This is a genomic window from Acidovorax sp. FG27 (assembly GCF_040365715.1).
GTDB lineage: Bacteria > Pseudomonadota > Gammaproteobacteria > Burkholderiales > Burkholderiaceae_C > Paracidovorax.
Genome location: NZ_BAABVY010000010.1, coordinates 166,183 through 221,981 on the forward strand (window position 1 = coordinate 166,183; position 55,799 = coordinate 221,981).

Consider the following 55,799-nt stretch of genomic DNA (forward strand, 5'->3'; position numbering starts at 1 on the left):
TGCCCGTGCCGGGCAGCGACACCGTGCTGCTGACCTGCCGGGGGGACGATGCGTCGGCGGGGCGTGCTGAGAATCCTGGATCAATCAGGTGCCTGCATATCGACCGGCAGGGCCGGGCGCGGCTGGTACAGGTCGTCGCGCCGGCCGGCGGCTTCGGCTTCGGCCCACGCAACAGCGTTTTCCATCCCACCACCCCCTGGCTGTACACCGTGCTGGAGCGGCAGAACGCGCTGGCGGTGTTTCCTGTCGCCGGGGGCCGCATCGGGACCAAGCCTGCCCACATGGTTGGCATGTTGCAGCAGCCGGACCGCATCCAGCGGCCACAAATGGCCGGGGCGATCGAACTGCATCCTGGCGGGGAGTTCGCCTATGCGGTGAACCGTTCGCACGCGGTGGTGCAGGACGGTGCCCGCACCGTCTGGGCGGGAGGGGAGAACAGCGTCTTGGTCTTCCGGCTGGATCGGCAAACCGGCCAGGCCGTGCCGATCCAGGTGGAGCCGCTGCACGGGCTGCATGCCCGCTGCATCGCCATCGCGCACGGCGGCCGGTGGCTCGTGGCTGCCATTCGGCAGGCGAGCGAACAGCGCACTCCAAAGGGCATCTCGCACCACCCCGCCGGCTTCAGTGTGTTTCGCATCGGGCAGGACGGCCGCCTGCAGGCCGCGGGCCACCACCCGGTCGAGGTCGGCAAAGACCAGATCTTCTGGGCTGGCAGCGGCGAAGGGCTGCCCGCCTTACCGTGACGGCGACAAAAATAGCTATGACGGAAATTTGGTGAATTGATTCTGGCGAGTGGAATCTTTGCGTAGCATTTCGCCTGTTTTTCCAGTCAACAGGAGTGCCCCATGACGCAAGAAGCCAGCAAGTGCCCCTTCCACGCCGCAGCCGCCAACGGCGGGACCATCAACAAGGACTGGTGGCCCAACCAGTTGCGCGTCGATCTGCTAAACCAGCATTCGGCCAAGTCCGACCCGCTGGGCGGCGGGTTCGATTACGCCGAGGAATTCAAGAAGCTCGACTACGATGCGCTCAAGCGCGACCTGCGCGCCCTGATGACCGATTCGCAGGACTGGTGGCCGGCCGACTTCGGCCACTACGGCCCGCAGTTCGTGCGCATGTCCTGGCATGCGGCCGGCACCTACCGCACGGGCGATGGCCGGGGCGGCGCGGGCCGCGGGCAGCAGCGGTTCGCCCCCCTCAACAGCTGGCCCGACAACGTCAACATCGACAAGTCCCGCCGCCTGCTCTGGCCCATCAAGCAGAAGTACGGCCAGAAGATCTCCTGGGCCGACCTGCTGGTGCTGACCGGCAACGTGGCGCTGGAGACCATGGGTTTCCGCACCTTCGGCTTTGCCGGCGGCCGTGAAGACACCTGGGAACCCGATCAGGACGTGTATTGGGGCAGCGAGACGACCTGGCTGGGCGGCGATGCGCGCTACGGCAAGGGCAAGCCGGGCGACGGCACCCTGGTGGCCGAGCCCGCCATGCACGGCCACGAGAAGGAGCGAGTGCTCGAAAACCCCCTGGCCGCCGTGCAGATGGGCCTGATCTACGTGAACCCGGAAGGCCCTGAAGGCAACCCCGACCCGGTGGCCGCCGCGCACGACATCCGCGAGACCTTCGCCCGCATGGCGATGAACGACGAGGAAACCGTGGCACTCATCGCCGGCGGCCACACCTTCGGCAAGACCCATGGCGCCGGCCCGGCCGACCACGTGGGCCCCGAGCCCGAGGCCGCCGGGCTGGAACACCAGGGCCTGGGCTGGGCCAGCAGCTTCGGCTCCGGCAAGGCCGGCGATGCCATCACCAGCGGCCTGGAAGTGACCTGGACCAGCACGCCCGCGCAGTGGGGCAACGAGTTCTTCGAGAACCTGTTCAAGTTCGAATGGGAACTCACCAAGAGCCCGGCCGGCGCCCACCAGTGGCAGGCCAAGAACGCGCCCGCGACCATCCCTGACGCGCACGACCCGAGCAAGAAGCGCGTGCCGACCATGCTCACCACCGACCTGTCGCTGCGCTTCGATCCGGCCTACGAGAAGATCTCGCGCCGCTTCCTGGAGAACCCGCAGGCCTTCGCCGAAGCCTTCGCCCGCGCCTGGTTCAAGCTGACCCACCGCGACATGGGCCCGCGCGCCCGCTATCTGGGCCCCGAGGTGCCGAAGGAAGAGCTGATCTGGCAGGACCCGATCCCGGCCGTCACGCACGACCTGATCGATGCTGTCGACGTGGCCACGCTCAAGCAACGCGTGCTGGCTTCGGGCCTTACGGTGCAGGAGCTGGTCGGCACGGCCTGGGCCTCGGCCTCCACCTTCCGCGGCTCCGACAAGCGCGGCGGCGCCAACGGCGCGCGCATCCGCCTGGCACCCCAGAAGGACTGGGCCGTGAACCAGCCCGAGCAGCTGGCCCGCGTGCTGCAGGTGCTCGAAGGCATCCAGCGCGACTTCAACAAGGGTGCCGACGGTGACAAGCGCATCTCGCTGGCCGACCTGATCGTGCTGGCGGGCGCCGCCGGCGTGGAGCAGGCCGCCAAGGCGGCGGGCGTCGAGGTGGCGGTGCCTTTCAACCCCGGCCGTGCCGATGCCCGCCAGGACCAGACCGACGTGGAGTCGTTCTCCGTGCTGGAGCCGGTGGCCGATGGCTTCCGCAACTACGCCAAGGCGCGCTACAGCGTGCCGGCCGAGGTGCTGCTGCTGGACAAGGCGCAATTGCTGACCCTGACGGCGCCCGAGATGACCGTGCTGGTCGGCGGCCTGCGCGCCATCAACATCAACGTGGGCGGCTCCTCGCACGGTGTGTTCACGGCCACGCCGGGCGCGCTGAGCAACGATTTCTTCGCCAACCTGCTGGACATGTCCACCGAGTGGAAGCCAGCCGGCGACGTGTTCGAAGGCCGCGACCGCAAGACGGGCGAGAAGAAGTGGACCGGCACGCGGGTCGACCTGGTGTTCGGCTCCAACGCGGTGCTGCGCGCGGTGGCCGAGGTCTATGCCAGCGCCGACGCCAAGGAGAAGTTCGTGCGCGACTTCGTCGCCGCCTGGGCCAAGGTGATGGACCTGGACCGCTTCGACCTGCGCTGACCGCCCCTGGCATGCGCGGCCCCCGGGCCGCGACGCCGCCCCGGCCCGCTCCCTGGCGACAGGGAGCGGGCTTTTTGTCGTGCGCTGAGTCCCGTTGCCGAAGCTGATAACCTTGCCGGCCCTGACCGCATGTGCGGCGCCGATCGCGCTGCGGCCCGGAATTTTCAGACAACGGGATTGGACGATGAGCAAGAAGCGAGTGGGAGTGGCGGTCGCCGGCGCGGTGGCGGCGGCCGTGGTGGCTTATGGGGGCTCGACCTGGTACGTGGGGCAGCGCGTGCAGGCCGACTACCAGGAGGTCGTGGCCGAGTTGCGCAAGGCGCTGGGCGACGATGTCGTCGTCTCCAACGACTACGACAAGGGCTTTTTCTCGTCGAAGGCGCGGCTGGTGCTGCGGTGGGCGCCCGCGCCGGACGAGGAAGGCGGCCCCGCGCCCGAGCCTCTGCGCCTGGTGGTGGCGAGCGATGTGCGCCACGGCCCGCTGGCGGGCGCCCGGATCGCGGGCGCGGTGATCGATTCGCGGTTCGCCCTTGAGGGCCTGGATGCCGACGCCCAGGCGCGCCTCGCCAAGGCCTTTGCGCCCACCATCACCACCGTGCACCACCTCACGGGCAGCCACGACGTGCACTTTCAGCTGCCCGCCGGCGAGATGGGCGACAGCGAGGGCATGGCCATGCGCTGGCACGAGATGGTCTACGACATGGCCATCAGCCGCGACGGCCGGCACCTGCAAGGCAGCTTCCGCCTGCCCGAGTTCGGCCTGACCGGCATTCCCGACGAATCGGCGCTGGCCGAATCCGAGGGCGAGCCAGAAGAAGAAAACGACAACGACGAGACCGCCGCCGTCGAGCCTGTGGACCGCACCTCCGTCCAGCTGCAGGGCATGGACGGCCGCTTCGACGTCACCGTCATCGATGGGCTCTGGGGCATCGGCCCGGGCAAGGGCGACTTCCGCATGGAACGCGCCTTCGTCAGCATGCTGCCCGCGGCCGGCGGCGATGCCAAGCCGCTGCTGGACGTGAAGAACGTCGCGGGCAACTACGCCATCGACGCCGCCAACGGCACGCTCGGCATGACGACCCAGCTGAAAGCGGCAGGCCGCGTCGGGCCGATCGATTTCGAGGCGCTCAGCGCTGAAGAGAAGATCCAGCGCATCAGCATCGAAGCCATCCGCAGCTTCCAGCGCGTGGTGCTCGACAGCTACCGCGCCGGCGGCATCGCCAACGCGGTGGCCGCCATCGAGCAGCAGGGCACGACGGTGCTGATGGAGAACGCGCCCCGGCTGGTGCAGGCCCTGCCGGCTTATTCGATGCAGCTGAAGGCGACCTACCAGGGCAAGACCGGGGAGCTGCAGTACGGCGGCGAGGTCCAGCGTGCGCCTTCCGAAGCAGAAGTGGCGCAGGCGGGCTGGGGTCCGGCGCTGATGAAGACCTCGGCGCTGCAGGCATCGGCACGGCTGCCCAAGGCCTGGATGCTGCCGCTGGCGCATGCCACGGGCCGGCCGCAGGCGACCGAACGCGACGTGGACGCCATGCTCGGCATGGCGCAATCCTCCGGCTACGTGCGCCAGGACGGCGAGTTCGTCACCAGCACCGTGCAGCTGCAGTCGGGCCAGTTGAACCTGAACGGCAAGACCATGCCGCTGCCCCCCGGGTTGATGCGCTGACGCGAGCGCACCGCGGTCCGGTACGCTGCCGCAGGCGGCCGGTCGGCACCGAGCCCGCCTTGCATGCGGGCTTTTTTTTATGCGGCGGACGGGGCTCCCCGCCGAGGCGAATCAGGGTTTACCAGCATAAACTGGGGCCATTGCGCACAGGGAGATTCATTCATGCATTCAGACATCGTGATCGTCGGCGGCGGGGCAGGGGGGCTGGAACTGGCGGCGCGCCTCGGGCGCAGCCTGGGGGCCAGGCAGGGCCGCGAGCGCGTGCTGCTGGTGGACCGCTCGCCCTTCCACATCTGGAAGCCGACACTGCACGAAGTCGCCGCGGGCACGCTGGATGCGCACCAGGAAGGGCTGTCGTACCCGGTGCTGGCTCGGCGCAATCATTTCGGCTTCGCGATCGGCGACCTGGTGGGCCTGGACACGGCGCGCAAGTCCATCGAGCTGGGCGAGATCCGCAACGCCGAGGGCGAGCTCCTGGTGCCGCGCCGCACGGTGAGCTACACCTGGCTGGTGCTGGCCATCGGCAGCGGCTCCAACGCCTTCGGCACGCCGGGCATCGAGCATGCCTACCTGCTGGAGAACGTGCGCGACGCGCAGCGCTTCCACACCGACTGGCTGGGCGCCTGCGCGCGCGCCTCGTTCGCCGACAGCCGGGCGCTGTCGATCGCCATCGTGGGGGCAGGGGCCACGGGGGTGGAGCTGTCCGCCGAGCTGCTCGAAGCCTATGCCGAACTGCTCGAGAGCCTGGGCACCAGCCAGCGGTTCCGGCTCGACATCACCCTGGTCGAGGGCGGCGACCGCATCCTCGGCGGGCTGCCCGAGAAGATCTCCGCGCAAGCCGAGGTGGCGCTGCGCCGCAAGCAGGTGAACGTGCTGACCGGCACCCGCGTGACGGAGATCCGGCGCGGCGCGCTGGTCACGCCGGCCGGCGAGATCCCGGCCGACATGGTCGTCTGGGCGGCCGGCATCAAGGCGGCGGAGGGCAATGCGCGCCTGGGGCTGGAGGTGAACCGCCTGAACCAGTTCGTCGTGGACAACCGCCTGCGCACCTCCGCGCCGGACGTGCTGGCCTTCGGCGACTGCGCCGCCTGCCCCTGGGAGGACGGCAAGGCCGTGCCGGCCCGCGCCCAGGCTGCGCACCAGCAGGCCGACTACCTGGCGGGCGTGCTGGGCGCGCTGCTGCGCGAGCGCGAGGTGACCGAGCCCTTCGTCTACAAGGACTTCGGCTCGCTGGTTTCGCTGGGCGACAACAAGGGCGTGGGCAACCTCATGGGCGGCCTGGGCGGGCGCAACTTCTTCGTCGAAGGGCTGATCGCCAAGTGGATGTACATCTCGCTGCACCTGAACCACCACCGCGCCATCCTGGGCACGGGCAAGACGGTGGTGCTGGCGCTGGCGCGGCTGCTGCAGCAGCGGGTGTCGGGGCGGCTCAAGCTGCATTGACGCCAGGGCAGGTCGGCGCCAGATTGGCTACCGCCCTGTCTTTCTACAGCTGCCTGTCCCGGTAGAGGGTGCCTTCTCCCGAGCGCGCCCGTCGCCAGATCTCCGCGTCGTCCAGCTGCGTTTCGATGAGCTCCACCGGCACGCCCCCGTCGTCGATGATGGCGACCCGGTAGCCGTCGATGGGCTCGTAGGGCTCCAGCAGCAGAGTTTCTCCCTCGATCGCAGCCTGCAGGTCATCGACCTTGAAGGCCGGATGAGGCACCGTACGGATGAGGGGATGCAGCGGAGAGTCGGCCGTGAAACGATGCCACTGGATGCGGAATCGCCCGCCATTGTCGGAGGTGAACATGCCGGGGGCCTGGCTGAACTGCTCCTGCGGACGGGGCTCCTGCGTGGGAATGCCCATGTGGTGGAACTCGTAGCGGATATGCGGTTTCACGATTGCCTTCCTTTCAGCCCGCCATCAGCTTTTGCACCAGATCGGCCGCAGTCGATGCGTTGTATTTGCGCATGAGCCGGGCGCGGTAGATCTCCACCGTGCGGTGGCTGATGTCCAGGGCGCGGCCGATTTCCTTGGAGGTCATGCCGTCCAGCAGCCGCGCCGCCACCTCGCGCTCGCGGCCCGTCAGCTCGGCCTTGACGGGGCGCTCGGCGCTCAGGTCCTCGAAGCTCCAGATGCCCGATTCGTGCGGTGCCTCGCGGTTCAGGGCGCGGCCCGAGACATGGCACCAGAACACCTCGCCGTTCGCGCGCTTCATCATGCGGTTGTCGGCATAGTGGCCCCTGGCGTTCAGGATGGGCTCCATGCGCCGGCCCAGGCGCTCGTACTCGTCGGCGCTGGGGTAGAGAATGCGGAAGGACTGGCCGATCAGCACCTCCCGCGAGGCGCCGAACATCTCGCACACATGGCGGTTGCAATCGACCATGGTGCGGTTGCGCGAGATGACCAGGCCGACCGGGGCCATGTCGAACGCGAGGCGGTAGTCGGCGATATCCATGAAAGTCTTTAGGGAAAACTACGTAACGAACTACGTAGTATCGTAACGTGCAACCATCTTGATGAGGAGTCTCCAGTGAACAAGATTTTTCCCAGTGCGGACGAGGCGCTGAAGGGCGTCGTGGCCGACGGCCAGATGCTGGCCGTCGGCGGTTTCGGCCTCTGCGGCATTCCCGAGGCACTGATCGAGGCGCTGCGCGACAGCGGCGTGAAGGGCCTTACGGTCATCTCCAACAACGCGGGCGTGGACGGCTTCGGCCTGGGCAAGCTGCTGGAGACGCGGCAGATCAAGAAGATGATCTCGTCGTACGTGGGCGAGAACAAGGAATTCGAGCGCCAGTACCTGGCGGGCGAGCTGGAACTGGAATTCACCCCCCAGGGCACGCTGGCCGAGAAGCTGCGCGCCGGTGGCGCGGGCATCCCGGCCTTCTTCACCAAGACCGGTGTGGGCACCATGGTGGCCGAGGGCAAGGAGCTGCGTGAATTCGACGGCGAGACCTACGTGATGGAGCGCTCGCTGGTGCCCGACGTGGCGCTGGTCAAGGCGCACCGGGCCGACAAGTCGGGCAACCTGCAGTTCCGCCTGACTGCGCGCAACTTCAACCCGGCCGCCGCCACCGCCGGCAAGGTCTGCATCGTTGAGGTGGAGGAGATCGTCGAGACCGGGCAGATCGCGCCCGACGACGTGCACCTGCCCGGCATCTACGTGCACCGCATCGTGCACAACCCGACGCCCGAGAAACGCATCGAAAAGCGCACCGTGAGCGCCCCCGCCCCGGTGGACGCCGTGGCCGCCAAGGTGGAAGCCCAGGCCGTCATCGCCCAGGCCGCGGCCGCCGCCGAAGCCGAACTGCCCGTGGTGCCTAAGGTGCCCGCCAACAAACAAGAAGGAGCCTGACATGCCCTGGACCCAAGACCAGATGGCCGCACGCGCGGCGCAAGAGCTGCAAGACGGCTTCTACGTGAACCTCGGCATCGGCATTCCGACCCTGGTGGCCAACCACACCGGCGACAAGGAAGTGTGGCTGCAGTCCGAGAACGGCATGCTCGGCATCGGCGCCTTTCCGACGGAAGATGCGGTGGATGCCGACCTGATCAACGCCGGCAAGCAGACCGTGACGACCATTCCCGGCTCGTCCATCTTCGGCAGCGACCAGTCGTTCGCCATGATCCGTGGCGGCAAGATCAACCTCTCGATCCTGGGCGCCATGCAGGTCAGCGAAAAGGGCGACCTCGCCAACTGGATGATCCCCGGCAAGATGGTCAAGGGCATGGGCGGCGCCATGGACCTGGTGGCGGGCGTCAAGCGCGTGATCGTGCTGATGGAACACGTCGCGAAGAAGAAGGACGGCACCGAGGACCTGAAGATCCTGCCCGAATGCACCCTGCCGCTGACGGGCGTGGGCGTGGTGGACCGCATCATCACCGACCTGGCCGTACTGGACGTGACGCCCGAAGGCCTGAAGGTCGTCGAGCTGGCGCCCGAGGTGAGCTTCGAGGCGCTGCAGGCCAAGACCGGCGTCACGCTGGTGCGCTGACAGCCTGGGCGGGGTCGTGGCGTCCGGCGTGCAACCACCCGGCGCGGTTTCGGCCGATGAAGCCCTGCGCGGCCTCTGGCGGCAGGCCGGCCTGCCGCCAGAGGCCCTGGCTTTCGCCCGGCTGACCGGCTCGGCGGCCGACCTGCCTTCGTCGTTCGCGGTCGGCGTGGCCGCGCAGGCCAGCATCGCCGCCGCGGCGCTCGCGGCCTGCGAGCTGGCCCACCAGCGCGGCACAGGCCGCCAGCAGGTCATGGTGGACAGCGCCCATGCCGCCACCGAATGCACCGGCTGGTTCAGCCTGGACGGGCTGGCGCCCGAACTGTGGGATGCGCTCTCGGGCCTGTACCGCTGCGCGGACGGTTTCGTTCGCATCCATGCCAACTTCGCGCACCACCGGGACGGCGCCCTGCGCCTGCTGGGCCTGCAGCCCGGGCAGGCCCAGCGAGCCGATGTGCAGGCCGCATTGGGCCGCTGGCGCGCCAAGGACTTCGAAGACGCCGCGGCGCAGGCCGGCCTGGTCGCCACCGCCTTGCGCAGCTTTGCCGAATGGGACGCCACGCCCCAGGGCCGCGCCAACGCCGCGCAGCCTCTTTTCACCATCGAGCGCCTGCCCGGCGATGCGCCGCCGCTGCGCCTGCCCGCGCTGTCCGCGCAGGACCGGCCCCTGGCAGGCGTGCGGGTGCTGGACCTCACCCGCATCCTGGCTGGCCCGGTCGGCGGCAAGGCGCTGGCGGCCTACGGGGCCGACGTCATGCTGGTGAACGCGCCGCACCTGCCCAACATCGCCGCCATCGCCGACACCAGCCGGGGCAAGCTGTCCACGCACATCGACCTGCGCTCTGCCGAGGGCCGGGCCGCTCTGCGCTCGCTGCTGGCGGACGCGCACGTGTGGGTGCAAGGCTACCGCCCCGGCGGGCTGCAGGCCCTGGGCTGGGGGCCGCACGACGTGGCGGCGTTGCGGCCGGGCATCGTCCAGGTGTCGCTGTCCGCCTACGGCACCCAGGGGCCCTGGGCCGGGCGGCGCGGTTTCGATTCCCTGGTGCAGACCGCCATGGGCTTCAACCAGGCGGAAGGCGAGGCGGCCGCTGGCGGCGCGCCCCAGGCGCTGCCGATGCAGATCCTCGACGAAGCCACCGGCTATCTCATCGCCTTCGGAGCGGCCGCGGCCTTGCGCCGCCAGCAGCGCGAGGGCGGCCAGTGGCATGTGCAGGTGTCGCTGGCGCAGACGGGGCAATGGCTGCGCAGCCTGGGCCGGCTGCCGCAGGGGCTGGCCGCGCAGGCGCCCGACCGCACGCCCTGGCTGGAGGTGGCCGACTCCGGCTTCGGCCGGCTGTACGCCCTCCGGCATAGCGCGCAACTGGGGCGCACCCCGGCGGGCTGGGCGCGGCCGTCCATGCCGCCGGGAACGCATCCCCCGCGCTGGCCCTGAGCCACGGCAGCGGCGGGGCCTTCACCTGCGCCTTCGGCCTACGCAAAGTCGTTGGCAACCCGGTGGCAGGCAAGGTTTTGATACTGTATATTTGAACAGTATCGAGGTCGCCCCATGCCCAGTTCACCCCCGCTCACCGCCACCGCCTCCCCGCTCGGGGCGGCCGTGCAATGCGCGGGCGACAGGCGCGGCCATGCGCCCGACCCTGGGCGTGATGCGGGGTGCAACGTGCCAGGCGTCTGGCGTGGCGACGGCGTGGCCCAGGCCCCGCAGCGCACGCAGCCTTCCGGCCATGCGCCGCTGGATGCGCAGCTGCCCGGCGGCGGCTGGCCGATGGGCGCCATGTCCGAGGTGCTGCTGCCGCCCCATGCCTTTCACGAATGGCGGCTGGTGCTGCCCGCCCTGGCCGGCGCCGTGGGGAACGGGGCGCCCGGCCGGGTGGTGCTGGTGGCGCCGCCCCATGCACCGTTCGGGCCGGTGCTGGCGGCCGGCGGCCTGCCGGCGGACCGGGTGTGCCACATCGTCGCCGGGCCGCACCAGGGGGCACAGGCCGCCTGGGCGGCCGAGCAGGCCCTGCGCTGCCGTGACGTGCTGGCGGTGCTGGCCTGGCTGCCGCAGACCGCGCCCGAGGTACTGCGGCGGCTGCAGCTGGCGGCGGCGCAGCAGGGGCGCCTGCTCTGGGTGTTCCGGCCCGAACACCTGCGCCAGCAGGCTTCGCCCGCGCCGCTGCGGCTCTGGGCGCGGGCGGCAGGCGCGGGCCCCGCCGAGGTCGAGGTGGTCCAGGTGCATGTACTCAAGCGGCGGGGGCCGCCCGTGCTGGCACCCGTGCTGTTGCCGGTCTGCGACGCCCGGTTGCTGGCCGTGCTGCAGGCCCAGGCCCGGCGCCGGCAGAGCGCCCAGGAGGCCGCCCGGCAGCAATGGCAGCAACGGCAGGAGCGCCTGCAGGCGCTGCGCGCCCTCGGCTTGCCCACCGAACCGCCGGTGGGGGCGGCGGCTGCGCAGGGCGAGTGGGCATTCCATGCACTGGATCGCACTTCCTCTGCCCGCGCCTGACAGCGCGCCCAGCGGCGTGCCGGCGCAGGCGCACGGCTGGTGGGCCTTGCGCTTCAGCCCGCGCGTGGCGCTGCTGGAAGAGGGCCTGCTCGTCGAGGTGGGCGGCACCGCCCGGCTCTGGGGCGGCCTGCCGGCCCTGGTGCGCTTGCTGCGCCAGCACTGCCCGGTGCCGCTGGCCGGCCAGGGGCGTGCGGAGCGCGCCACGCCGCCACCCGGCGACCCCAGCGCCGACCCCGCCGATCAAGCCGCCTGCATCGCGCAGGCCCCCACCGCCTTGCAGGCCCTGGCGCAGCTGCGGCTGCTGCAGGCGGGCCGGCCTCTGCCGCGCCGGCTGCCGCACGATCTGCCCCTGCGCACCCTGAGCGAGCTGCGCCCCCACGCGGCCGACCTGGAGCACATGGGCTGCCGCACCTGGGGCGCCGTGCGGGCCCTGCCGCGCGCGGGCCTGGCCCGCCGGCTGGGCGCCGGCCCCCTGCTGGCGCTGGACCGGGCCTGGGGCGACGTGCAGCATCTGCCGCCCTGGCTGCAGGCGCCCGACTGCTTCGCGCTGGAGGCCGAATTGCCCGCGCTGGCCGAGTCGGCCGACAGCCTGCTCTGGTCCGCCAGCCGGCTGCTGGGCGCCTTGCAGTCGTGGCTGCAGGCGCGGCACCAGGGGGTGCTGGCGCTGTCGCTCGCCTGGCGGCACGACCTGCGGCGCATCGACGGGGTGGATCTGCCGGACTGGCAGGCGCTGGAGGTGCGCACCGCCCAGCCCGCGCAGGAAATGGCCCACCTGCGGCGCCTGCTGGCCGAACGCCTGGGCCGTCAGCGGCTGGCCGCCCCGGTGAACCGCATCGCCTTGCGGGCGCTGCAGACGGCGCCCTGGGTGGAGGGCAGCGTCAGCCTGCTGCCTCCCGGCCCGAGCGACACCCCCGGCGAGCCCTGGCACCAGTTGCAGGAGCGCCTGTCCGCCCGGCTGGGCGCGGAGCGCGTGCAGGGCCTGTGCCTGGTGGCCGACCACCGGCCCGAAGCCATGCAGCAATGGCAGCCGCTGGAGGCGGGAAAAACGGCAGGCGCGGCGGCCCGCGGCAGGGGCGCATCGGCCAAGGCGGCTGCCCCGGCCGATGCCCGGGCCGTGCTGTGGCCCACCTGGCTGGTGCAGCCGCCCCGCTTGCTGGTGCTGCAGGGCAGCCGCCCCTGCCTGCAAGGCCCCCTGCGCCTGCTGGTGGGGCCGCAGCGCCTGGAGACCGCATGGTGGGAGGCGCGCGAAGCCTCCGCCCCCGCCCACCAGGCCGAGCCGGCCGAGCCGGACGGCGCGCTGGCGGCCGGCCAGCCGGGCGAGGCGGCTTGCGGCCCGACCCGGCGCGACTATTTCGTGGCGCACAACCGCGTCGTGGGCCATGTGTGGATCTTTCGCGACCTGCAGGGCCGCTGGTTCCTGCACGGGTTCTATGGCTGATGGGGAGCCGACCTGGCCCGCCGCCAGCCGGTCGATGCGACCGCGGGCGGCTGGCCCGCCGGTTCAGCGGATCGGGTGAGCGACGCCCAGCCGTTCGTGCAGGCGCGTGCTGGTGGTCGTGTACTGCAGCGCCACCGCGTCGCCGGCCAGCGCCTCGGCGGCGCCGAAGGCGGCCAGCGTGGCCTCGTGGAAGCCGCACACGATCAGCTTGCGCTTGCCGGGGTAGGTGTTGATGTCGCCCACCGCGTGGATGGCCGGCACGCTGGTGCGGAAGCTGGCGGTGTCCACCACCAGCTGCTTGCGGTCCAGGGCCAGGCCCCAGTCGGCGATCGGTCCCAGGCGCGGGGAGATGCCCAGGTAGGCCAGCAGCCAGTCGAGCGGCAGCTGCTGCTCGCCGCCGTCCGGCAGCGCCAGACGCAGCGCCTGCAGCGTGCCGCCGTCTTCCGACACGGCGATGCCGGTGATCTGCCCGGCCACCACGCGAATGCGGCCGGCTTCTCGCAGCGCGGCCAGTTCGGCCAGGGCCGCGTCCGGCGCCTGGAACGCATCGCGCCGGTGCAGCAGGGTGACGCTCGCGGGTGCCTGCGGGTCGCCTTGGGCCAGCGCCAGGGCCGCCATCACGGCCGGCTCGTCGCCGCCGTGCACGACCACGTGCCGCCGGGCGAGGCGGGCGCCCAGCGCGGCCGCGTCGGGGTGGTAGAGCACCTGCCGGCCGGTGAAGGCATCGATGCCGTCCGCCTTGACGGTGCGCGGAACGAACGCGCCCACGCCGGCGGCGATGACCACCGTGCGCGCCAGCAGGCGCGTGCCGGCCGAGGTCTCCAGCAGCACGCGCCCGTCGTCTTCGAGGTAAAGCGCCGCCACGGTCTGGCCCAGGTGCCGCTCGGGTGCGAACGGCGCGATCTGCCGCTCCAGCAGCGCGACCAGCTCCCGGCCGGTGCACACCGGCACGCCGGGAATGTCGTAGATGGGTTTGTCGGGGTACAGCTCGGCGCACTGGCCGCCCGTGTGGGGCAGGGCGTCGATCAGGTGGGCGGCGATGCCCTGCAGGCCCAGCTGGAACACCTGGAAGAGGCCCACGGGCCCCGCGCCGATGACGACGGCGTCGGCGGCGATGGGTGGGCTGGTCTCCAGGGCAGGCACCGGGGGAGGGATCAGCGGATCAGGTCGGCGATCTTGCCGGGCTTGCCGTTCCACTCGTCGGCGTCGGGCAGGGCCGGCTTGCGCTTGGTGATGCTCTTGAACTGGGGCGAGAGTTCCGCGTTGAGCTTGATGAAGGCGATCTGGTCGGCCGGCAGGTCTTCCTCCGCGTAGATCGCATTGGCCGGGCATTCGGGAATGCACACGGCGCAGTCGATGCACTCATCGGGGTCGATGACGAGGAAGTTCGGGCCTTCGCGGAAGCAGTCCACGGGACACACGTCCACGCAATCGGTGTACTTGCACTTGATGCAGTTCTCGGAAACGACGTGAGTCATGGGTCGAAGATGTCTGTGTAATCGGGGGTAACCCGCGATTTTAGGCCGTTTCAGGCACGGGGCCTCGCGGCCCCGTCCCTTGCGGCGGAAAGGATTCGTGCGCTGGATCAGTTCACCAGCACGGCGCCGGCCGTCTTGTGGCTGGCGGTGTCGACCAGGATCAGCGAGCCCAGCACGCGGGCCTGGGTGAAGGGCGCGGCGGGCAGTGCCTCCTGCAGCACCAGCTCCACGTGGCCGATGGCGTTGGGGTCGAGCTGGCTGGCCTCTTCCTCGGCCAGGGTGTTGATGTCCAGCCGGTGCACCACGCGGCGCACCTTGGCCTTGACCCAGCGGTGGCCGTGCAGCGCCCAGTAGACGCGGCCCGCCACCAGCGGCTCGTCGTCCATCCAGGCGATGGTGGTGCGCAGCTCGCGCTGGCCGGGCCAGGGCGATGCGGCGGCGGGGGTGTCGCCGAAGTCGTCGTCCGCCGCCGCAGCCACGGGCGCCACGGGCGCGGCCAGCAGCCAGTCGCCGCGCGAGACGTCCACCTCGCGGTCGAGCACGATGCCGGCGCTGGTGCCGGCGGCCACGTCGCCGGGGCGGCGGGCATGGTCCAGCACCTGGGCGACGGTGGCCCGTTGGCCGCTCGGGAAGACCTGCACGGCCGTGCCGGGCGTGAACCGGCCCGCCGCGACGCGGCCCCAGAACACGCGGCGGCCCTGCGAGGTATCGGCCGAGCCGGAGAATTTCTCGACCCACTGCACCGGGAAGGCCACCGGCAGCGCCGTGTCGGCGGGCGTGTGCGGCAACTGCTCCAGGATGGCGAGCAGGCTGGGGCCTTCGTAGCCGCACCAGCCGGCGTGCGCATCGACCACGTTCCAGCCCTTCAGGGCCGACACGGGCACGGTGGCGCGCACGGCGATGCCGGCGGCCCGGGCGAACCGTTCCAGCGCGGCGCGGATGTGCGTGAAGGCGAGGGCCGGGTCCTCGACCGCGTCCAGCTTGTTCACCGCGAACACCAGCGAGGGCACGCGCAGCAGGTTGACCAGCAGCGAGTGGCGGCGCGTCTGCGGCAGCAGGGCGAGCTGCGGGTTCTTCCAGTCGAGCTTGGTGGCATCGACCAGCACCACGGCGGCATCGGCCGAAGAGGCGGCGGTGACCATGTTGCGGGTGTACTGCTCATGGCCCGGCGCGTCGCCGATGATGAACTTGCGTGTTTCGGTGGCGAAGTAGCGGTAGGCGACGTCGATGGTGATGCCCTGTTCGCGCTCGGCCGAGAGGCCGTCGGTCAGCAGGGCCAGATCGGTCTCACCGCCGCGCTGCACACCGGCCAGGTGATCCTGCAGCACGGCGCGGCTGTCCACCAGCAGGCGGCCGATCAGCGTGCTCTTGCCGTCGTCCACCGAGCCGCAGGTGATGAACTTGAGGGCGGATTGATGGTCGTTTTGGCCTGCAGCGCTTGATCCGCCTGCGCCTGCTGCTATCAAATCAATAGTGTTCATCAGAAATATCCATCCTTCTTGCGCTTTTCCATCGACGCATCGCTCGTCTTGTCGTCCATGCGGGTGGCGCCGCGCTCGCTCACGTCGGCCGCCAGCGTCTCCAGCACGATGTCGGCCGCAGTGGCCGCCGTGCTTTCCACAGGGGCCGTGCAGGTGATGTCGCCCACGGTGCGAAAGCGCACGTCCCGGGTTTCCACCGTTTCGCCGTCGCGCGGCGGGGTGAGTTCGGTCACCGGCATCAGCAGGCCCTTGCGTTCGACCACCTGGCGCTTGTGGGTGTAGTAGATGCTGGGCAGGGCAATGCTCTCGCGCTCGATGTACTGCCACACGTCCAGCTCGGTCCAGTTGCTGATCGGGAACACGCGGAAGTGCTCGCCGGGGGCCAGGCGCGTGTTGAACAGCGTCCAGAGTTCGGGCCGTTGCGCCTTGGGCTGCCACTGGCCGAAGCTGTCGCGGTGCGAAAAGATGCGCTCCTTGGCGCGGGCCTTTTCCTCGTCGCGGCGGGCGCCGCCGATGAGCGCGTCGAAGCGGAACTCCTCGATGGCTTCGAGCAGCGTCACCGACTGGTGCACGTTGCGCGACTCGCCCGGGTGGGCCAGGCGCACGGTGCCGCGGGCCATCGAGTCCTCCACGTTGCGCACGATGAGTTCGGCGCCCAACTCCTTGGCGCGGAAGTCGCGGAAGTCGGTCACTTCGGGGAAGTTGTGGCCGGTGTCGATCATCAGCAGGGGATAGGGCAGCCGTCCCGCGCCAAAAGCCTTTTCGGCGCACTTGAGCATCACCAGCGAATCCTTGCCGCCCGAGAACAGCAGGGCAGGGCGTTCGAAGGCGGCGGCCACCTCGCGCAGGATGAAGATGGTTTCTTCTTCCAGCGCGTCCAGGTGGCGGTTGCTGAGCTGGCTCAGGGCCGCCGTGGCGGCCAGGGGTTCGTCGATGCGGGCGTTCATGCGCGGGGCTTCTTTCGCGGGGTCGGTATCGGGAATGTGCCGGTGGTTCAGGCTGCTTCGGTCTGGCGGAAGTGCGGCAGCGCGTGCTGCGCGTCGCCCTGGTAGAAGGCCGGGAAGCGGTGCAGCTGGCGTTCGGCGGCGGCCAGGTCCTGGTCTTCGCGCAGCACCGCCACGTCGAACCCGCAGCGCGCCATCTGCAGCACCTGGTCCACCAGCACGTCGCCGGTAGCGCGGATTTCGCCGGTGAAGCGGATGCGGCCGCGCAGCAGGCGGGCCTGGCTGAACGCGCGGCCGTCGCTGAACTTGGGGAAGTGCAGGTCGATGCGCGTCACGCCCGACAGGTCCTGCAGCAGCGGGTCGGCGTCGTTCGCCAGTTCAAGCACTTTTTGGCCTTCCGCGCCGGTGGTATGAGCGCTGACAGCTATCAATTTCATAGTAATTCCCAGGATGTAGCTCAGGCGGTGGCGGCTTGGTCGGCGTCGGCCGGGTGGCGGGCGGCATTGCCGGCGGCCTTGAAGGGCTCGATGCCGACGCGGCGCACCGTGTCGATGAAATGCTCGTGGCGCGGGCCGTGGGCGGCGTCGGCCGGCAGGGCCTGCCGGTGCTCGCGGTAGGTGGCCAGCAGCGCTTCGATGACGCCCGGCACTTCGGAGGCGCTGAACGAGGGGCCGATGACCTTGCCCGGCTGGGCGGGGCCCGAGAGGTCGGAGCCGTCGGCGCCGCCCAGCGTGACCTGGTACCACTCCTTGCCGTCCTTGTCGACGCCCAGGATGCCGATGTGGCCGCTGTGGTGGTGGCCGCAGCTGTTGATGCAGCCGCTGATGTGCAGGTCGATCTCGCCCAGGTCCCACAGCTCGTCCAGGTCCTGGTAGCGCTCCGTGATGGCCTCGGCGATGGGCAGCGAACGGGCGTTGGCCAGCGAGCAGAAGTCGCCGCCCGGGCAGGCGATCATGTCGGTCAGCAGGCCGATGTTGGGCTGGGCCAGGCTCAGTGCCTTGGCCGCCTTGTAGAGGGCGGGCAGCTGGTCGCGGCGCACCCAGGGCAGCACCAGGTTCTGCTCGTGCGTCACGCGCATCTCGCCGTGGGAGAAGCGGTCGGCCAGGTCGGCGGCGGCGTCCATCTGGTCGGCGGTGGCGTCGCCGGGCGCGTACCCCAGGCGCTTGAACGACAGCACCACGGCGCGCAGCTGCGGCAGGCGGTGCGGCAGCACGTTGCTTTCCAGCCAGCGGCCGAAGTTGCGGTCTTCGCCTGCCGCGGCGCGCAGCAGCGCCAGGGTTTCGGCCTCGGCGTCGGCGGGCGACAGGTCGAGCGCGGGCTCGCGGAAGTTGGCCGCCACGCGGTCGTATTCGGCCTGGGTGATGGTGTGCGGGCCGCCTTCCACCTCCACGATCTGGCGGAACTCTTCGTCCACCTGGTCGATGTAGCTCTGGCCTTCGGACTTGACGAGGATCTTGATGCGCGCCTTCCAGAGGTTGTCGCGCCGGCCGTAGCGGTTGTAGACGCGGATCACCGCCTCCAGGTAGTTCATCAGCTGGTTCCAGGGCAGGAACTCGCGCAGCACCGGGCTGATGGTGGGCGTGCGGCCCATGCCGCCGCCCACGCGCACCTTGAAGCCCAGCTCGCCAGCCTCGTTCTTGAGCAACTGCAGGCCCACGTCGTACCAGCCCAGCGCGGCGCGGTCTTCGCGGGCGCCGCTCAGCGACACCTTGAACTTGCGCGGCAGGAAGGCGAATTCGGGGTGCAGCGTGCTCCACTGGCGCAGGATCTCGGCGAACGGGCGCGGGTCGGCGATCTCGTCGGCGGCGATGCCCGCCAGGGCGTCGCTGTTGATGTTGCGGATGCAGTTGCCGCTGGTCTGGATGCCGTGCAGCTGCACGCTGGCCAGCAGGTCCATCACGTCGGCGCTCTTGTCCAGCGGGATCCAGTTGAACTGCACGTTGGTGCGGGTGGTGAAGTGGCCGTAGCCGTACTTCAGGCGGGTGTTGATGCGGCGGCCGTCGGCCAGCGGGATGTCGCCCAGCTTTTCCTGCGCGGCCTGCGCGTCGGCCAGCAGGGTGGCGTCCGGCTGGTCGTACTCGCGGGCCACGCGGGCCAGCACGCGCAACTGGGTGCTGGAGAGCTCGCCATAGGGCACGGCCACGCGCAGCATGGGGGCGTAGCGCTGCACGTACCACCCGTTTTGCAGGCGCAGGGGCTTGAACTCATCGCCCAGGAGCGTGCCGGCCTGGTAGCGCTCGAGCTGGTCGCGGTACTGCTCGGCCCGCAGGCGAATGAACTGTTTGTCGAATTCGGTGTATTGGTACATGGGGGGGTGCACACTTTTTGTGGTGCTCAGATCAGAACCAGTTTGGCGCCTGCCCAGGCGAGCAGCACGGAAAGGGCCGAGCGGATGAGCCGCTCCGGTGCCCGGGTGACGAGGCGCGAGCCGAGCCAGATGCCCGGCAGCGAGCCAGCCAGCAATTGGAGCAGAAGTGGCCAGTCCACGGAGCCGAGCGAGGCATGGCCGAGGCCTGCGACCAGCGTGAGCGGCACGGCGTAGGCGATGTCGGCCGCGATGATGCGCGGCAGCGGCAGCAGCGGGAACACCATCAGCAGCACCGTGACGCCGATCGCGCCCGCGCCGACCGAGGTGAAGGTGACGAGGGTGCCGATCACCGCGCCCATCAGCACGGGCAGGCTCCAGTGGCGCGGGCGGGTGGCTTCGGCCTCGCTCACGCCGGCGCGCCGGGCTTGCTCCACGGCGGCACGGGCGGGCGAGAAGGCGACGGCCTTGTAGAGCATGGCGGCCGCCGTGAGCAGCAGGGCCACACCCAGGGTGGTGGTCATGATCTGCTGGGCGGCGTGGCTGGCCGGGCCCATGCGGTCGAGCGCCCAGAGCGCCACCAGCGCCGCCGGAATGCTGCCCGCGCAGAGCAGCCCGACCACCCGCCAGGGCACGAGGCGCTGGCGCGCCAGGCTCACCGTGCCGCCCATCTTGGTGAAGGCGGCGAACAGGAGGTCGGTCCCCACGGCCATGTGCGGCTTCACCCCGAAGAAGAAGATCAGCAGCGGCGTCATCAGCGAGCCGCCGCCGACCCCTGTCAGGCCGACGATCAAACCCACTGCGAATCCCGCGACAACGAACGCCAAGTCGTGCATGGGGCGTGACTGTAGACACATCGTTTATGGTTTCAAACTATTGTTTGCTCCTTCCGGTATATCGATCTGGGTATAAAGATCGACCCCTGGCGGCGGCTGGACTGGAACGACGGCTTGCGGCCGGGCCAGCGGCGCGGGCTTGGCGTATCGTGGCGCGGCGGGTGCGCGTGACGCCGTTCGCACGCCGCCTTGGCCCGCCTCCCGCGCTCCCTGCCGCTCCCTGCCGATTTTTCGCCTGATGACCGATCCTGCCGACGCCCGTACCGCTTCCCCCGCGGCTCCTGCTCCCACCGCCGCCGCCGGCGACGGCGGCCAGGACGCCTTCTCCTGGCGGCGCATCGCGCTACCCGCCTTCGGCCCCTCGCTGCTGTTCGGCGTGGGGGAAGGCGCCATCCTGCCCATCGTGCCGCTGCTGGCGCGCGACCTGGGCGCGTCCGTGCCGACGGCGGCCTTCGTCGTCACGCTGATCGGCCTGGGCTCGCTGCTCAACAACATTCCCGCCTCGGTCATCACCATCCGCTGGGGCGAGCGCTGGGCCATCGTGGCGGCGGGCCTGTGGAGCGCCCTGGGCATGCTGCTGGCGGTGCTGCTGCCCGGGGTGGTGCCGCTGGCCATCGGCTGCTGCATGGTGGGCATGTCGCAGGCCATCTACAACCTGGCGCGGCAAAGCTACCTGACGGAAGCCGTGCCGCCGGCCTACCGGGCGCGGGCGCTGTCCACGCTGGGCGGGGTGATGCGCATCGGCATGTTCATCGGCCCGTTCCTCTCGGCGGCGGCGGTGCACGCCTTCGGGCTGAAGGCGGCGTTCGCCGTGGGCATCGCCGGCGTGCTGGCCGCAGCCGCCATCGGGGCGCGGCTGCCCGACCTGGTGGCGCCCGCGCAGCCGGCGGGCGGGCCGGCCCCGGCGCCGGTGAACCTGCGCTCCATCCTGGCGGACCACCGCCGCGTGTTCCTGACCCTGGGCCTGGGCGTGGCCCTGGTGAGCGCGGTGCGCGCCTCGCGACAGGCGGTGATTCCGCTCTGGGCCGACCATCTGCTGCTGGCGCCGGCGCTCACGTCGGTGATCTACGGCATCGCCGGCGGCATCGAGATGCTGCTCTTCTACCCCGCTGGCCGGGTGATGGACCTGAAGGGCCGCCGCTGGGTGGCCGTGCCGTCGATGGCGATCATCGGCGTGGCGATGCTGTGCATGCCGTTCACCACCGGCTTCACGACGCTGCTCATCGCGGCGACCGCGATCGGCCTGGGCAACGGCATCGGCTCGGGCCTGATCATGACGCTGGGCGCCGACTTCTCGCCGCGCCACGGGCGGCCGTATTTCCTGGCCGTGTGGCGCTTCCTGTCGGACCTGGGCGGCTCCTGCGGGCCGGCGCTGCTGTCGGCGCTGGTGGCCACCGTCTCGCTGGCGGGCGGCATCGCCGTCACCGGCCTGCTGTCGCTGACGGCGGCGGGGCTGCTGGGGATGTGGATTCCTACGCGCAAGGCCGCAGCGGCGCGGCCTGGAGGGTCAGGCGCCGGTTGAGCGGCCGGTCCAGCGCTCCGTCGCCAGCGCGCGGGCCAGCCGCGCGTCCACGGGCAGGGGCTCGCCCGCCATGCGCGCGGCCAGCAGCTCGCCGCACAGCGGCGCCAGCGTGATGCCGCGTGCGCCCATGGCGGTGCAGACCCAGAGGCCGGGCTGGTGGACGGCGTCCACCGGCCCGACGAAGGGCAGGCGGTCGGGCGCGGTGCAGCGCACGCCGGCCCAGTGGCCGGGCGCGGCGCCCGGGCCGGTCATGGCAGGCGCCAGGCGGGCGGCCAGGTCCGGCAGCAGCGACTCCAGCTTCGCTGCGTTGGCGGCGTGGGCCTCGGCCTGGGATGCGGGTGAGGGCGGCAGCGCGGTCTCACCGCGCTCGAAGGTCGACCCCATGACCCAGATGGCTTGCGCGCCGGCGCCGGCCCGTGGCACCAGATTGCCGTGGCCGTTGACGGGAAAGGGCGGCCAGGCAGCCGCCGCGCCGGGCGGGCTGTCGGCGCGCAGGCCCCAGCTCACCTGGCCGCGCAATGCGTTCAAGGGGTAGTGCGCGGGTAACCAGGCGCGGCTGTCGTAGCCCGCCGTGACGACGGCGTGGGCCGCCTCGGCCAGCACCGCACCGCCGGGGCCCAGGGCCTGCCAGCGCGGGGTGCCGCCCGCCGAGGCGACCCGCCGCAGGCCGGCGACGGTGGCCGAGCCCTGCCAGGCGATCGCCGGGGATTGCAGCAGCGCGCCCACCAGCCGGGCCGGCCGCAGCCAGCCGGCGCGCACGTGCCAGCAAGCCGGCGCCGAGGCCGGCAGGCCGGCGGCGGCGAGCGTGTCGGCGCCTGCGGGCCGGCTCCACTCTGCACCCGCGGATTCGCCCGCGCCTTCGCCCGACGCCCAGGCGGCAGGCAGGCGCAGCGGGCCGTCCAGCATGCGTTCCAGCACGCCGCAGGCGCTCCAGTCCACGCCCTCGGTCAGCGCGGGCGATGCGGTCAGGGCCTGCAGCGTGGCCCGCACGCCGCTGCGCGACAGGCGCGAGAGCGGGTTGTCGCCCTGCGACAGGTGCGGCGCGAACACGCCGGCCGGCAGGCCCGAGGCCCCCGCGGCGGGCGACGCGCCCCGGTCCAGCACCCGCACCTGCCAGCCGCGCCGGGCCAGGCTGGCGGCCACTGCCGAGCCCGACAGCCCGCCGCCGATGACCAGGCAGTCGCCCGGCGGCGTGGCCGGGGCGGTGCTGCCGCCCAGCGGAGCGGGCGCGGCGCGTGGCTCCCAGGCGGGGTCGAACGTGGCCTGCAGGTTGTCGCGCTTGGGCGGCGCGCCCGGGACCTTGCGCACGGTGAAGCCGCACTGCGCCAGGGCGTCGCGCACCGGGCGCGCGATGGTCCAGGTGGCCAGCCGCGTGCCGCGCCGGCAGCAGCGGGCGACGGTCTTGAGCATCTGCGCGTCCCACATGCCGGGGTTGCGCTGCGGGCTGAAGCCGTCCAGGTAGATGCTGTCGGCCTGCGGCGTCTGCTGGCGCAGCATCGCCTGGGCGTCGCCCACGAAGAGCGTGAGCAGCACACGGCCCTCGTCGAAGGCCAGCCGGTGCACCCCCGGCAGCAGGCCCCACCACTGGGCGTGCAGCTGGCGCGCCAGCGGCAGCAGGTCCGGGTGCTGCGAGGCGGCACGCAGCAGGTCGTCCGCGCCCACGGGCCAGGCCTCGCACGACGTGAAATGCAGCAGCCGGCAGCGCGCCGGGTCTGCCCGCCAGGCGGTCCAGGTGACGAGAAAGTTCAGGCCGAAGCCGAAGCCCGTCTCCAGGATGCGCCAGTGCGGCTGGCCGGCCCAGGCGCCGGGCAGTCCGCAACCCTGCAAAAAGGTGGAACGGGCCTGCGTCAGGCCACCGTCTTCACTGTGATAGCGGTCACCGAAGCGCGGGCTGTAAGGCGTGCCGTCAGGCATCCATTCGATGGGTTCGGACATGCGGGGATTGTCTGGGCACGGCGGGGAACGGCGAGCGCGGCAGCCGGCTCGTTCGCTGCTGCTTGCGCTGGGTCAGCCAGCGCGGAAAAGAAAAAGCCCGGCCGCCTGCGGCAGGCGCGCCGGGCCGGCAGCGACGGATGTCAGGCCGTGGGCGGAACGTAGCCCGCCGCGGCGTCTGCGCCGCCGCCAAAAAAGTGGTTTTCCATCTGGCGCGCCAGGTATTGGCGGGCGCGGGCGTCAGCCAGGTTCAGGCGGTTCTCGTTCACCAGCATGGTCTGGTGCTTGAGCCAGCCCGCCCAGGCTTCCTTGCTCACGCCTTCGTAAATACGCTTGCCCAGCTCGCCGGGGTAGGGGGGGAAGTCGAGGCCTTCGGCTTCCTTGCCGAGCTTGATGCATTGAACGGTGCGTGCCATGGATCGGGTGTCCTTCGGGGTTTGATTAGATGTTTTGGGAATTTGAAACTGAAATTTAAGTTGTTCCAGTTTTAAGAGTGGGCTTTCAGAATCCGTGGCATCGGTGATCGGCACCGACTTCCCCAATGACCAGAAAGCCTCTCATGAACGTGCGCCGCGACTTTATCAAGTTTCCTTTTGCCGCCGCCCTGGCCGCCGGCTTGTCCCTGACGGCATTGCCGGCGCTGGCCGAGCCGGTTCAGTTCCTGAACGTTTCCTACGACCCCACGCGCGAGCTGTACGTGGAATACAACCAGGCCTTCGGCAAGCACTGGAAGGCCAAGACCGGCCAGGACGTGCAGTTCAAGCAGTCGCACGGCGGCTCGGGCAAGCAGGCGCGCTCCATCATCGACGGCATCGACGCGGACGTGGCCACGCTGGCTTTGGGCGGCGACATCGATGCGCTGGTCAAGCACGGGCTGGTCAAGGCTGACTGGCAAAAGCGCTTGCCGCACAACTCCGCGCCCTACAACTCCACCATCGTCTTCCTGGTGAAGAAGGGCAACCCCAAGGCGCTGAAGGACTGGGACGACCTGGTCAAGCCGGGCGTGCAGGTGATCACGCCGAACCCCAAGACCTCGGGCGGCGCCCGCTGGAACTACCTGGCGGCGTGGGAGTTCGCCAAGCGCAAGTACGGCGGCGATGCCCAGGCCAAGGACTACGTGGCCAAGCTCTACCGCAACGTGCCGGTACTCGACACCGGCGCGCGCGGCTCCACCATCACCTTCGTGCAGCGCGGCGTGGGCGACGTGCTGCTGGCCTGGGAGAACGAGGCCTTCCTGGCGCTCAAGGAATTCGGCACCGAGAAGTTCGAGATCGTCGTGCCCTCGCTCTCCATCCTGGCCGAGCCGTCGGTGGCGGTGGTGGACAAGGTGGTCGACAAGAAGGGCACGCGCGCGCTGGCCGAGGAATACCTGAAGTACCTCTATTCCGACGACGGCCAGGACATCGCCGGCAAGAACTTCTACCGCCCGACGAGCGACAAGGCCAAGGCCAAGTACGACAAGCAGTTCCCCAAGCTCACGCTGGTGACCATCGACCAGGCCTTCGGCGGCTGGACGCAGGCGGACAAGGACCATTTCGCCGACGGTGCCAGCTTCGACCAGATCTACACCAACCGCAAGTAACGCCGGACAGTCCCGACACCCGACGCAGTCGCCATGACCGCCGCGCTCTCATTGTTCGCCCGGACCGGTTGCGCCGCCAGCGCCGCGGCGTCGCGCGGGCGATGTCGGCGCCTTTGGCTTCGGGTGCCGCGGGCCATGGCCGGTTCTGCCCGGCCGTAGGCCGCTCCGCCGCCTTCCTGGCCTCCACCGTTGCACCGCATGCCGCCTCGTTGCCGAAGGCGGCCAGGGCGAAGCCTTGCCCGCGGTGCGGTTGTCGTCTCTTCATCTGATCGGGATCTGCTCACATGCATTCGCCACTCAAACTCTCTCGCCGCCACTGGCTGGCCGCCACCGCCGGCGCCGCGGCCCTCTCCCGCGCGCCGGCCGTCTGGGCCCAGAAAAAGGACCGGGTGCTGCGCATCGGCAACCAGAAGGGCTGGCTCTCGCTGCTCAAGGGCCGCGGCACGCTGGAAAAGCGCCTGGCGCCGCTGGGCGTGCAGGTGGCCTGGACCGAATTCAACGCCGGCCCGGTGCAGCTGGAGGCGCTCAACGTCGGCTCCATCGACTTCGGCGACGTGGGCGAGGCGCCGCCCATCTTCGCGCAGGCCGCCGGCGCGCCGCTGGTCTATGCCGGCGCCACCGTGCCGCGCCCGGCGCTAGAAGCGGTGATCGTGCCCAAGGCATCGGCCATCCGCAGCGTGGCCGAACTCAAGGGTCGGCGCGTGGCGCTCAACAAGGGCTCCAACGTGCATTACTTCCTGGTCAAGCTGCTGCAAAAGCATGGCCTGCAATATCCTGACGTGCAGCCCGTCTTCCTGGCGCCCGCCGATGCGCGGGCGGCTTTCGAGCGCGGCGCCATCGACGCCTGGGTCATCTGGGACCCGTTCCTCGCCGCCGCGCAGAAGACGCTGGATGCCCGCCTGCTCGCCGACGCCACGGGCGTGGTCAACAACCGCGCGTTCTATTTCACCTCGCGTGACTTCGCCACCCGCAACGCCGACGTGCTGAAGATCGCCATCGAGGAAGTCAACGCCGTCGATGCCTGGGTCGAGAAGAACAAGCCCGCCGCGGCAGGCGAGCTGTCGTCGCTGCTGGGGCTGGATCGCTCCATCACCGAGCTGTTCGTGGGCCGCGCCAGCTACGGCACGGCCGTGGTCACGCGCCAGATCCTGGCCGAGCAGCAGCAGATCGCGGACACCTTCTTCGAGCTGAAGCTGATCCCGAAAAAGCTCAACCTGCTGCACGCGGCGCCGGTCGACCTGGCCTGACCTGCGCACCCCACCCGAGCCCGCTATCTGGAGACCGCCATGGCCGACCCGCATCGCTCCACCGCCTTCAACGCCGCCGCCCAGGTGCTTTGCATCACCGCCCGGGCCTGGGGCGTTCAGCTGCCTGCCGGCTCCCGCGCGACGGCACCCGCCCGCCGCCTGACCGACCGGCTGACGGCCTACCGCGACCGCCGCGCCGCCAGCCCTTCGCGGCTGCGGCTGTCGGCGCACGGCTTCGACATCTCTTACTGACACCGACGCGCCCGGGCGCCCCAAGACCTTCGAGGAGATTCCCCCATGCAGATGTTCTGGTTCATTCCCACGCACGGCGACAGCCGCTACCTGGGCACGGCCGAAGGCGGCCGCGCCCTGAGTTTCGACTACCTCAAGCAGGTGGCCGTCGCCGCCGACAGCCTGGGCTACGAGGGCGTGCTCATTCCCACGGGCCGCTCCTGCGAGGACCCGTGGGTGATCGCCTCCAGCCTGATCGGCGCCACCCAGCGGCTGAAGTTCCTGGTCGCCGTGCGGCCCGGCCTGCACCAGCCCAGCCTGGCCGCACGCATGGCCGCCAGCTTCGACCGGCTCTCGGGCGGGCGGCTGCTCATCAACCTGGTGACGGGCGGCGACCGCGTGGAGCTGGAGGGCGACGGCGTGTTCCTGGACCACGCCAGGCGCTACGAGCAGGCGGCGGAGTTCCTGCGCATCTGGCGCGAGATCCTGGCGCGCAGCCATGAAGGCGGCACGCTGGACTTCGACGGCGAGCACCTTTCGGTCAAGGGCGCCAAGCTGCTCTTTCCGCCGCTGCAAAAGCCGTATCCGCCGGTGTATTTCGGCGGGTCTTCTGAACCCGCGCATGCGCTGGCGGCCGAGCAGGTCGACGCCTACCTGACCTGGGGCGAGCCCCCGGCCGAGGTCGCCAGGAAGGTGGCCGACGTGCGCGAGCGCGCCGCCCGCCTGGGCCGCACGGTGAAGTTCGGCATCCGCCTGCACGTGGTCGTGCGCGAGACCGAGGCCGCCGCCTGGGCCGCCGCCGAGGACCTCATCAGCCGCGTGAAGGACGAGACCGTCGTGCAGGCCCAGGCCGTGTTCGCCCGCATGGATTCCGAGGGCCAGCGCCGCATGGCCGCGCTGCACCAGGGCGGCGCGAAGCGCAGCCGTGCCGACCTGGAGATCAGCCCCAACCTGTGGGCCGGTGTGGGCCTGGTGCGCGGCGGCGCGGGCACGGCGCTGGTGGGCGATCCGCAGACGGTGGCGGACCGCATCCAGGAATACGCCGCCCTGGGCATAGACACCTTCGTGATGTCCGGCTACCCGCATCTGGAAGAGGCCTACCGCTTCGCGGAGCTGGTCTTCCCGCTGCTGCCGCTGGCGGTGCGGGAGCGGCTGGCGGGGGGCAACCCGCTGGGCCCCTTCGGCGAGACGGTGGGCAACCAGTACGCGCCACGCGCCTCGCAGAGCTGACGGCCCGGCGAAGAAGAAAGAAAGACGAGACGGCCCCCGGGCCGAGGAGGAAGAAACGACATGGCGATCCATTCCATCAACCACGTGCAGTTGCCGTTCCCGGCCGGTGCCGAGGGGCAGATCCGCAACTTCTACAGCGCGCTGCTGGGCCTGACCGAGCTGCGCCATGCGGCCACCGGCACGGCGCTGCATTTCGCGGCCGGCGCCCAGCGCATCGAGCTGGTGCCCACCGACCGCTGGGCCGCCGTGCCCGCCGCGTCGCACCTGGCCTTCGAGGTGGACAACCTGCCCGAGCTGCGCGGCCGGCTGCTGGAGGCCGAGTTGCCGCTGGTGGAGAACCGCGCGCTGCCTGGCTACCTGCGCTTCTACGTGAAGGACCCGGCGGGCAACCAGCTCGAATTCCTGGAGCCCGACACCGAGCAGGAGTGGCCGGTATGACCGCGCCCGCCCTCCGCGAGCTGCAGGTGTCGCCCCTGCCCGAGGCGCTGGAGGCGCCCGCCAGCGGCGCGCTGGCCGCCGCTGCACGGCGCGCACTTGCCACCTTGTGGCAGCTGCTGCTGCCCTGGCTGGTGCCCGTGGCGCTGGTGGCGGGCTGGCAGGTGGCTTCGGCCCTGGGCTGGCTGTCGTCCCGCGTGCTGCCAGCGCCGTCCGACGTGCTGCTGGCCGGCTGGCAGCTGGCCGTGTCGGGCGAGCTGTGGACACACGTGAAGATCAGCGCGGCCCGGGCGCTGGCGGGCCTGGCCATCGGCGGCGGGCTGGGGCTGGCGCTGGGGCTGCTGACGGGTTCCGTGCGCACCGCTCAGACCCTGCTGGACTCGACCATCCAGATGGTGCGCAACATTCCGGCGCTGGCGCTGATCCCGATGGTGATCCTGTGGTTCGGCATCGACGAATCGGCCAAGGTGTTCCTCATCGCCGTGTCGGTGTTCTTTCCGATCTATCTCAACACCTTCCACGGCATCCGCAACGTCGACCCGCAACTGATCGAGATGGGCCGCACCTACGGGCTCGGGCGATGGCAGCTCTACCGCCAGATCATCCTGCCGGGCGCGCTGTCGTCCATCCTGGTCGGCCTGCGCTTCTCGCTGGGCTTGATGTGGGTGATCCTGATCGTGGCGGAAACCATCTCGGCGCAGTCCGGCATCGGCTACCTGACCATGAACGCCCGCGAATTCCTGCAGACCGACATCGTGCTGGTGGGCATCCTGCTCTACGCGCTCCTGGGCAAGCTGGCCGATCTGCTGGCGCGGGGGCTGGAGCGCTGGTGGCTGCGCTGGCACCCGGGCTACCAGTCGAAGTGAAAGAAAAGGCCACATCACCATGACCGACACCTCTCTTGCCCACCCACCGGCCGCTGCGGCCGCACGCGCCCCGGGCGGCGTGCGGCTGCATGCGCGGGGCCTGCACAAGCGCTACGGCCAGCGCGAGGTGCTGCGCGATGCGCAGCTCGCCATCGAGCCGGGCGAATTCGTCGCCATCGTGGGCCGCAGCGGCTGCGGCAAGAGCACGCTGCTGCGCCTGGTCGCGGGGCTGGAGGCCCCCAGCGGCGGCACGCTCACCACAGACGGCCAGGACGTGCGCGGCCTGCATGCCGACACGCGCATCATGTTCCAGGAGGCGCGCCTCCTGCCCTGGCGCCGCGTGCTGGACAACGTCACCCTCGGCCTGCCCGACGCGCTGCGCGACCGGGGCCGCGAGGTGCTGGCCCAGGTGGGCCTGGCCGAGCGCGAGGGCGAATGGCCGGCGCGCCTGTCGGGCGGCCAGCGCCAGCGCGTGGCCCTGGCGCGGGCGCTGGTGCACCAGCCGCGCCTCTTGCTGCTGGACGAGCCGCTGGGCGCGCTGGACGCGCTCACCCGCATCGAGATGCACCGCCTGATCGAAGGCCTGTGGCTGCGCCACCGCTTCACCGCGCTGCTGGTCACGCACGACGTGCAGGAGGCCGTGGCCCTGGCCGACAGGGTGATCCTCATCGAGGACGGCCGCATCGCGCTGGACGAGCGCATCGCCCTGGCGCGGCCCCGGTCGCAGGGCGACGCCGCGTTCGCCGCGCTCGAGAAACGCATCCTCGACCGCGTGCTGCAAAAGCCCGCGCCGGGTGACGCCGCCGGCCCGCAGGCGGCCGACGCGCTCTGGCCCGGCGTGCCGGCCCATGGCCTGCGCTGGGCGGTCTAGTTCCTTGCACCCGTTTCCATCCACACCGTTTGTTTTTTCAACAGGAGTCCACCATGTCCATCCAAGCCATCAACGTCCGCAACCAGTTCAAGGGCAAGGTCCGCGAGATCGTGCGCGGCGACGTCGTCTCCGAGGTCGATGTCGAAACGCCCTGGGGCATCGTCACCTCGGTCATCACCACCCGCTCGGTGGACGAGCTGGGCCTGGGCGTGGGCTCGGACGTGGTGGCGCTGGTGAAGTCCACCGAGGTGTCGATCGCCAAGCTGTGAACGCAGCATTTGGCATCGAATCGGCCGTCAGCGCTTGTCCTGCAAGCGCCTGATGCTATATAAATAATAGCAATCGAAGGCGGGCCGATCCATCCGGCCCGCTACCGCCGGCGCGCCTTGCCGCAGTCGGCACACCGGCCATAGAGCGTCAGCTCATGGCGCTCCACCGTGAACCCCTTGGGCGCCAGATCCAGCAGGTCGCCCGGGCACTGGTGCACGTCGAACACCCGCGAACACACCGTGCACTGGAAGTGGTGGTGGTGGTCATGCGCGGCCGACTCGTAGCGCGGGCTCTCGCCCGGCAGGTTCACCACCTGCACCGCGCCGTCCTCCACCAGCGCCTTGATGTTGCGGTAGACCGTCGCCAGACCCAGTCCCTCCACGCTTTCGCGGGCGCTTTCCAGCACTTCCTGGGGCGTCAGGGGCCGGTGCGCCGCCTCGATGGCGGCCTGGATGGCGGTGCGTTGCCTGGTGGATCGTTCCATGGATGCGGGTGCGCTGGAGTCGCGGGCTGATGGGCGGGAAGAAGCAGGAATTATCGGGCGCTCATGCGAGCCGAAGCGGCCGCGTCCAAAAGACGCAGTGACTCGGCTGATTGATATTGATAATGCATTATCATATGCGCCATGCTCCCCCCGAGCTCCTCATGCCCCTAGAATCGCCGCGTTGGTGCTCGCAGCGTGGTTCGCACGCCGCAGTTCAACGGGAAGCAGGGAAGCACCACCGAACAGGAAAGTGCCGCGCCTGCGCTGCCCCCGCAACGGTCAACGGATGGGGCGCTCCTCGGGGCGCTCCGATCTCCTCGCCCACAGCCACTGGATGCCTTGAACAAGCACCTGGGAAGGCTCGGGGGGATTCATCCGCCAGCCCGGATACCGGCCAACAAGAGGTGCTGCTCCTTCGGGAACGGTGCCGTGACGCTCACGTGCTGGCGGGTGGCTGGCGCAGGGCCTATGTGTCTTCCATCGATCGTATGCATCACTCGTCTCGCTTCGCGCGGGTGGCCGTGTGGCCCCTGGCCCTGGCCGCCGCATTTCCGCTGTGCGCGCAAACCACCCCATCGACCCTGCCCGACGTCGTCGTCACCGGCACGGCCTTGCCACCCGATTCCACGGCCCCGCTCGAGCAGACCGCCACAAGCGCGTCGCGGCTCGGGCTCTCGGTGCGCGAGACGCCCGCGTCCATCGACGTGGTGCCCGCGGCGGTGCTGGCCGAGCGCGGCCTGCGCACCGTGACCCAGGCCGCCCAGGCGGCCACCGGCGTGCTGGCGGGCGACTTCCCGGCCGAGCCCAGCGCGTTCTCGATGCGCGGCTTCGCCAACAGCCAGCTCAACACGCTCTACAACGGCATCAAGGTCGGCCCGCCGAACATGACCTCGCGCGTGATGGACACGGCCAACCTGGAGCGCGTCGAGTTCCTCAAGGGCGCGGCCTCGCTGATGTCGGGCGAGGGCGCCACCGGCGGCGCGGTCAATTTCGTCACCAAGGCCCCGCACCAGGGGCCGGTGCGCACCGAGGTGAACACCTCGGCCGGCTCGTTCGGCGACCGCCGCGTGTCGATCGGCTCGGGCGGCACCACGGCCTGGAAGGACCTGGACTATCGGCTGGACGCCAGCGCGTCGAACGGCGACGGCTTCATCGACGACACCGGCCAGCGCAACCGGCATCTGTCGGGCGGTCTCGACTGGCGGGCCGCGCCGGGCGTGAAGCTCTTCGTCGCCGGCGAAGCCAAGCGCGACAGCGGCAGCAGCTACTGGGGCACGCCTCTGGTGTCCGCTGGCGCACCCGGCGTGCAGCCGCGTGGCGGCATCGTCTCGGGCAGCTACACGTCGGGCTTCAACGGCAGCGCCATGGGGCCGGTGGCCATCGACGGGCGCACGCTGCGCACCAACTACAACGTGCAGGACAACCGCAACGAAGCGCGTGAAACCTGGCTGCGCGCGGGCGGCGAATGGCAGGCGAGCGACGCCGTGGTGCTGCGCAGCCAGTTCTGGCGCTACACGGCCGACCGGACCTGGCTCAACAACGAGATCAGCGCGTTCAATGCGGCCACCGGCCTCGTGGACCGCGAACGCTTCTACGTGGCGCAGGACCAGACCAGCTGGGGCAACAAGACCGAAGCGCAGTGGGACGCCCGCCTGGGCGGCCTGGACAACCGCCTGGTCGCCGCCTTCGAGCACAGCCACCTCCAGCTGGACCGCCCCGGCGCCGCCAACTTCCCTGGCGACAGCGTGAGCCTGGTGGACCCCGCGCGCGGCAGCTACGGGCGCCTCACCACCCAGCTGCAGACCACCGCCATCCGCAACACCGCGCTGGCGCTGGAAGACCGGCTGCGCGTGGCGCCCACCGTCGCGCTCATCGGCGGGCTGCGCCATGAACGCATCGCGCTGGACAGAAGCTCCGCCAACACCGCCGGCGTGCAGCGCGCGGGCTTTCCGTACGAGAAGACCTGGAACCCCACCACCGGCCGCATCGGCCTGACCTGGGACGCGGCGCCCGGCACCACCGTCTACGGCCAGTACGGCACGGCGGCGGACGTGGCGGCCAACAACATCTTCTTGCTGGGCGCCACCCAGCCGCTGGACCTGACCCGCACGCGCAATGCCGAGGTCGGCGTGAAGCAGTCGTTCTGGCAGCAGCGCGGCGAATGGACGCTGGCTTACTACGACACCGAGCGCCGCAACGTCTACGCCGCGCAGGGCGGCCAGCAGCTGGCGCAGGCCGGCGCGCTGAAGTCACGCGGCGTCGAGGCCTCGCTTGCGCTGCGGCCCGATGCGCACTGGAGCCTCTGGTCCAACCTGGCGCTGAACCGGGCGCGCTACGAAGGCTACCTGCAGGCCGACGGCACGTCGTTCTCCGGCAACCAGCCGCCCAACGCGCCGCGATGGGTCGCCAATGCCGGCGTGGGCTACCGCTTCGTGGCCGGAGTGCCCATGCAGCTGTCGGCGTCTGTGCGCCGCGTGGGCGAGCGCTTCCACAGCGACACCAACACCGTGCGCCTGAACGGCTACACCGTGTTCGACGCGGCGCTGGCGGTGGACGTGGCGCGCGGCGTGCAGCTCACCCTGCGCGGGCGCAACCTGGGCAACCGCGCCTATGCGGCATGGGCCGATCCGTTCTACCCCGACCAGATCCTGCTGGGTGCCCCGCGCAGCTACGAGCTGGCGTTGCGCTGGACGCTCTGAGCGCAGTCGCCCAACCATGACGCTGCCCACTCCGGTGCTGCAACTGCAGGGCGCCGCCTTCCGCACGCCGGAGGGCAGGGCGCTGATCGCGCCCATCGACGCCATCGTCCGGCCGGGCGAATGCGTGGCCCTGGTCGGCCCCAACGGGGCGGGCAAGAGCACGCTGCTGAAACTGCTGGCCGCCCGCCTGGCGCCCACCGAGGGCGCGGTGCGCCTGCTGGGGCGCGACTTGGCCGACTGGCCCGCCGCCGCGCGCGCCCGCCACGTGGCGCTGCTGAGCCAGGCCGAGGCGGTGGAGGGCGGCCTGCGCGTGCGCGACTACGTGGCCTTCGGCCGGCTGCCGCATCGGCACGGCGCCAGCCGCGCCGAACACGACGCGGCCGTGGAACATGCCCTGCGCACCTGCGCCGTGCACGGCCTGGCCGGGCGGGCGCTGGCCACGCTGTCGGGCGGCGAGCGCCAGCGCGTGCACCTGGCGCGGGCGCTGGCCCAGCAGCCCACGCTGCTGCTGCTGGACGAACCCACCAATCACCTGGACCTGGCCGCACGCGCCGACCTGCTGGCGCTGGTGCGCAGCCTGGGCCTGACGGTGGTCGCGGCACTGCACGAGCTGGGGCTGGTGCCGGGTTTCGCCACCCGCGCCTGGGTGCTGCAGGGCGGCCGGCTGGTGGCCGACGGCGCGCCGGCGCAGGCCCTGAGCGCCGCCCGGGTGGCTTCGGTCTTCGGGATGGAGCTGGTGCACACGCGGCACCCGCGCCACGGCGGCACGCTGTGGTCGTTCGAAAGGGCCGCAGCATGAGCGCGGGCAGGCGGTGGGCGAAACGGGTGGCGGCGCTGGCCGCCGCGCTGCTGGGCGTGGTGCCGGTTATGGCGATGGCTGCGGAGCCGGGCTTTCCCGTCACGGTCAGCAGCTGCGGCCAGCCGGTGCGCTTCGACGCACCCCCGCGCCGCATGGTGGTGCACGACCTCAACATGGCCGAAATGGCGCTGGCCCTGGGCCTGCAGCCGCGCATGGCGGGGGTGACCGGCATCACCGGCTGGTACAAGGCCGGGCCGGAATTCTTCAGCGCCCTGGGCCAGGTGCCCGAGCTGGCGCCCCGGTACCCGACGCTGGAAAACCTGCTGGCCGTGCAGCCCGACCTGTTCTTCGCCGGCTGGTACTACGGCATGCAGCCCGGCGGCGAGGTCACGCCCGCCACGCTGGCGCGCCACGGCGTGCCCACGCTGGTGCTGACCGAAAGCTGCATCCCCACCGGCGGAGTCAAGCCCGAGGCCACGCTCGACCTGCTCTACGGCGACGTGCTGCGCCTGGGCACCGTCTTCGGCCGGCAGGGCGCGGCCGAGCGGCTGGTGGCCGGCTGGCGTGGGCGGGTGCGCGCCGCCGCCCAGCCGCCGCTGGCGCGGGCGCCGCGCGTGTTCGTCTACGACTCGGGCGAGGACAAGCCCTTCACCGCCGGCCGCGCCGCCATGCCGCAGGCGCTGATCGCGGCGGCCGGCGGCGCCAATGCCCTGGGCGACCTGGCCATGGGCTGGGGCACCGCGTCCTGGGAGGCCGTGGCCGAGCGCGACCCGCAATTCATCGTGCTGCTCGACTACCAGAACGGCCAGGGGCCGGAGCACCTGCGCCGCGTGCTGGAGCGGCACCCCGCCATGCGCTTGACGCAGGCCGTGCGCGAGCGCCGCTATGTCGTGCTGCGCTATGCCGAGTTGACGCCGGGGCCCGCCAACATCGACGCCATCGAGAAGATCGCCCGCGCCCTGAGGGCGCCCCGGTGAAGCCCCGCGCCGTCGCCCTGGCCCTGGCCGGTGCGCTGCTGCTGGGCGCGCTGGCCGTGGCCTCGCTCGCCGTCGGCAGCCAAACGCTGGGCTGGCGCGCGGCGCTGGCCGCCCTGGCGGGGCCCTGGGCGCCCGGGTGGGCCGGCCCGCCGCCGGGCGAGATGGCCCAGGCCATCGTGCGCGAGCTGCGCCTGCCGCGCCTGCTGCTGGCGCTGCTGGTGGGCGCCTCGCTGGCGGTGGTGGGCAGCCTGCTGCAGACCAGCACCCGCAACGACCTGGCCGACCCTTTTCTCTTCGGGCTGTCGTCCGGCGCCTCGGCCGCCGCCGTGGCCGTGATCGGCTGGGCCGGCGACGCGCTGGGCGCCTGGACCCTGCCGCTCGCCACCTTCGGCGGCGCGCTGGTCGCCGCGGGCGCGGTGCTGCTGCTGGTGCGCCGGGTGGGCGGCGAAGGGCCGGCCCACATGGTGCTGGGGGGCCTGGCGATGTCGTTCCTGCTGGGGGCGGTGACCCAGGTGCTGGTGTTCGCCGGCGACCAGCGCGCGGCGCATGCGGTGGTGTTCTGGTCGCTCGGCGGGCTGGGCCTGGCGCGGTGGGACAACCTCTGGCTGCCCGCAGCCGGCCTGCTGCTTGCCGCCGCCTTCGTCGCCCGGCGCCACCGGGCGCTGGACACGCTGCTGGCCGGCGACGACACCGCCCACAGCCTGGGCGTGGCACCGCAGCGGCTGCGGCTGCAGGTGTTCGTCGTCGCGGCGCTCAGTACCGCCTGCTGCGTGGCGCTCTGCGGCGTGATCGGCTTCGTCGGGCTGATGGTGCCGCACCTGGCGCGGCGCCTGGCCGGCCCGCTGCATGCGCGCTTCGTGCCGCTGGCGGCGGTGCTGGGCGCCGCGCTGCTGCTGGCCAGCGATCTGGTCGCCCGCACGGCGCTGGGCGCGCAGGAGCTGCCGGTGGGCATCGTCACCGCCGGCCTCGGCGCCTGCTGCGTGATGGCCTTGCTGCGGCGGCACGGCCGGTAAGGCGGGGCGGAGCGCGCCCCCCATCCAACTTTTGGTTCCATCGTCATGGAAACAAAGTCGTTCAGCTTGGATAGAAGCAAATCTACGATGGGGCCGTGTTGTTGTCCCGGAGAGAATTTCGTGCTCGCTCACCCCGGCGCTCCATGCGCCCCGTTCCGCGCCTCGTTCCGCGCTTTTCATCCTGCCGTCGAAGGGCGGCCATGAATTTCCAGCAACTGCGATCCCTGCGCGAGGCGGTGCGCTGCGGCTTCAACCTGACCGACGTGGCGGCCATGCTGCACACCTCGCAGCCCGGCGTGAGCCGCCAGATCCGCGAGCTGGAGGACGAGCTGGGCGTGGACATCTTCGTGCGCGCCGGCAAGCGCCTGACCGGGCTAACGCCGCCCGGTGAAACGCTGCTGCCCATCGTCGAGCGGCTGCTGCTGGAGGCCGACAACCTCAAGCGCGTGGGCCACGATTTCAGCGCCAGCCAGGAGGGGCGGCTCTCGGTCGCGGCCACCCACTCGCAGGCCCGCTACGCGCTGCCGCACGTGGTGCGCGACTTCCGCGCGCTCTTTCCGCAGGTCACGCTGCACCTGCACCAGGGCTCGCCCCGGCAGGTGGCCGAGATGCTGCTGAGCGGCGAGGCCGACATCGGCGTCGCCACTGAAGCGCTGGCCGGCTACGAGGCCCTGGTGGCGCTGCCCTGCTACCGCTGGACGCACAGCATCGTCGTGCCGCCCGGCCATCCGCTGCTGGAGGGCGATGAACCCGTCACGCTGCAGCAACTGGCGCGCTACCCGATCGTCACCTACGAGCTGGGCTACACCGGCCGCGCCCACATCGACGAGGCCTTCGCCCGCGAGGGCCTGGCCCCGGACGTGGTGCTGACGGCCATGGACGCCGACGTCATCAAGACCTATGTAGAGCTGGGCATGGGTGTGGGCATCGTCGCCTCCATCGCCGTCGATCCGGACCGGGACCGGCACCTGCGGGCGCTGGACGCACGGCACCTCTTCGAGGTCAACCTCACCCGCCTGGCCGTGCGGCGCGGCAGCTGGCTGCGGGGATATGCCTACCGCTTCATCGAAACCTTCGTGCCCACGCTGACCCGCGCCACCGTCGAACAGGCCATGGCCGCGCCTGCCGCCGCCGCCATCTCCCCGGGCTGAGTGGTGGCCAGCCGGCTCCCCGACCGGCCACAATCCGGGCCATGGAACGCTTCACCATCTCGCTGGACGACGACCTCGCGCACGCCTTCGACCACCTGATCGCCGAGCGCGGCTACGGCAACCGCTCCGAGGCCGTGCGCGACGTGCTGCGCGCCCACCTGGCCCGGCTGCAGGAAGGGCGCCACGCCGACGGGCCCTGCGTGGCCAATCTTTCGTATGTGTACAACCACCATGAGCGCGACCTGTCGGACCGGCTGGCGCGGCTGCAGCATGGCCATCATGCGATGACGCTGGCCACCACGCACGTGCACCTGGACCACGACCAGTGCATCGAAACCGTGCTGCTCAAGGGCCCTGCCAGCGAGGTGCGCCGTTTCGCCGACCGGCTGATGGCCGAGCGCGGCGTGCACCACGGGCAGCTCAACGTGGTGATGGTGGGCGCGCTGGCGCCGGCGCCGTCCGAGGCGGCGACGCACTCCCACCCGCATCGCCAGGGCTGAAGCGCCGAGACCGGAGCGGGCAGGCGGGTATGCCCTTCGGCGTATGTTTGGGCGCATCCAGGGTATGAACTTTGCTTTTTTCTTCATACAAACAGCAAATCCTCATGCCATTTCCCACCTTCTCCCGTTTCTCCTCCGCCGTTTGCTTCCGCCTTTCGCGCCTTTCCGGTGCGGCGCTCGCCATGCTGGTGCTGCATGCCGTTCCGGCGGGTGCGCAAACCGCCGATCCCCAGGCCGACCTGCCCACTTTGGGTGCGATGGATGTCAAGGGCCAGGCCGCCCGCGGCGCCGATGCTGCCTATTCGACGACGCGCCTGGACACGCAGGACATCCAGGCCCGGCACGTCAGCCAGCCGGAGGAGCTGTTCCGCCAGGTGCCCGGCATGAACGTGCAGGACTACCAGCTCTCGGGCGTGGGCAATGCCATCGTCCTGCGCGGCTTCGGTGGCGGCGGGCATGGTGGCGACGTGGGCGTGGTGCTGGACGGCATTCCGCTCAACGAGGCCATGTCGCATGCCGACGGCTATGTGGATTTCAACGTCATCGTGCCGCTGGAGATCGACACCCTGACCGTCTACAAGGGGCCGGTCTCGGCCCTGTACGGCAACTTCAACCGGGCCGGCCTGATCGCGGTGCAGACGCGCAAGGGCGGCTCCTACCAGGACGTGGATGTCAGTGCCGCGTCGCACGGCACGCTGGATGCGCAGGCCGCGCTGGGCCTGAAGCTGGGCGAGGGCGATGCACTGAACCTGGCAGCCCAGCACGCTCGCACCGATGGCTTTCGCGCCCAGTCGCAGGCCGAGCGCACCACGCTGGCCGGCCGCTGGAGCCACCGCATCGCGCCCGCGCTGGAGGTGGCGCTGTCGGGCCATCTGCATGAGGCGAGCGGCGATTCGCCCGGCTACCTCACGGCCGCGCAGTTCGCCACCGACCCCTACGGGCGTGACCCGCGCGCCATGAACGATGGCGCGAAGAAGCACTTCGGCACCCTGCGCGCCGACGTGCAGTACGACCTGGCGCCCGATCTGAAGTGGTTGGGCTTCGCCTACGCCACGCGGCAGGACTTCACCCGCTGGTTCAGCCGGCCGGTGAGCGCCGCCGCCTGGCGCCAGCGTGAAGAGGCCTACGACCGCGCCGTCCAGGGCGTTGGCACCAGCCTGAACGGCCGCAGCGCGCTCGCAGGCGCCCCGCTGAACTGGGTCGCGGGCGTGGAGGCCTTCCGCGAATCGACCGACTATCTGTTCCACGACGGGCTGACCCACCGTGCGCGCAGCGCTCCGGCAGGCTACGACCGCAATGCGCGCCTGAGCAGTGTGTCCGCCTTCGCCGAGGTCGATGCGCCGCTGCACCCGTTGCTGCAGCCCTCGGCCGGCCTGCGCTGGGACCGGTTCACGGGCGCCTGCCGCCAGAACGGCGCCGAAACGGGCACCGACCCCTGCGGGCCCATGGCGCGCACGTCGCACGCCAGCCCCAAGCTGGGCGTGCGCTCCCAGGTCTTGCCGGGCCTGCTGCTGCGCGCCAACTGGTCCGAAGGCTTCGCGCTGGCCAGCAACTTCGCCAAGTACGCACTGGGTGCGGCGCAGCTCGATCCCAACGTGTTCCGCCAGACCGAATTGGGCGCGCAGATCCAGCCGCTGGACGGCCTGGTGCTGGACGTGGCGGCCTACCGGCTGCTGTCGTCCGGCGAGATCCGCGCCGTGGCCCCCGGCCTCTACGAGAACTACGGCGCCACCCGCCGCACCGGCGTGGAAGCCGGCGCGCTCTGGGCGGTGCGCCGTGACCTGGACCTGACGCTGGCCTGGGGCAGCGCCCGGTCCCGCGTCACGCAGAACGGCAACGCGGCGCTGGTCGGCCGGCAGGTGGCGGGCGTGCCGCGCTACAGCGCCACGCTGGGCGCCGCGTGGCGGCCGGTGGCGGGCTGGGAGGGCACGGCCACCTGGCGCCGCGTGGGCCGTTATGCGGTCAATGCGGACAACAGCGTGGCCTACGGCGGCTATGCCACCTGGGACCTGGGCCTGAACTACACGCCTGCCGGCACGCGCCACCGCTTCTATGCCACCGTCGCCAACCTGTCGGGCAAGGCGTACGCCACCTCGGCCGCCGTCGTCGCCGGCCAGACCCTGTATGCACCCGGCGCGCCGCGCACCTTCAAGGTCGGCGTGCAGGGATCGTTCTGATGACCTTCGTTCTTCTCCCCACCATGCCATCCGCCCGCCGCATCGCCTCCGCCCGCCGCCGGGCTGCCCTTCTGGCTCTGGCCCTGGCCGCCACGCCCGGCGCCTGGGCGCACAACGTGTGGCTGGAGCCCAATGCGGCCGGCGGCTACCTGGTGCAGTTCGGCGGCCATGCGGGCCAGCGCGAGGCCTTCGACACGGCCAAGCTCAAGAGCGTGCAGGCGTTCGACCGGCGCGGCCGGCCTATCGATGTGGCCGTCGCCCCCGTGGCCGGCGGCGTGCGCGTGCAGCCGGCCAAGCAGGCGGCCCTGCTGGCCGCGCATTTCGACAACGGCATCTTCAGCCGCGTGGGCGACGGGCCCATGGTGGAGAAGCCCATGAATCAGCACCCCGGCGCCACCAGCGGCGTGCATGCGGTCAAGTACCACAAGAGCATCATCCAGTGGGGCGTGGTCGCCAAGAAGCCGCTGGGCCAGCCCTTCGAGATCGTGCCCCTGGCGCACGAAACCCCGCATGCCGGCCAGCCGCTGCGCGTGCAGGTGCTGCTGGACGGCAAGCCCGCCGCCGGCATCCGCCTCAGCTGGGGCGAGCAGGGTGCGCCGGTCACCACCGCGCCCGACGGCACCGCCACCGTCACGCCCGTGGCCGGCCCCAACCAACTGACGGCCATCCGCCGTGCGCCGGTCGAGGGCGATGCGCGCTTCACCTCGTTGAGCTGCGAGTACCTGCTGGCGTTTCCGGCGCATTGACTGACGGGTGTTCCGCCGGGCGAACCGAAAGCCCTGGAAGCCCCTCCGCATTTTTTTGAGCCAAAACCGCCTTCGCCGCCCGCATATTCTGCGCCGGGCGCTATGCAGACGATAGCGATTCACCCCGTTTGCGGCACCCGGTAGTGGTAGCGGTACAGGTCGGCAAACCCTAAGCCCGCGTAGAGCTGCCGCGCCCCGGCGTTGCCATCGCGCACCTGCAGGTAGGCCTCGGTCGCGCCCTGGTCCCGCGCCCAGGCCAGCAGGCCCTGCATCAGCGTGCGGCCGTGGCCCCGGCGCCGGTGGGTGGGTGAGATCACGATGTCGTAGAAGCCCGCCAGGCCGTCTTCGCACACCGCCAGCCCGAAGCCGATGGCCGCCCCCGCCTCGTGCAGGGTGGCAAAGCCCGCCGGCGCCGCGATGGCGCGCACCATGGCGTGGTGCACGCGGTGGTGGCGCCCGTCCACCCCGTTGGCGCGGGCGAAGCCCTCCAGCCAGCCGGCGCCGGGCCGGGCGGTGACGTCCAAGCCGTGCGGGCAGGGCGGCGGCGCCTCGGGCAGCGGGCGCGCCATCACCCGCGAGGCGTCGAAGGCCGCGTAGCCGGCGGCGGCCAGCGCGGCGTCGGCCTCGGGCCCGGCCAGGGGCGTGAGCCGAAAGACCGCCGGCAGCGCGCGGCGGGCATAGAACGCCTCGGCCGCGGCCTGCACGCCGCCGAAGCCCGCCTGCGGCACCGCGGCGTTGGCCGAGTTGGCGCGCTTGGTGAAGCCGCCCGCGCCGCGCAGCAGCCAGTCGCCCTGCCGCTGCACCTCGGGCGCCGGCCAGGCGCGGAAGGCGTGGGTCTCGACGCGGTGAACGAGTGTCAGCGCGGGCGAGGGACCGGTGCCCGGGGGCGTGTTCGGCCCGGGCGGGTGGGGTGGCGGCGATGCTGACAGCATGGTTCGATGTGTTTTCGGGCTCTGGCGCTTGGATTTCAAGGGGGTGATGCTATCGAATGCGTAGCATTCGGCGTGCATCCGTTCCATGGTGCCATGCGGATGGCACCGGCGGCGGTGGCTGGGCGGGTGCCGTAGTGCAGCCCCGGCCGGGCCTGCGGCGGCAGGGCGGCCTTAGGCGCCCGTGTAGACTGCGCGGTTTTTTCCACCGGTATCCATGGCGCAGCGACCCGATCGCACTCCGTTGACCGGCTCCACGCTCGTCCGCCTCTTGGCGGGGCTCATCGACCCGCAGCAGCGGGTGCGCGACTCCAGGATGTCGTTCGCCGACGCCCTGAACCAATGGACGGGCTGGACCGAGTCCATTGCTCTTTCCAAGGCCCTCGACCGCCCGCTGGCCGCGGCGGCGCCGCCCGTGCCCCCGGGCGATGCGCCCGGCCGCCTCGGCGAGTGCGAGGCCGAGCACGGCCGCGTGCGCGCGCTGCTGGCGCAGTCCATCGCCCGCGAGGTGGACGCCGCCGGCCGGGGCCCGCTCGACGCCGGCATGGGCTTTGCCCCGTTCCGCCACTGCCTGCAGTCGCGCCAGCAGGCGATGGAGATCGCCATCGCCCCGCTGCGCGAGCGCGTGCGGGCGGCGCTGGCCGAATGCGGTGGCGAGGCCGGGCGGCTGGCCGCCGTCGATGCGGTGATGGCCGAGGTGCTGGCCGCGCAGGAGCGCCGCCTGCTGGCCACCCTGGCGCCGATGCTGGGCCGCCACTTCGAGCGCCTCTGCGCGCCGGGCGCGGAGCCCTCCGCCGAGGCGCCGCAGCCGGTGGATGACGCGGCGGCGCAGGCCGCCGCCGCCACGCTGGAAGCCCGCCGCGACTGGTTCCGCCTGGACCTGCAGGCCGTGCTGCTGGCCGAGCTGGAACTTCGATTGCAACCGGTGCAGGGCCTGCTCGCAGCCTTGCGCCAACACTCCACCCGAGGTGGTTCATGACGCAGTACAACGACGACAACGCCCCAGACGACAACCCTCTCGCGCTTGCGCCGGCAGCCGGCGGCGCCGGCGCGGCCGCCCCGGGGCCTGGCGCCACGGCGGCCTTCGCCGCTGCCTTCGCCACCGGTGTGGCGGTGATCGGCTGGGTGGCGGTGGGCTATGGCGTCGGCCACCCGCTGGCGCTCGCCATCACCGTGGCCATCGGGTGCTTCTACCTGCTGGGCGCGCGCGAACTGCACGGCTACCGCCAGGACACGCGGGCGCTGGCCGGCGCGTTGCGGGCCATGCCGGGCGGTGCCGCCGCCGGGTCGCTCGCCGATTGGCTGGACCGGCTGCCTGCCGGCTTGCGCAACGCCGTGCGCCAGCGCGTCGAAGGCGGGCGGGCCGGCCTGCCCGCGCCGGTGCTGGCGCCGTACCTCACCGGCCTGCTGGTGCTGCTGGGCATGGTCGGCACGTTCCTGGGCATGGTCGTCACACTGCAGGGCACGGGCGCCGCGCTCTCCGGCGCCGACGGGCTGGGCGCCATCCGCGATGCGCTGTCCGCGCCGGTGCGCGGGCTGGGGCTGGCCTTTGGCACCTCGGTCGCCGGCGTGGCGGCATCGGCCATGCTGGGCCTGATGGCGGCGCTCGCCCGGCGCGAGCGCCTGCAGGCCGGCCAGCAGCTCGATGCGCTGCTGCCGACCACGCTGCGACCCTTCACCCCCTCGCACCAGCGCGAAGCATCGCTGCGGCTGCTGGAGCAGCAGGCCGGCCAATTGCCCGCGCTGGTCGATCGCATCACCGAAGCCATGGCGGCCATGGAACGCGGCCAGGCCGCGCTGGCCGAGCGGCTGCAGGTCGACCAGGCGCGCTTCTACCGCGAAACCGCAGCCGCCTACACCGGCCTGGCGGCGGCCGTCGAACGCACGCTCATGGCCAGCACCGCCGAAAGCGCGCGCCTGGCCGGCGCCGCCCTTCAGCCGGCGGTGGAAGCGGCCCTGGCCGGCCTGGGCCGCGAAAGCGCGCAACTGCAGACCGCGCTGGCCGATCAGGTGCGCCGGCAGCTGGACGGCATGGCCCGCCAGTTCACGGCCGCCACCGGCGCCGTGACCACCCAGTGGACCGAGGCATTGGACACCCACCGACAGACCAGCGACGCCACCGCCCAGGCGCTGCAGGGCACGCTGGAGGGCTTCACCCACCAGTTCGAGCAGCGCAGCACCGCGCTGGCGGACGAGCTGGCCGGGCACCTGGCCCGCCAGTCCGACACCCTGGCCGCCCGCTGGAGCGAGGCGCAGGCCCGCCAGGCGAGCGAGGCCGCGCAACACGCCGCCCGCCATGAAGCGGCGCTGCAGGACGCCGCCGACCATTGGGCCCGCCATGCCGGCGCCCTGCATGCCAGCGTGCAGGACGGCCACGCCCGCCTGCAGGCCGAACTGGCCGAGCGCGATGCCGCGCGCCAGCAGGCCTGGGACGACGCCCTGCGGGCCGTCTCCGGCGCGCTGCAGCGCGACTGGCAGACCGCGCAGGACGGCGCCACGCGCCAATGGCGCGAACTGGGCGGCCAACTGGCCGCCACCGCCCAGGGCATCGCCGACCGCAGCGCCGAACAGGCCGGCCACCTGCTCACGCAGATCGACCGCCGCGCCGCGCAGGACGAGGCGCGGCAAGCCGCCTGGACGCAGTCCCTGCAAGCCGTGGCCGAAAGCCTGCGCGCCGAATGGCAGGCGGCGCAGCTGCAATCGACCGGCCAGTGGCACCAGCTGGGCGAGGTGCTGGCCGCCACGGCGGACGGCATCAGCCGGCGCAGCGCCGAGCAGGCCACCCATTTGCTCGGCCAGATCGAGCGCCGCGCCGCGCAGGACGAGGCGCGGCAAGCTGCCTGGACGCAGTCGCTGCAGGCCGTGGCCGAAAGCCTGCGCGCCGAATGGCAGGCCGCGCAATTGCAATCGACCGGCCAGTGGCACCAGCTGGGCGAGGTGCTGGCCGCCACGGCCGACGGCATCAGCCAGCGCAGCGCCGAGCAAGCCACCCATTTGCTGGGCCAGATCGAACTCCGCGCCGCGCAGGACGAGGCGCGCCAGGCCGCCTGGACGCAGTCGCTGCAAGCCGTGGCTGAAAGCCTGCGCGCCGAATGGCAGGCGGCGCAGCTGCAATCGACCGGCCAGTGGCACCGGCTGGGCGAAGTGCTGGCCGCCACGGCGGACACCGTGACGTCCCGTGCGGCCGAGCAGGCCACGCAGGCGCTGGAGCGCATCGACCAGCGTGCGGCGCAGGACGAAGCCCGCCAGGCGGCGTGGGCGGAATCGCTGCGCGCCCTGTCCACCACCTTGCGCGGCGAATGGGAGCAGGCCGGCGCGGCGACGGCCGCCCGCTGGGACGAGGCCAGCGCGGCCCTGGCCCGCAGCACCGGCGAGATCACCGAGGCGCTCGACGCGCACGCCCAGCGCACGCTGGGCGAGATCGGCACCCTGGTGCAAACCGCCTCCGAGGCCCCGCGCGCGGCGGCCGAGGTGATCGGCGAGCTGCGCCGCAAGCTGGAGGACGGCATGGCCCGCGACAACGACATGCTGCAGGAGCGCAGCCGCATCCTGTCCAGCCTGTCCACCCTGATGGAGACGGTGCAGGAAAGCTCGGCCCGCCAGCGCGGCGCCATCGACGCGCTGCTGGACGGCAGCAGCGCCGCCCTGGACCAGGCCGGCACGCGCTTCGCCGCCACGCTAGAGGCCCAGGCCGGCCGCATGGACGGCGTGGCCGCGCAGCTCACGGGCAGCGCGGTGGAGGTCGCCAGCCTGGGCGAGGCCTTCGGCGCGGCGGTGCAGCACTTCGGCCATGCGAACGAACAGCTGGTGGCGCAGCTGCAGCGCATCGAGGCGGCGCTCGCCAAATCGCTGGCGCGCAGTGACGAGCAGCTCGACTACTACGTCGCCCAGGCGCGCGAGGTGATCGAGCTGAGCGTGGGCGCGCAAAAGCAGGTGATGGACGGGCTGCAGCAGGTGGCGTCGGCCGCCCGCGCCCCGGCCGTGGCGGAAAGCGCGGGGGCGTAAGGCGATGCTGGGCCACGAAGACCCGGAGGCCGGCACCAGCCTGGACGCCGACGTGCCCGTGTGGGCGGTGTTCGGCGACCTGATGGCGGGCGCGCTGGGCGCCTTCGCGCTGATCCTGGTGGCGGCGCTGGGCATGCAGATGGACCTGACCGAGCGGCTCAAGACCGAGCAGCGCGAGCGCGAGGCGCAGACCCAGCGCCTGCAGACGCTGGAGCAGGCCCTGGCCGGGCCGCTGGCCGGCGGGCGGGTGACGCTGGTGGACGGGCGCATCGGCATTAGCGGCAACGTGCTGTTCGCGCTCAATTCCGACGAGCTGCAGCCCGAGGGGCGGCAGCTGCTGCGCAGCCTCTCGGGGCCGCTGGCCGGCTATCTCGGCTCGCGCAATGAAATCCTGATGGTGAGCGGCTTCACCGACGACCAGCCGGTGCGCGGCGGCAACCGCTTTGCCGACAACTGGGAGCTGTCGGCGCAGCGCGCGCTCACGGTGACCCGGGCGCTGATCGACGCCGGGGTGCCACCCTCCGCCGTGTTCGCGGCGGCCTTCGGCGCCGAGCAGGCGGTGGCACCCAACACCGATGCGACCGGCCGGGCGCGCAACCGCCGGGTGGAGATGGCGCCCATGCCCCGTCCTGCCCGCAGCGGCGTGGCGGCGGGCGTGGGCTCGGATCGCCGCGACGCGGCACGCTGAAGGGCCCGCCATGGCTGAAAACGCGCCCGCCGACCCCTGCGTCAGCACCAGCGCCAGCGCGGATCCGTGCGCCGGCGCCGGCCTGCCAGCGCTGCTGGCCGAGTGGCACGCCCTGGGCGCCCACCGGGCGGAGCCGGTGCGCTTCGCGCTGGTGGAGGCGCTCGCACGGCGCGCCGCCGGGCAGGGTGGCGCGGCGCGGCAGTGGATCGACGCCCGGCTGCAAGTGCTGGTGGCCGACCTGCGGCTGCGGCTGGCCGGCCGGGGCCTGCTGCCGACGGGCGGTGACGGTGACGGTGACGGTGGCAACGGCTCCGGCGCGCAGGCCGCATCGGCAGCGGCGCCTGCACCACCACGGCGCGGCGCTCTGGGCCGGCTGGCCGATGCGCTGGCCGGGCCGGCGGATGGCGCCGACGGCACGGTCACGCATCGGCTGGCGGAATTCGCCGAGCCCGCAACGGGCCGCCGCGCATCGCCCAAGCCCCGCCCGGGGCAGCCCGCCGCCCCGGGCGCGGTCACGGCCGTGGATGTGCCCGCCGGCACTCTGCCGAGCACGGCGCTCGGCGGCGGCGGCACGCAGGCGGGCGCGCCGCGGGAGCTCGCCTCGGTGCAGCGCTTTCGCGGCACCTGGTCGCGCCTGTCGGCGCACGAGCGCCTGCGCCAGACCCTGGCCCAGGTGCCGCCGCAGGCCGGTCCGCTGAACGCGCTGCACCTGCTGCACCGTGCGCTGGTCGGCATGCAGGACGTGTCGCCGGACTACCTGCAGCATTTCGTCGCGCACGTCGATGCGCTCTTGTGGCTGGAGCAGGTGCACGCCGCGTCGATGGCGGCGCCGGCCGCGCGCTCGGCCTCCCGGCGCAAGCCGGCGGTGCGCAAGCGCTGAGAACGTGTTTCCGATCTCGCAGGGGATCGCGTTGGATCGCAATCGGGATGAGTGGATGCTGCGGATGCGCCGCATGGGCTCGTGCCCATGCAAGCAGCCGGAGCCTCAAAACTCGTTGCCATGGCCCGATTTCGCTCCAACCCGAAGGGCAGCGGTGTGGGCGGGCGGTCTGCGGCGTTGCGGCGCTTGTGGATGGCCCAAGCTATCCACTGCGCACCGCGCCTTGCAGCCCACCCGCCCACACCGCTGCGCGACCCCTGGGAGATCGTAAACACGTTCTGAAGCGGCCGGAAAGCTCAGCGGGCGGGCCGCTGGGCCAACACCCACGCCGCCAGCGTGGCCGCGTCCGCGGCCGTCACCTGGGGCTGGCGCGGCATGATGACCCGGCCCCATTCGCCCACGCTGCCCTGGCGGATGCGGCCTGCCAGCCGCTCGGCCGCACCGGCGTCGTCCCGATAGCGCTCGGCCACCTGAATGAAGGCCGGGCCGACGAAATGGCGCGCCACGGCATGGCAGCGCAGGCAGCCCTTGTCCTGCGCCAGCGCCGCGCCGGCGGGCTGCGGGGCGTCTGCTGCTTGCGACGTGTCGGCCGCCCAAGCGCCGCAGGCCGCCGCGCGGAGCGCCCAGGCGGCCACGAGGGCGCGAACGGGGCGGTAGCGCGGGGTCATGGGTTCTTTCAATGGCAAAAAGGCATCCGGCGCCCGTATTCAGGGCGCCGGATGCTCTGATTTCGATAGCGGTGGGCGTTCCGCCGCCGCCGTCAGTTCTTCTGCTGGGGCTTGGGCTGCGCCTCGGCCTGGGCGCGGGCCTGCTGCGGCGTCTGCGCGCCTTGCTGCTGTGCGGTCTTCTTCGGCGTTTCGCGCTTCAGGCGTTCCAGCTCCGCCTGGGCTTCCTTCAGGTTGGCGCGGGCCTTGGCGGCGTCGCCCTTGCCGTCTTTTTCGGCGCTGTCCACGGCCTTCTGCATCTGGGTGACCTTCTTTTCCTGGGTGCTGATGCGGCGGTCCTGCATGGCGCGGGCGCCGGGCTCGGAGCAGCTCACGGCCAGCTCGCCGCGGGCGCGTTCCAGCGACAGCATGCGTGCGTCCTCGCCGGCCGCCTTGGCCTTGTCCATCTCGCTGGTCAGGCGTTCGTGCTGGAATTTGCAGTCCTCCTGGCTGGCGGGCTGGGCGTGGGCGAGGGCGGATGCGGCGAGTGCGGCGGCGGCGATCAGGGTGCGTGCGAGCGTCATGGAAAACCTTCTGCGAAAAGATGGCGCCGAGGATGGCACGGCGCCGGCCCGCGGCCCGTCGGACGAGGGCGCATCGCGGCGCAAGCGGCGCCAAGCGGCGGGCAGCGCGGGGCGCCGCTCAGCGCGTGCCGCCCGCCGGCGGCCGCAGTCCGGTCAGCCCTGGCATGGCGGCCCGCATCAGTTCGAGAAAGCTGCGCAGCCGGGCCGGATAGTGCCGCGCGGGCGGGTACACCAGCGACACCGGCAGCGGCACGGCCTGCCAGTCGGGCGCCAGGTGCAGCAGCCGGCCCCGCCGCAGGTCTTCCTGCACCGCCCAGGCGGAAGCGATGCAGGCGCCCAGCCCCGCCAGCGCGGCGCTGCGCATGGCGTAGAGGCTGTCGGTCGCCAGCCGGGGCGCTATCGAGAAGCGCAGCGCCTCGCCGCTCGCCTGGTGGTGCAGGGCGACTTCGCGCCGGTAGTAGGGGTTGAGCGCCAGCCAGGGCAGCGCCTCCAGGCCGCGCACGTCGTCCGGCCCCCGGCCTGCCCGCGCCTGCGCCACGGCGGGCGCGGCCACCACGATGCGCGGCACCTCGGCCAGCAGGATCGCCACGACCGCCGGGTCTTCCACCGGGCCGACCTGGATGGCGCAGTCGATACCCTCGGCGATGAAGTCCGGCCGGCGGTCGTGCAGCAGCCACTGCACGTCCACCGCCGGGTAGCGCCGCAGGTAGTCCGCCAGCGGGGCGATCAGCTGCTCCTGCCCGAAGGCGTGGGGCGCCAGCACCCGCAGCGTGCCCCGCGGCACGTCGCGCACGCCGCGCAGGTCGGCCTCCATGGCGTGCCAGTCGTCCAGCAGGGCCCGGGCGTGGGCGAAGCAGCGCTCGCCGTCGGGCGTGAGCTTCATCACGTGGGTGGAGCGCTGCAGCAGGCGCGCACCCATCAGGCGCTCGAGCGCCTGCAGCCGGCGGCTGACCGTCGGCTGGGTGGTGCCCAGCTGCTGCGCGGCGGCGGAGAGGCTGCCCGACTCGACGATGCGCACGAAGGTCTGCAGCAGATCGATCCGGTCGGCCCCGGCGGCAAGGGTTGGGTTCATGCGCAGAGCGTATAGCGGATGTGCGCGCCGTGGGGCTACCGCGGCCCGCAGCGCCTGCCTACCATCGCTGCATCGCGCCTCAGGCCATCTGGCGCCTCTCGGATTCCACCATGAACACCACCCCTTCACCCATTCGGCATACGCATGCCAGCCAATCACCCACCGGCGCGGCGGTCGCGCAGATCGGCACGCCGCTGCTGATGCTGCTGGCCACCACGGCGGGCCTGGGCGCCGCCTCCATCTACTACAGCCAGCCCATGCTGGGCGTGCTGGGCGAGGAGCTGCGGGCCGCACCGTCCACCGTGGGCCTGGTGCCGACGCTGACGCAGCTCGGCTACGGCCTGGGGCTGCTGCTGCTGGCGCCGCTGGGCGACCGGTATGACCGCCGCAGCATCATCCTGGCCAAGTCGGCCGCGCTGATCGTGGCGCTGGTGCTGAGCGGCCTCGCGCCCGGCATCGGCGCGCTGCTGGCGGCCAGCCTGGCGGTGGGCCTGGCCGCGACGCTGGCGCAGGACGTGGTGCCGGCCGCGGCCACGCTGGCGCCGCCCGAGGCGCGTGGCCGCGCCGTCGGCACCGTGATGACGGGCCTGCTGCTGGGCATCCTGCTGTCGCGGGTGGTGAGCGGCTTGGGCGCGCAGGCCTGCGGCTGGCGCGCGGTGTACCTGGGCGCGGCCGCCGCCGTGGCGCTGATGGCGCTGGCCGTGTGGCGCGGCCTGCCCCGCTTCGCGCCCACCACGCGGCTGGGCTGGCCGGCGCTGATGGGCTCGCTGTGGGACCTGTGGCGCCGCCACGGCCCCTTGCGCAGGGCGGCGCTGTCGCAGGGCCTGCTGGCGTTGGGCTTCAGCGCCTTCTGGTCCACGCTGGCGGTGATGCTGCACGGGCAATTCCAGCTGGGCACGGCGGCCGCGGGCGCGTTCGGCCTGGCGGGGGCGGCGGGCGCGCTGGCGGCGCCGCTGGCCGGCCGGCTGGCGGACCGGCGCGGGCCGGAGGTCGTCACGCGCAGTGGGGCGGCGCTGGCGGCCGTGTCGTTCGCCGCGATGGCCCTTGCCGCCTGGCTGCCGCCGCAGGGCCAGCTGGCGCTGATCGTGGCAGGCGCCATCGGGTTCGACTTCGGCGTGCAGGCGGCGCTGGTCGCGCACCAGACCATCGTCTACGGCCTGGAGCCCGCCGCCCGCAGCCGGCTGAACGCGCTGCTCTTCACCGGCATGTTCGCCGGCATGTCGGCCGGGGCGGCGCTGGGCGGGCTGGTGCTGGCGCACTGGGGGTGGATGGGCGTGGTGGCCCTCGCGGCCACGGCGTCTGCGGCGGCGCTGGCAGTGCGGCTGGCGCCCGCGCGCCGTTGATCGGGCCGGCCACCTGGCGCCGGGGCGGCCACGGCAGGGGCGGGCGGCGGGTGGGCGGCAGGTGGGCGCCTTGCGGTGCCTCCCGGCGCGCAGCGCGGGCTTTGCGCTGCATTCCTGCCGGGGTTCCCAGGGGCTTCGCGGCCCGATGTGCCATTCCCCCTTAGACTTTCGGGCTGGCGGCAGGCCCTTGCCGCTGTCTCATCCGCCCCTCGGCCGCCCGTCCCTGCCCATGTCCGCTCCCCTCGTCGCCACACCCGACTTCCCCAAGGCCCCTGGCCGGATGAGCGAGAAGGTGCGCCTGCACGACTGGAGCCGGCATCCCCTGGGCCCGGTGGCCGGCTGGCCGGTGGCGCTGCGGCTGGCGGTCGAATCGATGCTGGCCAACCAGATCGCCTGCTGCATCCTCTGGGGCGAGGAGCACTATTTCTTCTACAACGATGCCTATGGCGTCATCCTGGGCGACAAGCCCGAGGCGCTGGGGCAGCCGACGCGCCAGGTGTGGAGCGAGATCTGGCCGTCGATCCTGCCCCTGGTGCAGGCGGCCTATGCGGGCCAGTCGACCTTCATCAAGGACTGGGAGCTGCAGATCGACCGCTACGGCATGCCCGAGCAGGCGTACTTCACCTTCTGCTACAGCCCGCTGCGCGACGAGCACGGCAACGTGGTCGGCCTGCTGGACACGGTGCTGGAGACCACCGGCAAGGTGCGGGTGGAGCAGCGGCTGCGCGAGCAGAACATGTCGCTGGAGAGCCAGGTCGCGGCGCGCACCGCCGACCGCAACCGGCTCTGGCAGAGCTCCGAGGCCTTGCTGATCGTCACCCGTTTCGACGGCGTGATCGTCACCGTCAACCCGGCCTGGACCGCCACGCTGGGCTGGTCCGAGGAAGAGACCGTGGGCCGCCACGTGCTGTCGTTCGCGCATTCCGAGGAAGCCGGCAACGTGCTGGCCGAGCTGGCCCGCCTGCAGAGCGGCGCCACCCGCAGCCAGGCCACGCAGCGCTACCGGCACCGCGACGGCAGCGACCGCTGGATCGCCTGGACGGCGACGCCCGCCGACGGCTTTCTGCAGGGCGTGGGCCGCGACGTGACGCAGGAGCGGGCGCAGACCGCCGCGCTGCACGATGCCGAGGAGCGGCTGCGCCAGAGCCAGAAGATGGAGGCCGTGGGCCAGCTCACCGGCGGCATCGCCCACGATCTGAACAACATGCTGCAGGGCATCGTGCTGCCGCTGCAGCTCATCCGCCAGCGCGTGGCGCAGCAGCGCTATGGCGACATTCCCCGCTACGTGGACGCGGGCCTCGCGTCGGCCCGGCGGGCCGGCTCGCTCACGCAGCGGCTGCTGGCGTTCTCGCGCCGCCAGCCGCTGGCGTCGCGCGCCGTCGACCTGGGCGAGTCGCTGCACGGCCTGGAGGCGGTGCTGCGCACCACGTGCGGCGAGAACATCGGCCTGACCGTGGACGTGCCCCACGCGTGCTGGCGGGCGCTTACCGACGCGCACCAGTTCGAGAGCGCCATCCTGAACCTGGCCATCAACGCCCGCGATGCCATGCCGCAGGGTGGCGATCTGCGCATCTCCGTGCGCAACTGCTCGCTGGGCGCCGAGCAGGCCAGCCTGCACCAGGGCCTGGAGCCGGGCGACTACGTGTGCGTGACGGTGGCGGACACCGGCACCGGCATGCCCCGCGACGTGATCGAGCGCGCCTTCGACCCGTTCTTCACCACCAAGCCCATCGGGCAGGGCACGGGCCTGGGGCTGTCGATGATCTACGGCTACATGCGCCAGACCGGCGGCCTCGCCGTGATCGACAGCGCGGTGGGCGAGGGCACGCGGGTGCATCTGTACTTCGTGCGCACCGAGACGTCGGACGAGCCGCAGCCGTCCGAATTCCTCGACAGCCAGCCCGCCGACAAGCGTCCGGACTCCACCCTGGTGGTGGAGGACGACGACACCGTGCGGTCGCTGGCCGTGGAGCTGCTGCGCGACATGGGCTTTCAGGTCATGCAGGCGGCCAGCGGCACCGAGGCCATGGCGCTGCTCTCCGGCGCGCTGCATTTCGATCTGCTGCTCTCGGACGTGGGCCTGCCCGGCCCGAACGGCCGCCAGGTGGCCGACTTCGCCCGCGAGAAGCTGCCGGGCATCCGCGTGATCCTGATGACCGGGTACGCGGAGCAGGCGGCGATGAACCCGAACTTCCTGGGCGCGCAGATGGAGCTGCTGGTCAAGCCGTTCGATGCGCAGGCGCTGGTCTCCAAGGTGCGGACCGTGATGGGCGCGATGCCGCCCACCGTGCCCGCCCCGGGCGGGGCCGGCGCGGCCGAACCGGACACCATTCCGGGCGGGCTGTATCCGCTGTCCTGACGGGCGCTCGGCACCTGAATTGAAGGTCATTTCGGCCTTCAGCGCCGGTAGATATTGCGCATGTAGCTATAATAAAAATAGCATTCGAGTCCGGCCACGGCGGCGCGATGCGTCCGGTGTGCCCCCCCATCGGTACATAACGCAGGCATCTATCCAACCAACGAATGGTTCGTTGCCCCCGCGCCGCCAGGCCCGTACATTCCACCCCTTTTGTCTGCGGCAGCCAGCGTCTTCGCGTCCACGGGCGTCGTTGCGTCGTGCCTCTTTTTGCATCACATGATCGATTTACGGGGTATCACCCAGATTTACCAGGGCCCGCGAGGCCCCGTGGAGGCGTTGCGCGGCATCGACCTGCACATCGAGCCGGGCGAGGTGTTCGGCATCATCGGCAAGAGCGGCGCGGGCAAGAGCTCGCTGGTGCGCGTCATCAACCTGCTCAACCGGCCCACCACCGGCCAGGTGATCGTGGGCGGGCGCGACCTGGCGCAGATGAACGACGCCCAGCTGCGCGAGGCGCGCCGGGGCATCGGCATGGTGTTCCAGCACTTCAACCTGCTGTCGTCGCGCACGGTGTGGGGCAACGCCGCGCTGCCGCTGGAGCTGGCCGGCATGGACCGCGCCGCCATCCAGCAGCGCGTGGGGCCGCTGCTGGAGCTGGTGGGCCTGTCGGCGCTGGCCGACCGCTACCCCGCGCAGATCAGCGGCGGGCAGAAGCAGCGGGTGGGCATCGCCCGGGCGCTCGCCAGCCGGCCGCAGGTGCTGCTGTCGGACGAGGCGACCTCGGCGCTGGACCCGGAGACCACGCGGTCCATCCTCGCGCTGCTGCGTCAGGTGAACCGCGAGCTGGGCCTGACGGTGGTGCTCATCACCCACCAGATGCAGGTCATCAAGCAGGTGGCCGACCGCGTGGCCGTGATCGACGCCGGCCGCATCGTGGAGCAGGGGCCGGTGCTGCAGGTGTTCACCCGCCCGCAGCAGGCGATCACCCAAAGCCTGATCGACGAGATCGTCCCGCAGGAGCTGCCCGCCAGCGTGCTTGAGCACGTGCGCCACCTGGCCTCGCAGTTGCCCGCGCACGAGACGGGCGAGCTGCTGCGGCTGGCTTACTCGGGCGAGCGGGCCTACCAGCCGATTCTGTCGCGCCTGATCCGCGATCACGGGCTGGACCTGTCCATCCTGCATGGGCAGATCGACGAGATCCAGGGCCAGACCTTCGGCTCGCTCGCGGTGTACGTGAGCGGGGAGGGCCAGCGCCTGGCGGCCGCCGTGGCGCAGCTGCGCGCCGAGGGCGTGGCGGTGGATGAAGTCAAGGTGTCCGCTGGTGCGGGCGCCATTGGTGTGGAGGCGTGAAGCGCGATGTTCGAGAACTTTTCTGAAATGATGCTGGAGCTGTTCGTCACCTCGCTCTGGGAGACGCTCATCATGGTCGGCATCTCGGGCCTGGCGGGCGCCTTGATCGGCATTCCGCTCGGCGTCTTCCTGCGGCTGACCGACCAGGGCGGCGTGCTGGAAAACGGCGCCGTCAACAAGACGGTGGGCTGGATCGTGAACGCCGTGCGTTCCACGCCGTTCATCATCCTGCTGGTGGCGATCATTCCGTTCACCCGCTTCATCACCGGCTCGTCCATCGGCACCGCGGCCGCCGTGGTGCCGCTCACCATCGCTGCAGCGCCCTTCGTGGCGCGGCTGGTGGAGGCGTCGCTGCGCGAGGTGGACAACGGCCTGATCGAGGCCGCTCAGGCCATGGGCGCCACCACCGGCCAGATCGTCTGGAAGGTGCTGCTGCCCGAAGCGCTGCCCGGCATCGTGGCCGGCCTGACCATCACCTTCGTGAGCCTTACCGGCTATTCGGCCATGGCCGGCGCCATCGGCGGCGGGGGTCTGGGCGACCTGGGCATCCGCTACGGCTACCAGCGCTTCCTGCCCGACATCATGCTCGCCGTCGTGGTGGTGTTGATCTTCTTCGTGCAGGCCGTCCAGAGCCTGGGCGACTGGGCCGTGCGCCGGCTCAGCCACCGCTGAACGCAGTGCCGCCGCGCCGGCCCGGTCTGCCGGCGCGACCGGTGCTGTGATGGTCCCTTTTCACCGCGAAGGGGTATCGACCGGTCGGCCCGCAGGATTAGAGCCCAAACCCTAGAATCGCGGCAACAATTGTTTACAAGGCGATTCCATGCGGTTTTCTCTGATGACGGTGGCGAGGCGGCTTTACCTGGGTTTCGGCGTGATCCTGGCCGTGCTGGTGGTGGTGACGGGGGTCGCCCTTGCCAAGGTGCAGTGGGTGAACGACGCGCTGCGCGCCAACAGCGAAGAGCATGTGCTGGTGCAGCGCTACGCCATCAACTTCCGCGGCTCCGCGCATGACCGCTCTATCGCCGTGCGCGACGTGGTGCTGAGCGCCACCCCGCAGGAGCGGCAGCGCGAGGTGGAGACCATCGCTGCGCTCGCCGCGTTCTACGCGCAGTCCGCCGGACCGCTCGAACAGCTCATCGCCCGGCCCGGCGCCGCGCCGGAACTGGCGCGCCTCTATGCGGACATCCGCCAGATCGAAGCCCAGGCGGTGAACACCACGCGGACCATCGTCGCGCAGGCGGAGGCGGGCGACCTCGCCGCCGCGCGCGAGGCGCTGTGGACGCAGGCCAAGCCCCAATACGTGCAGTGGCTGGCTTCGATCAACCGGTTGATCGACTTTGAGGAGGCACGCATCCAGGCCGAGAACCAGACCGCCCTGCGGCACGCGGGCGGCTTCCTTTTCGTGATGCTGACCGCCCTGGTGCTGGCGCTCCTGCTGAGCGGGGCGGTGGCCTGGTGGGTGTCGCGCAGCATCGTGCATCAGCTGGGCGCCGAACCCCAGGCGCTGGCCGAGGTGGCCAGCCAAGTC

The 55,799-nt window shown here is 71.6% G+C and carries 51 protein-coding genes and 1 riboswitch (2 of these 52 only partly in view); of the genes, 35 read left to right on the forward strand and 16 right to left on the reverse strand.

What is annotated here, in order from left to right:
• The 4 genes from ABWV53_RS14645 to ABWV53_RS14660 all read left to right on the forward strand — a co-directional run.
• Positions 1-743, forward strand: partial view of a lactonase family protein gene (locus ABWV53_RS14645; protein WP_353366871.1) — the 3' portion only. 430 nt of this gene lie to the left of the window's left edge; only the last 743 of its 1,173 coding nucleotides appear in the window; its start codon lies beyond the left edge, outside the window; the stop codon is at positions 741-743.
• A gap of 102 nt (positions 744-845) precedes the next feature.
• Positions 846-3,077 carry a catalase/peroxidase HPI gene (gene katG, locus ABWV53_RS14650; RefSeq protein WP_353366872.1) on the forward strand — a complete coding sequence of 744 codons (2,232 nt, stop codon included), beginning with the start codon at positions 846-848 and terminating at the stop codon, positions 3,075-3,077.
• 184 nt (positions 3,078-3,261) lie between these two features.
• On the forward strand, positions 3,262-4,743 hold the full coding sequence (locus ABWV53_RS14655) for a YdgA family protein (protein ID WP_353366873.1): 1,482 nt from the start codon (positions 3,262-3,264) through the stop codon (positions 4,741-4,743).
• Positions 4,744-4,905: 162 nt separating this feature from the next.
• Entirely contained in the window at positions 4,906-6,186 is a 1,281-nt protein-coding gene (locus tag ABWV53_RS14660; protein WP_353366874.1) for an NAD(P)/FAD-dependent oxidoreductase, read from the forward strand.
• A gap of 43 nt (positions 6,187-6,229) precedes the next feature.
• Here ABWV53_RS14660 and ABWV53_RS14665 read toward each other — a convergent pair whose 3' ends face one another.
• Positions 6,230-6,625 carry a VOC family protein gene (locus ABWV53_RS14665; protein ID WP_353366875.1) on the reverse strand — a complete coding sequence of 132 codons (396 nt, stop codon included), beginning with the start codon at positions 6,623-6,625 and terminating at the stop codon, positions 6,230-6,232.
• 13 nt (positions 6,626-6,638) lie between these two features.
• Positions 6,639-7,184: a LuxR C-terminal-related transcriptional regulator gene (locus ABWV53_RS14670; RefSeq protein ID WP_353366876.1), complete on the reverse strand. Its 546-nt coding sequence runs from the start codon at positions 7,182-7,184 to the stop codon at positions 6,639-6,641.
• A gap of 75 nt (positions 7,185-7,259) precedes the next feature.
• Between ABWV53_RS14670 and ABWV53_RS14675 the strand changes: the two genes are divergently transcribed.
• The 5 genes from ABWV53_RS14675 to ABWV53_RS14695 all read left to right on the forward strand — a co-directional run bounded on the left by ABWV53_RS14675 (position 7,260) and on the right by ABWV53_RS14695 (position 12,641).
• On the forward strand, positions 7,260-8,081 hold the full coding sequence (locus ABWV53_RS14675) for a CoA transferase subunit A (protein ID WP_353366877.1): 822 nt from the start codon (positions 7,260-7,262) through the stop codon (positions 8,079-8,081).
• Between the two features lies 1 nt (position 8,082).
• On the forward strand, positions 8,083-8,721 hold the full coding sequence (locus tag ABWV53_RS14680; protein ID WP_353366878.1) for a 3-oxoacid CoA-transferase subunit B: 639 nt from the start codon (positions 8,083-8,085) through the stop codon (positions 8,719-8,721).
• A 28-nt stretch (positions 8,722-8,749) separates the two neighbouring features.
• Entirely contained in the window at positions 8,750-10,150 is a 1,401-nt protein-coding gene (locus tag ABWV53_RS14685; RefSeq protein ID WP_353366879.1) for a CoA transferase, read from the forward strand.
• 114 nt (positions 10,151-10,264) lie between these two features.
• Positions 10,265-11,203 (forward strand): translesion DNA synthesis-associated protein ImuA, encoded by a 939-nt coding sequence (gene imuA / locus ABWV53_RS14690; protein ID WP_353366880.1) that lies wholly within the window; start codon positions 10,265-10,267, stop codon positions 11,201-11,203.
• On the forward strand, positions 11,169-12,641 hold the full coding sequence (locus ABWV53_RS14695; protein ID WP_353366881.1) for a DNA polymerase Y family protein: 1,473 nt from the start codon (positions 11,169-11,171) through the stop codon (positions 12,639-12,641). The genes imuA and ABWV53_RS14695 overlap by 35 nt, the downstream gene beginning before the upstream one ends.
• Before the next feature lie 63 nt (positions 12,642-12,704).
• Here ABWV53_RS14695 and ABWV53_RS14700 read toward each other — a convergent pair whose 3' ends face one another.
• The 7 genes from ABWV53_RS14700 to ABWV53_RS14730 form a co-directional block, all read right to left on the reverse strand.
• Positions 12,705-13,775 (reverse strand): NAD(P)/FAD-dependent oxidoreductase, encoded by a 1,071-nt coding sequence (locus ABWV53_RS14700; protein ID WP_353366976.1) that lies wholly within the window; start codon positions 13,773-13,775, stop codon positions 12,705-12,707.
• Between the two features lie 20 nt (positions 13,776-13,795).
• Positions 13,796-14,119, reverse strand: coding sequence for a ferredoxin FdxA (gene fdxA, locus ABWV53_RS14705; protein ID WP_353366882.1), 324 nt, complete (start codon positions 14,117-14,119; stop codon positions 13,796-13,798).
• A 107-nt stretch (positions 14,120-14,226) separates the two neighbouring features.
• A complete protein-coding gene (locus ABWV53_RS14710; RefSeq protein ID WP_353366883.1) occupies positions 14,227-15,600 on the reverse strand; it encodes a sulfate adenylyltransferase subunit 1 in 1,374 nt (457 codons plus the stop codon).
• On the reverse strand, positions 15,600-16,547 hold the full coding sequence (gene cysD / locus ABWV53_RS14715; RefSeq protein ID WP_353366884.1) for a sulfate adenylyltransferase subunit CysD: 948 nt from the start codon (positions 16,545-16,547) through the stop codon (positions 15,600-15,602). The genes ABWV53_RS14710 and cysD overlap by 1 nt, the downstream gene beginning before the upstream one ends.
• A gap of 47 nt (positions 16,548-16,594) precedes the next feature.
• A complete protein-coding gene (locus ABWV53_RS14720) occupies positions 16,595-16,981 on the reverse strand; it encodes a DUF934 domain-containing protein (protein ID WP_353366885.1) in 387 nt (128 codons plus the stop codon).
• 20 nt (positions 16,982-17,001) lie between these two features.
• Positions 17,002-18,852, reverse strand: coding sequence for a nitrite/sulfite reductase (locus ABWV53_RS14725; protein ID WP_353366886.1), 1,851 nt, complete (start codon positions 18,850-18,852; stop codon positions 17,002-17,004).
• Positions 18,853-18,878: 26 nt separating this feature from the next.
• Positions 18,879-19,685 (reverse strand): sulfite exporter TauE/SafE family protein, encoded by an 807-nt coding sequence (locus tag ABWV53_RS14730; RefSeq protein ID WP_353366887.1) that lies wholly within the window; start codon positions 19,683-19,685, stop codon positions 18,879-18,881.
• 238 nt (positions 19,686-19,923) lie between these two features.
• Here ABWV53_RS14730 and ABWV53_RS14735 point away from each other — a divergent pair, with 238 nt between their 5' ends.
• The gene (locus tag ABWV53_RS14735) at positions 19,924-21,207 is read left to right on the forward strand and encodes an MFS transporter (protein WP_353366888.1); all 1,284 of its coding nucleotides are present in this window, start codon (positions 19,924-19,926) and stop codon (positions 21,205-21,207) included.
• On the opposite strand, the gene mnmC is transcribed toward ABWV53_RS14735, so the two are convergent.
• Both mnmC and ABWV53_RS14745 read right to left on the reverse strand, forming a co-directional pair.
• Positions 21,193-23,142 (reverse strand): bifunctional tRNA (5-methylaminomethyl-2-thiouridine)(34)-methyltransferase MnmC2/FAD-dependent 5-carboxymethylaminomethyl-2-thiouridine(34) oxidoreductase MnmC1, encoded by a 1,950-nt coding sequence (mnmC, locus tag ABWV53_RS14740; protein ID WP_353366889.1) that lies wholly within the window; start codon positions 23,140-23,142, stop codon positions 21,193-21,195. The genes ABWV53_RS14735 and mnmC overlap by 15 nt on opposite strands.
• A 140-nt stretch (positions 23,143-23,282) precedes the next feature.
• Entirely contained in the window at positions 23,283-23,555 is a 273-nt protein-coding gene (locus ABWV53_RS14745; protein ID WP_353366890.1) for an oxidative damage protection protein, read from the reverse strand.
• A 143-nt stretch (positions 23,556-23,698) separates the two neighbouring features.
• Here ABWV53_RS14745 and ABWV53_RS14750 point away from each other — a divergent pair, with 143 nt between their 5' ends.
• The 8 genes from ABWV53_RS14750 (at position 23,699) to ABWV53_RS14785 (ending at position 29,870) form a co-directional block, all read left to right on the forward strand.
• On the forward strand, positions 23,699-24,721 hold the full coding sequence (locus ABWV53_RS14750; RefSeq protein WP_353366891.1) for a sulfate ABC transporter substrate-binding protein: 1,023 nt from the start codon (positions 23,699-23,701) through the stop codon (positions 24,719-24,721).
• 284 nt (positions 24,722-25,005) lie between these two features.
• The gene (locus ABWV53_RS14755) at positions 25,006-25,968 is read left to right on the forward strand and encodes a sulfonate ABC transporter substrate-binding protein (protein WP_353366892.1); all 963 of its coding nucleotides are present in this window, start codon (positions 25,006-25,008) and stop codon (positions 25,966-25,968) included.
• Positions 25,969-26,007: 39 nt separating this feature from the next.
• Positions 26,008-26,220 (forward strand): hypothetical protein, encoded by a 213-nt coding sequence (locus ABWV53_RS14760; protein ID WP_353366893.1) that lies wholly within the window; start codon positions 26,008-26,010, stop codon positions 26,218-26,220.
• Positions 26,221-26,265: 45 nt separating this feature from the next.
• Entirely contained in the window at positions 26,266-27,429 is a 1,164-nt protein-coding gene (gene ssuD / locus ABWV53_RS14765; protein WP_353366894.1) for an FMNH2-dependent alkanesulfonate monooxygenase, read from the forward strand.
• 60 nt (positions 27,430-27,489) lie between these two features.
• Positions 27,490-27,867, forward strand: coding sequence for a VOC family protein (locus tag ABWV53_RS14770; protein WP_353366895.1), 378 nt, complete (start codon positions 27,490-27,492; stop codon positions 27,865-27,867).
• The gene (gene ssuC, locus ABWV53_RS14775; RefSeq protein ID WP_353366896.1) at positions 27,864-28,730 is read left to right on the forward strand and encodes an aliphatic sulfonate ABC transporter permease SsuC; all 867 of its coding nucleotides are present in this window, start codon (positions 27,864-27,866) and stop codon (positions 28,728-28,730) included. Before ABWV53_RS14770 ends, ssuC begins: the two co-directional genes overlap by 4 nt.
• A gap of 19 nt (positions 28,731-28,749) precedes the next feature.
• Entirely contained in the window at positions 28,750-29,601 is an 852-nt protein-coding gene (locus tag ABWV53_RS14780) for an ATP-binding cassette domain-containing protein (protein ID WP_353366897.1), read from the forward strand.
• A 53-nt stretch (positions 29,602-29,654) separates the two neighbouring features.
• Positions 29,655-29,870: a TOBE domain-containing protein gene (locus ABWV53_RS14785; protein WP_056662686.1), complete on the forward strand. Its 216-nt coding sequence runs from the start codon at positions 29,655-29,657 to the stop codon at positions 29,868-29,870.
• Positions 29,871-29,971: 101 nt separating this feature from the next.
• On the opposite strand, the gene ABWV53_RS14790 is transcribed toward ABWV53_RS14785, so the two are convergent.
• Positions 29,972-30,355, reverse strand: coding sequence for a Fur family transcriptional regulator (locus ABWV53_RS14790; RefSeq protein WP_353366898.1), 384 nt, complete (start codon positions 30,353-30,355; stop codon positions 29,972-29,974).
• Between the two features lie 165 nt (positions 30,356-30,520).
• Positions 30,521-30,768: riboswitch (cobalamin riboswitch) on the forward strand.
• 75 nt (positions 30,769-30,843) lie between these two features.
• Here ABWV53_RS14790 and ABWV53_RS14795 point away from each other — a divergent pair.
• From ABWV53_RS14795 to ABWV53_RS14830, 8 genes are all read left to right on the forward strand, one after another.
• Positions 30,844-33,054, forward strand: coding sequence for a TonB-dependent receptor (locus tag ABWV53_RS14795; protein ID WP_353366899.1), 2,211 nt, complete (start codon positions 30,844-30,846; stop codon positions 33,052-33,054).
• A 16-nt stretch (positions 33,055-33,070) separates the two neighbouring features.
• Positions 33,071-33,853 (forward strand): ABC transporter ATP-binding protein, encoded by a 783-nt coding sequence (locus ABWV53_RS14800; protein ID WP_353366900.1) that lies wholly within the window; start codon positions 33,071-33,073, stop codon positions 33,851-33,853.
• Positions 33,850-34,830 (forward strand): ABC transporter substrate-binding protein, encoded by a 981-nt coding sequence (locus ABWV53_RS14805; protein WP_353366901.1) that lies wholly within the window; start codon positions 33,850-33,852, stop codon positions 34,828-34,830. The genes ABWV53_RS14800 and ABWV53_RS14805 overlap by 4 nt, the downstream gene beginning before the upstream one ends.
• Positions 34,827-35,843 carry a FecCD family ABC transporter permease gene (locus ABWV53_RS14810; RefSeq protein WP_353366902.1) on the forward strand — a complete coding sequence of 339 codons (1,017 nt, stop codon included), beginning with the start codon at positions 34,827-34,829 and terminating at the stop codon, positions 35,841-35,843. The genes ABWV53_RS14805 and ABWV53_RS14810 overlap by 4 nt, the downstream gene beginning before the upstream one ends.
• 200 nt (positions 35,844-36,043) lie before the next feature.
• The gene (locus tag ABWV53_RS14815; protein WP_353366903.1) at positions 36,044-36,994 is read left to right on the forward strand and encodes a CysB family HTH-type transcriptional regulator; all 951 of its coding nucleotides are present in this window, start codon (positions 36,044-36,046) and stop codon (positions 36,992-36,994) included.
• A 41-nt stretch (positions 36,995-37,035) separates the two neighbouring features.
• Positions 37,036-37,494: a nickel-responsive transcriptional regulator NikR gene (nikR, locus tag ABWV53_RS14820; protein WP_353366904.1), complete on the forward strand. Its 459-nt coding sequence runs from the start codon at positions 37,036-37,038 to the stop codon at positions 37,492-37,494.
• A gap of 104 nt (positions 37,495-37,598) precedes the next feature.
• Positions 37,599-39,671, forward strand: coding sequence for a TonB-dependent receptor (locus ABWV53_RS14825; RefSeq protein WP_353366905.1), 2,073 nt, complete (start codon positions 37,599-37,601; stop codon positions 39,669-39,671).
• Complete coding sequence (locus tag ABWV53_RS14830) at positions 39,671-40,417, forward strand: DUF4198 domain-containing protein (RefSeq protein ID WP_353366906.1); 747 nt, start codon at positions 39,671-39,673, stop codon at positions 40,415-40,417. The genes ABWV53_RS14825 and ABWV53_RS14830 overlap by 1 nt, the downstream gene beginning before the upstream one ends.
• A gap of 119 nt (positions 40,418-40,536) precedes the next feature.
• Here the strand turns inward: ABWV53_RS14830 and ABWV53_RS14835 are convergent, their stop codons facing one another.
• Positions 40,537-41,349, reverse strand: coding sequence for a GNAT family N-acetyltransferase (locus ABWV53_RS14835; RefSeq protein ID WP_353366907.1), 813 nt, complete (start codon positions 41,347-41,349; stop codon positions 40,537-40,539).
• Between the two features lie 214 nt (positions 41,350-41,563).
• Between ABWV53_RS14835 and ABWV53_RS14840 the strand changes: the two genes are divergently transcribed.
• From ABWV53_RS14840 to ABWV53_RS14855, 4 genes are read left to right on the forward strand one after another with little or no spacing between them, the layout of a single operon-like run.
• Positions 41,564-42,325, forward strand: a complete 762-nt coding sequence (locus ABWV53_RS14840; protein WP_353366908.1) for a DUF3348 family protein — start codon at positions 41,564-41,566, stop codon at positions 42,323-42,325.
• Positions 42,322-45,351 (forward strand): DUF802 domain-containing protein, encoded by a 3,030-nt coding sequence (locus ABWV53_RS14845; RefSeq protein WP_353366909.1) that lies wholly within the window; start codon positions 42,322-42,324, stop codon positions 45,349-45,351. Before ABWV53_RS14840 ends, ABWV53_RS14845 begins: the two co-directional genes overlap by 4 nt.
• Before the next feature lie 4 nt (positions 45,352-45,355).
• Positions 45,356-46,039 carry an OmpA family protein gene (locus tag ABWV53_RS14850; protein ID WP_353366910.1) on the forward strand — a complete coding sequence of 228 codons (684 nt, stop codon included), beginning with the start codon at positions 45,356-45,358 and terminating at the stop codon, positions 46,037-46,039.
• Positions 46,040-46,049: 10 nt separating this feature from the next.
• Complete coding sequence (locus ABWV53_RS14855; protein WP_353366911.1) at positions 46,050-46,919, forward strand: DUF2894 domain-containing protein; 870 nt, start codon at positions 46,050-46,052, stop codon at positions 46,917-46,919.
• A gap of 296 nt (positions 46,920-47,215) precedes the next feature.
• Here the strand turns inward: ABWV53_RS14855 and ABWV53_RS14860 are convergent, their stop codons facing one another.
• From ABWV53_RS14860 to ABWV53_RS14870, 3 genes are all read right to left on the reverse strand, one after another.
• Complete coding sequence (locus tag ABWV53_RS14860; protein WP_353366912.1) at positions 47,216-47,587, reverse strand: c-type cytochrome; 372 nt, start codon at positions 47,585-47,587, stop codon at positions 47,216-47,218.
• A gap of 92 nt (positions 47,588-47,679) precedes the next feature.
• Positions 47,680-48,147 (reverse strand): DUF1090 family protein, encoded by a 468-nt coding sequence (locus tag ABWV53_RS14865; protein WP_353366913.1) that lies wholly within the window; start codon positions 48,145-48,147, stop codon positions 47,680-47,682.
• Between the two features lie 118 nt (positions 48,148-48,265).
• The gene (locus tag ABWV53_RS14870) at positions 48,266-49,219 is read right to left on the reverse strand and encodes a LysR family transcriptional regulator (protein ID WP_353366914.1); all 954 of its coding nucleotides are present in this window, start codon (positions 49,217-49,219) and stop codon (positions 48,266-48,268) included.
• 110 nt (positions 49,220-49,329) lie between these two features.
• Between ABWV53_RS14870 and ABWV53_RS14875 the strand changes: the two genes are divergently transcribed.
• The 5 genes from ABWV53_RS14875 to ABWV53_RS14895 form a co-directional block, all read left to right on the forward strand.
• Entirely contained in the window at positions 49,330-50,562 is a 1,233-nt protein-coding gene (locus tag ABWV53_RS14875) for an MFS transporter (RefSeq protein ID WP_502903909.1), read from the forward strand.
• Positions 50,563-50,791: 229 nt separating this feature from the next.
• Positions 50,792-52,921 (forward strand): hybrid sensor histidine kinase/response regulator, encoded by a 2,130-nt coding sequence (locus ABWV53_RS14880; protein ID WP_353366915.1) that lies wholly within the window; start codon positions 50,792-50,794, stop codon positions 52,919-52,921.
• Between the two features lie 276 nt (positions 52,922-53,197).
• The gene (locus tag ABWV53_RS14885) at positions 53,198-54,271 is read left to right on the forward strand and encodes a methionine ABC transporter ATP-binding protein (protein ID WP_353366916.1); all 1,074 of its coding nucleotides are present in this window, start codon (positions 53,198-53,200) and stop codon (positions 54,269-54,271) included.
• Positions 54,272-54,277: 6 nt separating this feature from the next.
• A complete protein-coding gene (locus ABWV53_RS14890; protein ID WP_056664756.1) occupies positions 54,278-54,943 on the forward strand; it encodes a methionine ABC transporter permease in 666 nt (221 codons plus the stop codon).
• A 148-nt stretch (positions 54,944-55,091) separates the two neighbouring features.
• Positions 55,092-55,799 carry the 5' portion of a methyl-accepting chemotaxis protein gene (locus ABWV53_RS14895; protein ID WP_353366917.1) on the forward strand. 870 nt of this gene lie beyond the right edge of the window, so only the first 708 of its 1,578 coding nucleotides appear in the window; the start codon lies at positions 55,092-55,094; its stop codon lies off the right edge, out of view.

Coding starts and splice junctions, on each gene's coding strand:
- ABWV53_RS14865 (WP_353366913.1), bottom strand. CDS start 48,147: ATGACGCTCGCACGCACCCTGATCGCCGCCGCCGCACTCGCCGCATCC.
- ABWV53_RS14750 (WP_353366891.1), top strand. CDS start 23,699: ATGAACGTGCGCCGCGACTTTATCAAGTTTCCTTTTGCCGCCGCCCTG.
- cysD (WP_353366884.1), bottom strand. CDS start 16,547: ATGAACGCCCGCATCGACGAACCCCTGGCCGCCACGGCGGCCCTGAGC.
- ABWV53_RS14860 (WP_353366912.1), bottom strand. CDS start 47,587: ATGACCCCGCGCTACCGCCCCGTTCGCGCCCTCGTGGCCGCCTGGGCG.
- ABWV53_RS14695 (WP_353366881.1), top strand. CDS start 11,169: ATGCACTGGATCGCACTTCCTCTGCCCGCGCCTGACAGCGCGCCCAGC.
- ABWV53_RS14835 (WP_353366907.1), bottom strand. CDS start 41,349: ATGCTGTCAGCATCGCCGCCACCCCACCCGCCCGGGCCGAACACGCCC.
- ABWV53_RS14725 (WP_353366886.1), bottom strand. CDS start 18,852: ATGTACCAATACACCGAATTCGACAAACAGTTCATTCGCCTGCGGGCC.
- ABWV53_RS14800 (WP_353366900.1), top strand. CDS start 33,071: ATGACGCTGCCCACTCCGGTGCTGCAACTGCAGGGCGCCGCCTTCCGC.
- ABWV53_RS14730 (WP_353366887.1), bottom strand. CDS start 19,685: ATGCACGACTTGGCGTTCGTTGTCGCGGGATTCGCAGTGGGTTTGATC.
- ABWV53_RS14670 (WP_353366876.1), bottom strand. CDS start 7,184: ATGGATATCGCCGACTACCGCCTCGCGTTCGACATGGCCCCGGTCGGC.
- ABWV53_RS14680 (WP_353366878.1), top strand. CDS start 8,083: ATGCCCTGGACCCAAGACCAGATGGCCGCACGCGCGGCGCAAGAGCTG.
- ABWV53_RS14790 (WP_353366898.1), bottom strand. CDS start 30,355: ATGGAACGATCCACCAGGCAACGCACCGCCATCCAGGCCGCCATCGAG.
- ABWV53_RS14805 (WP_353366901.1), top strand. CDS start 33,850: ATGAGCGCGGGCAGGCGGTGGGCGAAACGGGTGGCGGCGCTGGCCGCC.
- ssuC (WP_353366896.1), top strand. CDS start 27,864: ATGACCGCGCCCGCCCTCCGCGAGCTGCAGGTGTCGCCCCTGCCCGAG.
- nikR (WP_353366904.1), top strand. CDS start 37,036: ATGGAACGCTTCACCATCTCGCTGGACGACGACCTCGCGCACGCCTTC.
- ABWV53_RS14830 (WP_353366906.1), top strand. CDS start 39,671: ATGACCTTCGTTCTTCTCCCCACCATGCCATCCGCCCGCCGCATCGCC.
- ABWV53_RS14795 (WP_353366899.1), top strand. CDS start 30,844: ATGCATCACTCGTCTCGCTTCGCGCGGGTGGCCGTGTGGCCCCTGGCC.
- ABWV53_RS14755 (WP_353366892.1), top strand. CDS start 25,006: ATGCATTCGCCACTCAAACTCTCTCGCCGCCACTGGCTGGCCGCCACC.
- ABWV53_RS14785 (WP_056662686.1), top strand. CDS start 29,655: ATGTCCATCCAAGCCATCAACGTCCGCAACCAGTTCAAGGGCAAGGTC.
- ABWV53_RS14655 (WP_353366873.1), top strand. CDS start 3,262: ATGAGCAAGAAGCGAGTGGGAGTGGCGGTCGCCGGCGCGGTGGCGGCG.
- ABWV53_RS14660 (WP_353366874.1), top strand. CDS start 4,906: ATGCATTCAGACATCGTGATCGTCGGCGGCGGGGCAGGGGGGCTGGAA.
- ABWV53_RS14890 (WP_056664756.1), top strand. CDS start 54,278: ATGTTCGAGAACTTTTCTGAAATGATGCTGGAGCTGTTCGTCACCTCG.
- ABWV53_RS14880 (WP_353366915.1), top strand. CDS start 50,792: ATGTCCGCTCCCCTCGTCGCCACACCCGACTTCCCCAAGGCCCCTGGC.
- mnmC (WP_353366889.1), bottom strand. CDS start 23,142: ATGTCCGAACCCATCGAATGGATGCCTGACGGCACGCCTTACAGCCCG.
- ssuD (WP_353366894.1), top strand. CDS start 26,266: ATGCAGATGTTCTGGTTCATTCCCACGCACGGCGACAGCCGCTACCTG.
- ABWV53_RS14875 (WP_502903909.1), top strand. CDS start 49,330: ATGAACACCACCCCTTCACCCATTCGGCATACGCATGCCAGCCAATCA.
- ABWV53_RS14780 (WP_353366897.1), top strand. CDS start 28,750: ATGACCGACACCTCTCTTGCCCACCCACCGGCCGCTGCGGCCGCACGC.
- ABWV53_RS14770 (WP_353366895.1), top strand. CDS start 27,490: ATGGCGATCCATTCCATCAACCACGTGCAGTTGCCGTTCCCGGCCGGT.
- ABWV53_RS14710 (WP_353366883.1), bottom strand. CDS start 15,600: ATGAACACTATTGATTTGATAGCAGCAGGCGCAGGCGGATCAAGCGCT.
- ABWV53_RS14760 (WP_353366893.1), top strand. CDS start 26,008: ATGGCCGACCCGCATCGCTCCACCGCCTTCAACGCCGCCGCCCAGGTG.
- fdxA (WP_353366882.1), bottom strand. CDS start 14,119: ATGACTCACGTCGTTTCCGAGAACTGCATCAAGTGCAAGTACACCGAT.
- ABWV53_RS14845 (WP_353366909.1), top strand. CDS start 42,322: ATGACGCAGTACAACGACGACAACGCCCCAGACGACAACCCTCTCGCG.
- ABWV53_RS14745 (WP_353366890.1), bottom strand. CDS start 23,555: ATGGCACGCACCGTTCAATGCATCAAGCTCGGCAAGGAAGCCGAAGGC.
- ABWV53_RS14720 (WP_353366885.1), bottom strand. CDS start 16,981: ATGAAATTGATAGCTGTCAGCGCTCATACCACCGGCGCGGAAGGCCAA.
- imuA (WP_353366880.1), top strand. CDS start 10,265: ATGCCCAGTTCACCCCCGCTCACCGCCACCGCCTCCCCGCTCGGGGCG.
- ABWV53_RS14825 (WP_353366905.1), top strand. CDS start 37,599: ATGCCATTTCCCACCTTCTCCCGTTTCTCCTCCGCCGTTTGCTTCCGC.
- ABWV53_RS14870 (WP_353366914.1), bottom strand. CDS start 49,219: ATGAACCCAACCCTTGCCGCCGGGGCCGACCGGATCGATCTGCTGCAG.
- ABWV53_RS14735 (WP_353366888.1), top strand. CDS start 19,924: ATGACCGATCCTGCCGACGCCCGTACCGCTTCCCCCGCGGCTCCTGCT.
- ABWV53_RS14840 (WP_353366908.1), top strand. CDS start 41,564: ATGGCGCAGCGACCCGATCGCACTCCGTTGACCGGCTCCACGCTCGTC.
- ABWV53_RS14885 (WP_353366916.1), top strand. CDS start 53,198: ATGATCGATTTACGGGGTATCACCCAGATTTACCAGGGCCCGCGAGGC.
- katG (WP_353366872.1), top strand. CDS start 846: ATGACGCAAGAAGCCAGCAAGTGCCCCTTCCACGCCGCAGCCGCCAAC.
- ABWV53_RS14815 (WP_353366903.1), top strand. CDS start 36,044: ATGAATTTCCAGCAACTGCGATCCCTGCGCGAGGCGGTGCGCTGCGGC.
- ABWV53_RS14850 (WP_353366910.1), top strand. CDS start 45,356: ATGCTGGGCCACGAAGACCCGGAGGCCGGCACCAGCCTGGACGCCGAC.
- ABWV53_RS14855 (WP_353366911.1), top strand. CDS start 46,050: ATGGCTGAAAACGCGCCCGCCGACCCCTGCGTCAGCACCAGCGCCAGC.